57 protein-coding genes and 1 riboswitch (1 of these 58 only partly in view) are annotated in these 56,799 nt (G+C 65.1%); of the genes, 31 read left to right on the top strand and 26 right to left on the bottom strand.

Going from position 1 to position 56,799, the window contains the following annotated elements; translation table 11 throughout:
• The 6 genes from ACZI8Q_RS12905 to ACZI8Q_RS12880 form a co-directional block, all read right to left on the bottom strand.
• On the bottom strand, nucleotides 1-1,092 hold the 5' portion of the coding sequence (locus ACZI8Q_RS12905) for a sensor histidine kinase (protein ID WP_463373936.1). It extends 126 nt beyond the left edge of the window; only the first 1,092 of its 1,218 coding nucleotides appear in the window; the start codon lies at nucleotides 1,090-1,092; the stop codon falls past the left edge of the window.
• Entirely contained in the window at nucleotides 1,089-1,454 is a 366-nt protein-coding gene (locus ACZI8Q_RS12900) for an MmcQ/YjbR family DNA-binding protein (RefSeq protein ID WP_463373935.1), read from the bottom strand. Before ACZI8Q_RS12900 ends, ACZI8Q_RS12905 begins: the two co-directional genes overlap by 4 nt.
• Nucleotides 1,451-2,668: a lipase family protein gene (locus tag ACZI8Q_RS12895; protein ID WP_463374046.1), complete on the bottom strand. Its 1,218-nt coding sequence runs from the start codon at nucleotides 2,666-2,668 to the stop codon at nucleotides 1,451-1,453. The genes ACZI8Q_RS12900 and ACZI8Q_RS12895 overlap by 4 nt, the downstream gene beginning before the upstream one ends.
• Before the next feature lie 164 nt (nucleotides 2,669-2,832).
• Entirely contained in the window at nucleotides 2,833-3,087 is a 255-nt protein-coding gene (locus ACZI8Q_RS12890) for an antitoxin (RefSeq protein ID WP_463373934.1), read from the bottom strand.
• 151 nt (nucleotides 3,088-3,238) lie between these two features.
• Complete coding sequence (locus tag ACZI8Q_RS12885; RefSeq protein WP_463373933.1) at nucleotides 3,239-4,351, bottom strand: MBL fold metallo-hydrolase; 1,113 nt, start codon at nucleotides 4,349-4,351, stop codon at nucleotides 3,239-3,241.
• A 60-nt stretch (nucleotides 4,352-4,411) separates the two neighbouring features.
• A complete protein-coding gene (locus tag ACZI8Q_RS12880; RefSeq protein ID WP_463373932.1) occupies nucleotides 4,412-5,143 on the bottom strand; it encodes an enoyl-CoA hydratase in 732 nt (243 codons plus the stop codon).
• 71 nt (nucleotides 5,144-5,214) lie between these two features.
• Here ACZI8Q_RS12880 and ACZI8Q_RS12875 point away from each other — a divergent pair, with 71 nt between their 5' ends.
• Entirely contained in the window at nucleotides 5,215-6,318 is a 1,104-nt protein-coding gene (locus tag ACZI8Q_RS12875; protein WP_463373931.1) for an NAD(P)-binding domain-containing protein, read from the top strand.
• Here ACZI8Q_RS12875 and ACZI8Q_RS12870 read toward each other — a convergent pair.
• Nucleotides 6,315-7,484 (bottom strand): lipase family protein, encoded by a 1,170-nt coding sequence (locus ACZI8Q_RS12870; RefSeq protein ID WP_463373930.1) that lies wholly within the window; start codon nucleotides 7,482-7,484, stop codon nucleotides 6,315-6,317. The two genes, ACZI8Q_RS12875 and ACZI8Q_RS12870, sit on opposite strands and share 4 nt — an antisense overlap.
• Nucleotides 7,485-7,796: 312 nt before the next feature.
• Here ACZI8Q_RS12870 and ACZI8Q_RS12865 point away from each other — a divergent pair, with 312 nt between their 5' ends.
• Both ACZI8Q_RS12865 and ACZI8Q_RS12860 read left to right on the top strand, forming a co-directional pair.
• Nucleotides 7,797-11,066 carry a BTAD domain-containing putative transcriptional regulator gene (locus ACZI8Q_RS12865; RefSeq protein ID WP_463373929.1) on the top strand — a complete coding sequence of 1,090 codons (3,270 nt, stop codon included), beginning with the start codon at nucleotides 7,797-7,799 and terminating at the stop codon, nucleotides 11,064-11,066.
• Nucleotides 11,067-11,151: 85 nt separating this feature from the next.
• The gene (locus ACZI8Q_RS12860; RefSeq protein ID WP_463373928.1) at nucleotides 11,152-13,272 is read left to right on the top strand and encodes an MMPL family transporter; all 2,121 of its coding nucleotides are present in this window, start codon (nucleotides 11,152-11,154) and stop codon (nucleotides 13,270-13,272) included.
• On the opposite strand, the gene ACZI8Q_RS12855 is transcribed toward ACZI8Q_RS12860, so the two are convergent.
• Nucleotides 13,273-14,124: an aldo/keto reductase gene (locus tag ACZI8Q_RS12855; protein WP_463374045.1), complete on the bottom strand. Its 852-nt coding sequence runs from the start codon at nucleotides 14,122-14,124 to the stop codon at nucleotides 13,273-13,275. It lies immediately after the preceding gene.
• A gap of 156 nt (nucleotides 14,125-14,280) precedes the next feature.
• Between ACZI8Q_RS12855 and ACZI8Q_RS12850 the strand changes: the two genes are divergently transcribed.
• From ACZI8Q_RS12850 to ACZI8Q_RS12785, 14 genes are all read left to right on the top strand, one after another.
• Nucleotides 14,281-14,874, top strand: coding sequence for a class I SAM-dependent methyltransferase (locus ACZI8Q_RS12850; protein ID WP_463373927.1), 594 nt, complete (start codon nucleotides 14,281-14,283; stop codon nucleotides 14,872-14,874).
• A gap of 221 nt (nucleotides 14,875-15,095) precedes the next feature.
• Nucleotides 15,096-15,653 (top strand): hypothetical protein, encoded by a 558-nt coding sequence (locus ACZI8Q_RS12845; protein ID WP_463373926.1) that lies wholly within the window; start codon nucleotides 15,096-15,098, stop codon nucleotides 15,651-15,653.
• A gap of 175 nt (nucleotides 15,654-15,828) precedes the next feature.
• Nucleotides 15,829-17,460, top strand: coding sequence for an ABC-F family ATP-binding cassette domain-containing protein (locus ACZI8Q_RS12840; RefSeq protein WP_463373925.1), 1,632 nt, complete (start codon nucleotides 15,829-15,831; stop codon nucleotides 17,458-17,460).
• 95 nt (nucleotides 17,461-17,555) lie between these two features.
• The gene (locus ACZI8Q_RS12835; protein WP_463373924.1) at nucleotides 17,556-18,044 is read left to right on the top strand and encodes an FBP domain-containing protein; all 489 of its coding nucleotides are present in this window, start codon (nucleotides 17,556-17,558) and stop codon (nucleotides 18,042-18,044) included.
• A gap of 99 nt (nucleotides 18,045-18,143) precedes the next feature.
• Nucleotides 18,144-18,437 (top strand): helix-turn-helix transcriptional regulator, encoded by a 294-nt coding sequence (locus ACZI8Q_RS12830; protein WP_463373923.1) that lies wholly within the window; start codon nucleotides 18,144-18,146, stop codon nucleotides 18,435-18,437.
• A complete protein-coding gene (locus ACZI8Q_RS12825) occupies nucleotides 18,430-18,999 on the top strand; it encodes a hypothetical protein (RefSeq protein ID WP_463373922.1) in 570 nt (189 codons plus the stop codon). Before ACZI8Q_RS12830 ends, ACZI8Q_RS12825 begins: the two co-directional genes overlap by 8 nt.
• A 22-nt stretch (nucleotides 19,000-19,021) precedes the next feature.
• Nucleotides 19,022-19,918, top strand: coding sequence for an ABC transporter ATP-binding protein (locus tag ACZI8Q_RS12820; RefSeq protein ID WP_463373921.1), 897 nt, complete (start codon nucleotides 19,022-19,024; stop codon nucleotides 19,916-19,918).
• The gene (locus ACZI8Q_RS12815; RefSeq protein ID WP_463373920.1) at nucleotides 19,915-21,114 is read left to right on the top strand and encodes an ABC transporter permease; all 1,200 of its coding nucleotides are present in this window, start codon (nucleotides 19,915-19,917) and stop codon (nucleotides 21,112-21,114) included. The genes ACZI8Q_RS12820 and ACZI8Q_RS12815 overlap by 4 nt, the downstream gene beginning before the upstream one ends.
• A 65-nt stretch (nucleotides 21,115-21,179) precedes the next feature.
• A complete protein-coding gene (locus ACZI8Q_RS12810) occupies nucleotides 21,180-22,679 on the top strand; it encodes a carboxyl transferase domain-containing protein (protein ID WP_463373919.1) in 1,500 nt (499 codons plus the stop codon).
• An 82-nt stretch (nucleotides 22,680-22,761) separates the two neighbouring features.
• Nucleotides 22,762-23,814: a DUF2867 domain-containing protein gene (locus ACZI8Q_RS12805; protein WP_463373918.1), complete on the top strand. Its 1,053-nt coding sequence runs from the start codon at nucleotides 22,762-22,764 to the stop codon at nucleotides 23,812-23,814.
• A gap of 41 nt (nucleotides 23,815-23,855) precedes the next feature.
• Nucleotides 23,856-24,833, top strand: coding sequence for a hypothetical protein (locus ACZI8Q_RS12800; RefSeq protein ID WP_463373917.1), 978 nt, complete (start codon nucleotides 23,856-23,858; stop codon nucleotides 24,831-24,833).
• A 59-nt stretch (nucleotides 24,834-24,892) separates the two neighbouring features.
• Complete coding sequence (locus ACZI8Q_RS12795) at nucleotides 24,893-26,809, top strand: propionyl-CoA synthetase (RefSeq protein ID WP_463373916.1); 1,917 nt, start codon at nucleotides 24,893-24,895, stop codon at nucleotides 26,807-26,809.
• Nucleotides 26,806-27,516, top strand: a complete 711-nt coding sequence (locus ACZI8Q_RS12790) for a response regulator transcription factor (RefSeq protein WP_463373915.1) — start codon at nucleotides 26,806-26,808, stop codon at nucleotides 27,514-27,516. Before ACZI8Q_RS12795 ends, ACZI8Q_RS12790 begins: the two co-directional genes overlap by 4 nt.
• Entirely contained in the window at nucleotides 27,513-28,928 is a 1,416-nt protein-coding gene (locus ACZI8Q_RS12785) for a sensor histidine kinase (RefSeq protein ID WP_463373914.1), read from the top strand. The genes ACZI8Q_RS12790 and ACZI8Q_RS12785 overlap by 4 nt, the downstream gene beginning before the upstream one ends.
• Before the next feature lie 4 nt (nucleotides 28,929-28,932).
• On the opposite strand, the gene ACZI8Q_RS12780 is transcribed toward ACZI8Q_RS12785, so the two are convergent.
• The 8 genes from ACZI8Q_RS12780 to pdxH form a co-directional block, all read right to left on the bottom strand.
• The gene (locus ACZI8Q_RS12780) at nucleotides 28,933-29,493 is read right to left on the bottom strand and encodes a TetR/AcrR family transcriptional regulator (RefSeq protein ID WP_463373913.1); all 561 of its coding nucleotides are present in this window, start codon (nucleotides 29,491-29,493) and stop codon (nucleotides 28,933-28,935) included.
• A 189-nt stretch (nucleotides 29,494-29,682) separates the two neighbouring features.
• Nucleotides 29,683-30,042 (bottom strand): FKBP-type peptidyl-prolyl cis-trans isomerase, encoded by a 360-nt coding sequence (locus ACZI8Q_RS12775; RefSeq protein WP_463373912.1) that lies wholly within the window; start codon nucleotides 30,040-30,042, stop codon nucleotides 29,683-29,685.
• 47 nt (nucleotides 30,043-30,089) lie between these two features.
• The gene (locus ACZI8Q_RS12770) at nucleotides 30,090-31,334 is read right to left on the bottom strand and encodes a citrate synthase (protein ID WP_463373911.1); all 1,245 of its coding nucleotides are present in this window, start codon (nucleotides 31,332-31,334) and stop codon (nucleotides 30,090-30,092) included.
• Nucleotides 31,335-31,808: 474 nt separating this feature from the next.
• Nucleotides 31,809-32,726, bottom strand: coding sequence for an aldose 1-epimerase family protein (locus tag ACZI8Q_RS12765; RefSeq protein ID WP_463373910.1), 918 nt, complete (start codon nucleotides 32,724-32,726; stop codon nucleotides 31,809-31,811).
• A 48-nt stretch (nucleotides 32,727-32,774) separates the two neighbouring features.
• Nucleotides 32,775-33,176, bottom strand: coding sequence for a type II toxin-antitoxin system VapC family toxin (locus tag ACZI8Q_RS12760; RefSeq protein ID WP_463373909.1), 402 nt, complete (start codon nucleotides 33,174-33,176; stop codon nucleotides 32,775-32,777).
• Nucleotides 33,173-33,409: a FitA-like ribbon-helix-helix domain-containing protein gene (locus ACZI8Q_RS12755; RefSeq protein WP_463373908.1), complete on the bottom strand. Its 237-nt coding sequence runs from the start codon at nucleotides 33,407-33,409 to the stop codon at nucleotides 33,173-33,175. The genes ACZI8Q_RS12760 and ACZI8Q_RS12755 overlap by 4 nt, the downstream gene beginning before the upstream one ends.
• Nucleotides 33,410-33,427: 18 nt before the next feature.
• Complete coding sequence (locus ACZI8Q_RS12750; RefSeq protein WP_463373907.1) at nucleotides 33,428-33,841, bottom strand: MmcQ/YjbR family DNA-binding protein; 414 nt, start codon at nucleotides 33,839-33,841, stop codon at nucleotides 33,428-33,430.
• A 24-nt stretch (nucleotides 33,842-33,865) separates the two neighbouring features.
• Nucleotides 33,866-34,525: a pyridoxamine 5'-phosphate oxidase gene (gene pdxH / locus ACZI8Q_RS12745; RefSeq protein WP_463374044.1), complete on the bottom strand. Its 660-nt coding sequence runs from the start codon at nucleotides 34,523-34,525 to the stop codon at nucleotides 33,866-33,868.
• Nucleotides 34,526-34,765: 240 nt separating this feature from the next.
• Here pdxH and ACZI8Q_RS12740 point away from each other — a divergent pair, with 240 nt between their 5' ends.
• From ACZI8Q_RS12740 to ACZI8Q_RS12725, 4 genes are all read left to right on the top strand, one after another.
• Entirely contained in the window at nucleotides 34,766-35,893 is a 1,128-nt protein-coding gene (locus ACZI8Q_RS12740) for a citrate synthase 2 (RefSeq protein WP_463373906.1), read from the top strand.
• Nucleotides 35,894-35,924: 31 nt separating this feature from the next.
• Nucleotides 35,925-37,046: a phosphoserine transaminase gene (gene serC / locus ACZI8Q_RS12735; protein ID WP_463373905.1), complete on the top strand. Its 1,122-nt coding sequence runs from the start codon at nucleotides 35,925-35,927 to the stop codon at nucleotides 37,044-37,046.
• A gap of 205 nt (nucleotides 37,047-37,251) precedes the next feature.
• Entirely contained in the window at nucleotides 37,252-38,211 is a 960-nt protein-coding gene (gene sepH, locus ACZI8Q_RS12730; RefSeq protein WP_463373904.1) for a septation protein SepH, read from the top strand.
• Between the two features lie 65 nt (nucleotides 38,212-38,276).
• Entirely contained in the window at nucleotides 38,277-39,032 is a 756-nt protein-coding gene (locus tag ACZI8Q_RS12725; protein WP_463373903.1) for a DUF6928 family protein, read from the top strand.
• A 24-nt stretch (nucleotides 39,033-39,056) separates the two neighbouring features.
• Here the strand turns inward: ACZI8Q_RS12725 and ACZI8Q_RS12720 are convergent, their stop codons facing one another.
• The 4 genes from ACZI8Q_RS12720 to ACZI8Q_RS12705 form a co-directional block, all read right to left on the bottom strand.
• The gene (locus ACZI8Q_RS12720; RefSeq protein ID WP_463373902.1) at nucleotides 39,057-39,320 is read right to left on the bottom strand and encodes a DUF2537 domain-containing protein; all 264 of its coding nucleotides are present in this window, start codon (nucleotides 39,318-39,320) and stop codon (nucleotides 39,057-39,059) included.
• A complete protein-coding gene (locus ACZI8Q_RS12715; RefSeq protein WP_463373901.1) occupies nucleotides 39,320-40,123 on the bottom strand; it encodes a TrmH family RNA methyltransferase in 804 nt (267 codons plus the stop codon). The genes ACZI8Q_RS12720 and ACZI8Q_RS12715 overlap by 1 nt, the downstream gene beginning before the upstream one ends.
• A 99-nt stretch (nucleotides 40,124-40,222) precedes the next feature.
• Complete coding sequence (locus ACZI8Q_RS12710; RefSeq protein ID WP_463373900.1) at nucleotides 40,223-40,654, bottom strand: Rv0880 family HTH-type transcriptional regulator; 432 nt, start codon at nucleotides 40,652-40,654, stop codon at nucleotides 40,223-40,225.
• 37 nt (nucleotides 40,655-40,691) lie between these two features.
• Nucleotides 40,692-42,146, bottom strand: coding sequence for an NCS2 family permease (locus tag ACZI8Q_RS12705; protein WP_463373899.1), 1,455 nt, complete (start codon nucleotides 42,144-42,146; stop codon nucleotides 40,692-40,694).
• 44 nt (nucleotides 42,147-42,190) lie between these two features.
• Between ACZI8Q_RS12705 and ACZI8Q_RS12700 the strand changes: the two genes are divergently transcribed.
• The gene (locus ACZI8Q_RS12700; RefSeq protein WP_463373898.1) at nucleotides 42,191-42,439 is read left to right on the top strand and encodes a DUF2530 domain-containing protein; all 249 of its coding nucleotides are present in this window, start codon (nucleotides 42,191-42,193) and stop codon (nucleotides 42,437-42,439) included.
• Nucleotides 42,440-42,458: 19 nt separating this feature from the next.
• Here ACZI8Q_RS12700 and ACZI8Q_RS12695 read toward each other — a convergent pair whose 3' ends face one another.
• On the bottom strand, nucleotides 42,459-45,191 hold the full coding sequence (locus ACZI8Q_RS12695; RefSeq protein ID WP_463374043.1) for a sacsin N-terminal ATP-binding-like domain-containing protein: 2,733 nt from the start codon (nucleotides 45,189-45,191) through the stop codon (nucleotides 42,459-42,461).
• Nucleotides 45,192-45,214: 23 nt separating this feature from the next.
• Nucleotides 45,215-46,024, bottom strand: a complete 810-nt coding sequence (locus tag ACZI8Q_RS12690; protein WP_463373897.1) for a DUF3027 domain-containing protein — start codon at nucleotides 46,022-46,024, stop codon at nucleotides 45,215-45,217.
• 94 nt (nucleotides 46,025-46,118) lie between these two features.
• On the opposite strand from ACZI8Q_RS12690, the gene ACZI8Q_RS12685 reads away from it, so the two are divergent.
• The 3 genes from ACZI8Q_RS12685 (at nucleotide 46,119) to ACZI8Q_RS12675 (ending at nucleotide 49,253) form a co-directional block, all read left to right on the top strand.
• Nucleotides 46,119-46,949: a glutaminyl-peptide cyclotransferase gene (locus ACZI8Q_RS12685; RefSeq protein ID WP_463373896.1), complete on the top strand. Its 831-nt coding sequence runs from the start codon at nucleotides 46,119-46,121 to the stop codon at nucleotides 46,947-46,949.
• A gap of 89 nt (nucleotides 46,950-47,038) precedes the next feature.
• On the top strand, nucleotides 47,039-48,646 hold the full coding sequence (locus tag ACZI8Q_RS12680) for an MFS transporter (RefSeq protein ID WP_463373895.1): 1,608 nt from the start codon (nucleotides 47,039-47,041) through the stop codon (nucleotides 48,644-48,646).
• A gap of 115 nt (nucleotides 48,647-48,761) precedes the next feature.
• Nucleotides 48,762-49,253, top strand: a complete 492-nt coding sequence (locus ACZI8Q_RS12675) for a DUF2771 domain-containing protein (RefSeq protein ID WP_463373894.1) — start codon at nucleotides 48,762-48,764, stop codon at nucleotides 49,251-49,253.
• A 10-nt stretch (nucleotides 49,254-49,263) separates the two neighbouring features.
• On the opposite strand, the gene ACZI8Q_RS12670 is transcribed toward ACZI8Q_RS12675, so the two are convergent.
• Nucleotides 49,264-49,668 carry a cold-shock protein gene (locus ACZI8Q_RS12670; protein WP_463374042.1) on the bottom strand — a complete coding sequence of 135 codons (405 nt, stop codon included), beginning with the start codon at nucleotides 49,666-49,668 and terminating at the stop codon, nucleotides 49,264-49,266.
• A 144-nt stretch (nucleotides 49,669-49,812) separates the two neighbouring features.
• Between ACZI8Q_RS12670 and ACZI8Q_RS12665 the strand changes: the two genes are divergently transcribed.
• The 3 genes from ACZI8Q_RS12665 (at nucleotide 49,813) to ACZI8Q_RS12655 (ending at nucleotide 51,518) form a co-directional block, all read left to right on the top strand.
• Nucleotides 49,813-50,055 carry a hypothetical protein gene (locus ACZI8Q_RS12665; RefSeq protein WP_463373893.1) on the top strand — a complete coding sequence of 81 codons (243 nt, stop codon included), beginning with the start codon at nucleotides 49,813-49,815 and terminating at the stop codon, nucleotides 50,053-50,055.
• A gap of 28 nt (nucleotides 50,056-50,083) precedes the next feature.
• Nucleotides 50,084-50,458, top strand: a complete 375-nt coding sequence (locus ACZI8Q_RS12660) for a YccF domain-containing protein (RefSeq protein WP_463373892.1) — start codon at nucleotides 50,084-50,086, stop codon at nucleotides 50,456-50,458.
• Nucleotides 50,459-50,705: 247 nt separating this feature from the next.
• A riboswitch (cyclic di-AMP (ydaO/yuaA leader) is annotated at nucleotides 50,706-50,913 on the top strand.
• An 8-nt stretch (nucleotides 50,914-50,921) separates the two neighbouring features.
• Complete coding sequence (locus ACZI8Q_RS12655; RefSeq protein WP_463373891.1) at nucleotides 50,922-51,518, top strand: resuscitation-promoting factor Rpf1 domain-containing protein; 597 nt, start codon at nucleotides 50,922-50,924, stop codon at nucleotides 51,516-51,518.
• Nucleotides 51,519-51,596: 78 nt separating this feature from the next.
• Here the strand turns inward: ACZI8Q_RS12655 and ACZI8Q_RS12650 are convergent, their stop codons facing one another.
• Nucleotides 51,597-51,785 carry a hypothetical protein gene (locus tag ACZI8Q_RS12650; RefSeq protein ID WP_463373890.1) on the bottom strand — a complete coding sequence of 63 codons (189 nt, stop codon included), beginning with the start codon at nucleotides 51,783-51,785 and terminating at the stop codon, nucleotides 51,597-51,599.
• Nucleotides 51,786-51,846: 61 nt separating this feature from the next.
• Between ACZI8Q_RS12650 and ACZI8Q_RS12645 the strand changes: the two genes are divergently transcribed.
• Complete coding sequence (locus tag ACZI8Q_RS12645) at nucleotides 51,847-54,141, top strand: helicase-associated domain-containing protein (protein ID WP_463373889.1); 2,295 nt, start codon at nucleotides 51,847-51,849, stop codon at nucleotides 54,139-54,141.
• On the opposite strand, the gene ACZI8Q_RS12640 is transcribed toward ACZI8Q_RS12645, so the two are convergent.
• Nucleotides 54,057-54,893, bottom strand: coding sequence for a MerR family transcriptional regulator (locus tag ACZI8Q_RS12640; RefSeq protein WP_463373888.1), 837 nt, complete (start codon nucleotides 54,891-54,893; stop codon nucleotides 54,057-54,059). The two genes, ACZI8Q_RS12645 and ACZI8Q_RS12640, sit on opposite strands and share 85 nt — an antisense overlap.
• Nucleotides 54,894-54,955: 62 nt before the next feature.
• On the opposite strand from ACZI8Q_RS12640, the gene ACZI8Q_RS12635 reads away from it, so the two are divergent.
• Nucleotides 54,956-55,414, top strand: coding sequence for a DUF6194 family protein (locus ACZI8Q_RS12635; RefSeq protein ID WP_463373887.1), 459 nt, complete (start codon nucleotides 54,956-54,958; stop codon nucleotides 55,412-55,414).
• A gap of 6 nt (nucleotides 55,415-55,420) precedes the next feature.
• On the opposite strand, the gene ACZI8Q_RS12630 is transcribed toward ACZI8Q_RS12635, so the two are convergent.
• A complete protein-coding gene (locus ACZI8Q_RS12630; protein WP_463373886.1) occupies nucleotides 55,421-55,954 on the bottom strand; it encodes an NAD(P)-dependent oxidoreductase in 534 nt (177 codons plus the stop codon).
• A gap of 26 nt (nucleotides 55,955-55,980) precedes the next feature.
• On the opposite strand from ACZI8Q_RS12630, the gene ACZI8Q_RS12625 reads away from it, so the two are divergent.
• The gene (locus ACZI8Q_RS12625) at nucleotides 55,981-56,721 is read left to right on the top strand and encodes a hypothetical protein (protein ID WP_463373885.1); all 741 of its coding nucleotides are present in this window, start codon (nucleotides 55,981-55,983) and stop codon (nucleotides 56,719-56,721) included.
• Nucleotides 56,722-56,799: the final 78 nt, after the last annotated feature.

Raw genomic sequence — 56,799 nt, 5'->3', positions numbered from 1 at the left:
GACGTTGGACAGGCCCACGTGGGCCGATTCCGTCGTGCCAGCGCCGTCGTCGGCCTCGGCATCCAATGCCCCCGACCTCAACAATTGGGCGTCCATGCCGACTCCGTCGTCCTCGACGCTGATGATGCAATCGGTTCCCTCGTCCTCCGCCACGATGGTGACGGTTCCGCCTTCCGGTTTCGCGGCGATGCCGTGTCGCACCGCGTTCTCGACGAGTGGCTGCAGGGCCAGAAACGGCAACACCACGTTGAGCACCTCCGGTGCCACCTGCAACGTCACCTGGAGCCCGCTGCCGAACCGGGCGCGCTCGAGGGTGAGGTACCGGTCGATGTTGCGCAGTTCCTCCGCCAGTTGCGTGTATTCACTCGTCGTGCGGAACGAGTACCGGGTGAAGTCGGCGAACTCGAGCACCAGTTCCCTGGCCTGCTCGGGATCGGTACGCACGAACGACGCGATGGTACCCAGCGCGTTGTAGATGAAGTGCGGGCTGATCTGGGCGCGCAGCGCACGCACCTCCGCCCGGTCCAGCCGGGCCCGCGACGCATCGAGGTCGGCCAACTCGATCTGGCTGCACGCATAGCTCGCGACCTCGGTCACCACGCTGAGCATCCCCGGCGTCGGCTCATCCGCACTCAGCACACCGAGAACTCCCGCAACGCCGGTGTCCTCGATCCACAACGGTTGCACGATCAATGACCAACGGGTGGCGACGCCGGCACTGTCGGTGTCGTCCACGTGTGCGACGAGCTTGCGGCGCCCGTCCATCGCCGCGCGCACGGCCTCCACACCGAACACCGCGGCCATCGATTCATGTGGACCGTTCCACGCGAGCACTGCGCCGTCTGCGTCGGCGATACCGACCGCCTGGGCCGCGGTCAGTGCGCGCAGGTGCGGCGCCGCCTCTCCCGCGGATGCTGCGTCCAGCCCCCTGCGCAGTGAACGTGCGGCGGACGAAGCCGTGTGCAGGGTGTCGTGTACCGCACGCTCGTGCGGGGTGGTGAACTCGCGTCGGGTACGCATCCATACGATCACCGCGATCGTGGTCGGCACCACCACAAGGACCACGAGCAGCACCACCACCGTGACCGTCACATGGAGTCCATTCGAGCCACCAGGGCCCGGGGTGCCACGGTCCGAAATGCGTCGTCCACGATATCGGCGATGTCATCCCAATCGGTTCTGGTGGTGTCGAGGTACACACCTATCCACCCTCGCCCGCCCACATAGGGCGGCACGAAGAACCGTTCCGGGTCCCGGGCGACCCAGTCTGTCTGGGCGCCTGCCGGTGCCGCTGCCCAGAAGGCGAGCCGGTCGTCGTGATGCCGGTCCGCGAACGTGACGAACAGCGGGGACCTGCGGACGAACCACGCGGGCTCACCATGGCTGACGCGTTCGGTTGCCTCGGGTAATGACAGGCACAACGCGCGGAGGCGCTGTAATGGCGATTCGGTCACGACCCGCTTCCTTCCTGACAGGTGTTCTCCGGGGGCACTCCGGCGAAGCGGTCGGCCACCCACTGCACTGCGCCGGGAATCGCGCGCGCATCAGCGTGTCCCTCACCGGTCCTGGTACGAAACGCAATCACGTCACCGTTCGCGCACGCCTGTTCGACCGCCTGTTCCGTCCACTCCGGGAAGATCAGGTTGTCGCCGGCACCGACCACCACCAATTGCGGTCCGGCAGCCTTGTCCTGCGGCAATGCGATGTCCTCGAGCCATTTCCGCATCCGCAGGGCGTCAGCGGGAGTTCGGGGGACCGTGTCTTCTGGGCGCATCCGGGTAGCCACGTTCCACTTCTCGGTGAGCATCGCACCCACGCACGAGAGCGCCGTGTCCGGGTTCTCGGCGAGAGCACCCCGCAGATAGTCGGACGGGTCCATCTCGGGGTGCAGCAGCTGCAGACCTTCGAGCAGGTACGGCAGAAACATCTTCTGCGGCAACGTCATCTCGTCGGCGACGTCACCGTCCACGATCCCGGTCAGATCAGCGGCCGGCGACAGATTCGCCGATCCCACGAACTCGAGACCGTCGCCGTAATCGTCGGCATGTTCAGCGGCCGACCACGACGCCTGCCCGCCCTGAGACACTCCGAGCGCCGCCCACCGTGTGGAGGCGGCAGGAACGACATTTCGGGCAGCCCGCACGGCATCGATCAGGTTGTAGGCCGCGGTCGTCGGCTCGAGGTACGGGTGCGGGCCGTCGGTACCCAACCCCTCGTAATCGGATACGGCCACCACGAATCCGCGCTCCAGGAGTTGACCGACGACATCCGCCGTTCCCAACAACGTGGGTGACGAAGACGGGGCACACTCGTCGGTGACGCCGGTGGTCCCGTGCCCCACGGTCACCACAGGCCATCCGCCGGCGGGTGCCCGGCCGGCGGGCGTGAAGATCGTGCCCACCACCTCGGTTCCGGACTTCTCGATCCCCGAAGTGGACCGGTAGGTCACCGTCGTGACGGTCGCCCCCGTTTCCTCGATCTCCCCGGTGACCCCCGGAAACGGTGCCTGCCTCAGCACCGCGCCGCGCTCGTCGCCGACCGGAGCGGGAGCGAGCGACTGCGCGGACGTCGACGTCGTAGACGATGGTGCGCCCGCGATCTCGGAAGTGTCCGTCTCGGAGGTGTCCGACCCGCACGACACGGCTCCGGTCAACAGAACCCCTGCCATTATCGCGGCCGCGTTCACACGGGCAGGCAGGGACGCGTTCCGTCCTGTTCGATCGCGATTCACCGGTGGATCCTTTCATCCACTTCGTCAACCCGAAAGACCGATGTCACACGGGTTCAGCCGAACTGAACCCGTGTGACATCGGTCGGGTAAGTGGGAGGGAATCAGCCCTGCGGGGGCTTCGGGGGCTGCGGCGGCTGGCCGCCCTGCGGGGGCTGTCCGCCCGGCTCGTCCTGCGGCTTGACGTAGTTCTTCGCTGCATCGGCGGCCTTGTCTATGTGGCTTTTGTACTTTCCGCCGGTCTTCTCGTCGACCGTCGCTGCCGCCTTGTCGACGACGCCGTGCACTTTTTCGGAGTTCTTGGAAGCGGCTTCCCGACCTTTTCCGACCAGGCCCTTCACTGTGTCCATGAAGCTCATCGCATTCTCCCTCTTCAGTGCGTACACATGACGTCTCGTGGGATGGTCGTCCCACGCTGGCCCCAGTCAAACATCTTCGCGATACCGGCGCTACCACTCCGATCAAGCCGTACGCGTTATCCACACTTCGATCAGCACCCTGAGCTGGGCATCACGCCAGTCGCATCCACCACGGCGACGGATGTGCCGGATCGAGACCGTCGATCCGCTGCCCAGGTCTCGGCACAGCCACCGTGGTACCGGCTTCGTCCGCAGCCTCGATCAGCCTGTCCACCGGCTCCGACCAGGGATGGAAGGCCAGGTTGAACGTTGCCCAATGGATGGGCACCAACACCCCGAGAGTCCCGTTGCCCAGTTCGAGGTCCGCATGTGTCTGCACGGCCTCCTCCGGGTTCATGTGAATGTCCGACCACCGTTCGTCGTACGCTCCGACGGGCAGCAACGTCATGTCGAACGGTCCGTACCGGCGGCCGACGTCGGCGAATCGCGGCGTGTAGCCGCTGTCGCCACCGAAGAACACTCTCCGGACGGGGCCCGCAAGCACCCACGACGCCCACTGAGTGGTGTTGCGCTCGAAACCTCGGCCCGAGAAATGCCGCGCCTCGGTACAGGTGAGGGTGAGGCCCCCCAATGTGGTCGACTCGTCCCAATCGAGTTCGACGATGCGGTCCTCGGGCACACCCCACATCCGTAGGTGCGCGCCGATTCCCAAAGGAACCACGAACGGAGCCTTCTGCGTTCGGACGAGATCGTGCACCGTCGCCTTGTCGAGGTGATCGTAGTGATCGTGCGAAATCACGACCGCGTCGACATGGGGCAGATCCTCGAGCGCGATCGGCGCGGGGTGCAATCGAGCGGGTCCGACGACCGCAGACGGGGACACCCTCTCGCTCCACACCGGATCGGCGAGCACCCGGTATCCGTCCACCTCGACGAGGACGCTCGAATGTCCGTACCAGGTCACCGCCACATCTGCGGCCACATCAGGTGCTACCGACGCCACCAGCGGCACCTGCCCGGCCGGACGCCCGGCCCAGCGGCGGGTGAGGGCGTCCCGTAACAGTCCTCCACTCGGGGTGGGCGCATCCGAGGACGGGTCGGTGTTGTGAAACCTTCGGCCCCGATACCGCGGTGAGGCACCCGCGTATGGACTCACCTTCGAACTGGACGCACCGATCTGGCCCGGTATCCCCCACGACGCCCAGGCCACCCAACCTGCGACACCGGCCACGGCAGCGGCCGTCAGAGCACTCTTCACCTTCACAGCTTCACCTTCACGTCAGCACTGGCTATGTACACGACTGTAATGAAAAAAGTTCGCGCGTCATCTTCCGCGAAACACGGGTGGGCGCTTCTCCTGACGCGCCACGCGAGCTTCCTTCGCGTCCTCGCTGTTCCATGCCGCGTGCAGTGCCTCGATCTGGTCCTCGGGCGCATCGTCGCGGGTGCCGTCGTCGTTGAGCGCCAGCTTGAGATGCTGGAGCGACAGTGGGGCGAGTGCGGCAATCTTCTGTGCCCATTCCTGGGCCACCGACAGGTCACCGAGCTTGTTCGCGAGCCCCCGGGCGTATGCCTCGTCTGCCTGCATGTCCTCCGCCCCGAGGAGCATCGCGCGGGCCGGGCCGCCACCGACGAACAGCGTCAACCGGTGCGCCGTCCAGCGGTCGACGGAGATGCCGATCTTCGCTGCGGGTATGGCGAAGCGGGCTTCGGGGGCAACCACCCGCAGGTCCGCCGCCAGCGCCAGCTGACTGCCCGCGCCGATCGCCGGCCCGTTCACCGCGGCGATGACGGGAATCGGCACCGAGTCGATCGTGTGCAGCATGTCGAGAAGCGTGTCCGTGAATCCGTCGGCATACACACCACCCGACAGATCTGCGCCCGCACAGAACGACGACCCCTCACCGGTGAGCACGATCACCCTCGCCGCATCTGCTGCTGCGGCCGTCACCGCCTCGCGCAGTGCGACACACATGTCGGCGTTGAGGGCGTTCCTTCGATCGGAACGCTGCAGTTCGAGAGTGCACACGTCACCGTCGCGACTCGTGCCGATCATGTCCGCTCACCTTCTGGTTGGTGGAAATTGTCGTCCGGTGGGAGATTATGCAATTGGAGGTTATGACATACATGGTTACCGACGTCGCAATAGTGGTAATAGGTGCAGGTCAGGCCGGGCTGTCGACCGCCTACCATCTGCGGCGATCTGTGGCGCGTCACGACTCGGAGGCCGGACACGACAGCGGCTTCGTCGTGCTCGACCACGCCCCCACCCCCGGAGGCGCGTGGCAGTTCCGCTGGCCGTCACTCACCCTCACCACGGTCAACGGCGTTCACGACCTGCCCGGCCTCGGTTTCGCCGACACCATCGACGGTAATCGTATCGACGACGATCTGTCGGTTCGCGCATCCGACGCCGTGCCGCACTATTACGCCACCTACGAAGAGAAGTTCGATCTGCCGATCCGCCGACCCGTGCACACCCGCATCGTCTGCGATCGCGGGGAGCGACTACGCATCGAAACCGATCACGGCGACTACTACGCACGCGGCCTCGTCAACGCCACCGGTACGTGGGAACGGCCGTTCTTCCCCTATGTTCGCGGGGCAGAAACATTCTCCGGCCGACAACTGCACACCAAGGACTACCGCACCGCCGCCGAGTTCGAGGGAAAGCACGTCCTCGTCGTCGGCGGCGGCATCTCCGCGATTCAACTCCTGGACGAAATCTCACAGGTCACCGAGACCACGTGGGTCACGCGACGCGAGCCGGTGTTCAGTGACGAGCCGTTCACCCCGGAACGAGGCCGCGCCGCAGTCGCCGTCGTCGAAGATCGGGTACGCAAGGGACTTCCGCCGGGATCTGTCGTTTCGGTGACGGGACTGCCACTGACACCCGCGATCCGCGCGGCCCGCGAACGTGGCGTGATGAACCGTCTCCGTATGTTCGACGAAATCGTCCCGGAAGGTGTTCGTTGGCCGGACGGCACCACCCGTGCCGTCGACGTCATCCTGTGGTGCACGGGATTTCGCAGCTCGCTGGATCACTTGGCACCCTTGCGTCTGCGGGGGCCCGGCGGTGGCATCACGATGACCGGACGGCTCGCCACCCAGGTCGCATCCGATCCGAGAATTCACCTCGTCGGCTACGGCCCCTCCGCATCGACCGTCGGTGCCAACCGTGCCGGCCGGGCGGCCGCACACGAGCTGACCCGACATCTAGGCCTCGACTAGGAGCCCGAAGGGAAGAGAGAGCTGGACCCGGGCACTGTCGGCGCACTGTTCCCTTCGAACAGTTCGTCGACGAACGCCACTTGATCGGCTTCTGCATTGAACATGCTCGGGATGTGCTCGCCCGGATACATCCGGAATTCGGGCGTCGATCCGGCAGCACGCATGTCGTGGACCAGCTTCAGTGTCAACGGGAACGGCACCACCCGGTCGGCGATGCCCTGCGCGATGAACAGTGGCCTGTCGAATCCGGACACGGGCACCGCCAAGTAGTCACGAATGGCGGCCTGCAGATCCGGTTCGTTGAGTGAACGGGACAGCATCTGCGCCACCGACACACCTTCGGTGAGCTTCTTGAATTCCGCGTAGGGAAGCTTGGGGGCCGCATCGACCAACGAACGGCCCAGCGGAGTCAGATAGCTGTCGATGTCCAGTTCGGGGTACACATCACGCATCCCGGCAATCACGAACGTCATGAAGTTGGTGAGACCGGACAAGATCGCCGGCGGAAACAGTGGACCCGCGAACGGTGCGAGGGTCTCGATGTTGGACGGCACACCGGTCGCTACTGCTCCGAGATAGTCCAGTTCGGGGGCATATTCGGTCGCCATCTGCGCAGTGAACACGGCAGCGTGTCCGCCCTGCGACAGCCCGACCACGACCCACCGCGACGACAAACTCGGCTCGATCTCGCGGGCGGCCCGCACCGAGTCGATCACGGCGTGCGCAGCAGTCCGACCGTCCAGGTACGGCGGGACGCCTGGGGTTCCCAACCCCACGTAATCGGTTGCCGCCACCGCGTACCCGCGCCCCAGCCAGTTCGCGACGTAGTCGCGGGTGCGCACGTCCTCTCCCTTGACGGACGGCGCATCGAAGTCGGAATCACCAACAGTGCCGTGGGCCCAGGCGATCACCGGCCACCCTCCCTCCGGGGGCTGACCTGGTGGGACGTAGACGACACCTGTGGACCGGGTGATGCCCCGCCGATCGGTCGTCAGATAGGTCATTCGGTGTGCTTCCCCCGTGCCGTCCAGCCACAATTCGCGCGGCAGTTCGGACGACTCGACAACAGTGCCCACCGCCGGTGCCGCCATGACCATGCCAGGTGATGCGATCAGAAGGAGCCCCGCCGAGATGAATGTTGCCACGAGCATGAATAGTCGCCGCATGAAACCACAGTAACCGGAGCGCATGACCGACGTAGCCCGTACGAACAGACAAGTTGATAGGCCAATGTCGAGCGCGGACCTCGAAATCTGTCTACTTGACCGGAATACGACGGCCGCGAAAGCGTCCACGAGATCGAAGCCCTGTATCCGGCAGCGATCGTGTGGGCGAATCGGACGCTGCATCCGGAAAGCCAACGGTCCGCAGGCCGAGAACGAACTGATGGATCAGGAACGCACTCCCCCCGAACTTCCTCGATCGGCTCCGGGGCAAGGCGCGCGTGCTGAAAGGATTGCGGCCACTACGATCGAACGGTGGTTCGGATTCGCGTGCTCGGCACGCTCGAAGCCGTGGGGGCAAGGGGGCCTATCGACCTGGGCGGGCCCCGGCAACGTGCTGTTCTCGCACGATTGCTCGTGGCCCGTGGTGAAGTGGTGCCCGTCGACCGTCTCGTCGAGGACATATGGGACGGAAGCCCACCTACTCGCGCAGTCGGGACACTCCATGCGTACGTGTCCAACCTTCGCCGAGCAACCGAACCGGACCGCCCGCCACGAGCGCCGTCGGCGGTAATCGTCAGCCGACCGCCTGGTTACGCGCTGACCCTTGCCGAGCACGACGTCGACGCCTGGGAATTCGAGTCCCACGTGCGGTCCCGCCCGCCCGCGGACGCGAGAACGCCCGACTCTGCCCTTGCTCTGTGGCAGTCAGCTCTTGATCTGTGGCGCGGGCCTGCGTATGCCGAGTTCGCGGACAGACTGTGGGCAGCGCCGGAGGTGGCTCGATTGGACGAGGTGCACTCGGCTGCACGAGAGCAGTTCGCGGCTGCCGCGCTGGGGTCCGGCGACCTCGTGACCGCCGTGATCGAGGCGCAACGCCTCACCCGAGAACAGCCGCTTCGCGAGGAAGGATGGAAGGTGCTCGCGACCGGGCTGCACCGCTCCGGTCGAACCGCCGATGCCCTGGCTGCGTTGCGAACCGCTCGCAGGCGATTCGTCGATGACCTCGGATTGGACCCGGGGCCCTCGTTCGACCGGCTGGAACAGCACATCCTCACCGGAACGTCAGCGGCGCGAGAGGCGGGATCGACCGATCCGAGATTTCTCGGCCGTGAATCCGAGATGGATGCTCTCCGATACGCCGCACAACCGGATTCGACACAGATCGTCACCGTTGTCGGCGACGCAGGTTCGGGAAAGTCCGCGCTGATGCAGCAACTTGCCCGAGAACTAACCGCGTCGAATTGGACGGTGGCCGTGGGACGTTGCCCGGAAGTGGACGGGGCACCTCCAGCCTGGGCGTGGGTAGAGATACTGCGTTCGTTGCGTCGCCATTCGGACCCCGGAGCATTGTCGAGAGCCCTGTCTCCCTTGTCCGATTCAGCACAGACCGAGTCCAGCGAGTTCGACGAGCAGAACCCGAGCGAGCTGGGGCTCGATGCCGAAGTCGGGCGATTCGCACTCCATCGAGCCGTGGTCGACTATCTCGACGACGTGAGCATACGTGGTCCGCTCGCGCTGATCGTGGACGACGTGCACCGGGCAGACCGTGAGACCGCGGCTCTGATCGGTCGCGTGGCCGCCGAGTGCAAGCATCTCGTGATCGTCATCGCCTATCGCCCAGTCCAATCGGCCCCGTTGGACGACGCCCTCGCCGACCTGGCCGAACTGCACCCGACCCGGATACGCCTATCCGGCCTGGACGCCTCCGACTCCGCCGCACTGGTACGCCGAGTGTCCGGCACCGATCCTGATCAGACCGTTCTCGATGCGCTCGCGGAGCGGACCGGCGGTAACCCCTTCTATCTGCGCGAAAGTGCCCGGCTTCTCGCCAGCGAAGGCGCACTCGTGGCACTCTCCGATGTTCCCGAAGGTGTTCGCGACGTCCTGCGCAGACGTTTGGCTCGTCTTCCCGAAACCGTCGTGTCGATACTGCAGCTGGCGTCGGTGGTGGGCCGTGAAGTCGAGGTCGAGGTACTGACGAGTGCAGCGGAGGACGATCCGGAGAGTGTGTTCGACGCGTTGGAACTCGGAGTCGCAGCAGGACTCCTCGACGAACCCTCGGTGGGCACTGTGCGTTTCGCGCACGCGATCGTCCGGGACACCCTGTACTCGGATCTGACGCGGTTACGCCGTAGTCGCTGGCACGCTCGGGTCGGCGAAGCGCTCGAACGCCTTCGGCCACACGACTACGCAGCGTTGGCACACCACTTCGCCGAAGCGTTGTCCACCACGACCGCCCGCCGCGCCATCGGTTACAACCTTGCCGCTGCGGACCAGGCCGTATCCCGTTATGCACACGACGGCGCAATCGGGTTCCTGCGCAACGCAGAGGCCGCCGCGGGCGTACTGCCGGCAGACGACCGGGCCGGCGCCGAGGAATGGGTCGACCTCTACAACCGGATCGGGCGGACTCAGTTGGCGGCCGGATTCGGCCGGGACGCGATGCTCACCCGCGATCGGGGCCTGCAGATCGCCCGCACCGCCGGGGACCCCCTGTTGATGATCGACACCCTCACGTTCTCCGACACGCCTACGCCGTGGCTGAACCGTCGCTACGGTGCCCTGGACACCGAAGTCGTCGAGCAGATCGAGTCATTGCTGCGCATCCCGGACCTCGACGGCGCCGAGCGCTGCCGGTTACTGACCGCCCTGGTCGAAGAAGTGATCGGTGAAGATTCCGACCGCTGCGGCGCCGCAGCCCGCGAGGCTGAGGTGCTGGCTCGGCGCACCGGCGATGCGCGGCTGATCGGATTGGCGTCGAATGCGCTCTATTCCGCGGGATTACGTATGTCGCCGATCACCGGCCGGAACGTCGGCGACGAACTGATCGAGGTCGGTAATCGCTGCGACGCACCTGTCTTCGCCATGTTGGGGCACTCGGTGAAGGCAAACGACGCGGCGGGGATCGGTGACACCGAGACGGCTCGCACACACCTGGACTCGTGGCTGGCTCTCGCGTACCGGTACGGGTGGCGACAAGCACAGGGAACGGGCGCTATCACGCACGCACTGCTCGCGCACATGACCGGCGACCTCGGGTCGGCGGAGATGCACTACCGAACCGCTCACGGCAAGCTCGAGCGTGCCGGGTTGGACGCGGACAACGTCCTGGCGTTGGGATTGTTCACTGTGCGTCTCACTCAGGGTCGGCTGGCCGAACTCGAGCCCCTCATCCGCGAGGTCGACAGCGACGCACCCGACGTCGTAGCCGACCTGCTCGCACTCATCCTGCATGCCACTGGACGAGAGAGTGAGGCCCGGGCCGCTCGCTCGGTGCTACGTCCGGTCCGCAGAGACTTCTTCCACTCGTTACTGACCGGGATCCGGGGAATCGTCATCTGCACACTCGCTGAGGAGGCGGAAGCCGCTGCGGCCTATCGCGACCTGCTTCCGTACTCCGGCCGAGTGGCCGGCGCGGACTGCGGCGGGTTCAGCATCGGCCCTGCCGACACGATTCTCGGTGATCTCGCCCACCTGCTGGGCGCTACCGATCAGGCGGCGGCGCACTACGGAAAGGCCCTGACGGTGGCCGAACGCTGCGGGTGCACAGAGTGGATCGCCGCAGTTCGGGATCGCCGGTAAAGCGGGCCGCAACCCGACTCCAAGTGGATCACTAGAGCCGTCGAGCACCGTAGACGCGAATCACACGGCACGCGAAAGGCTCACCATGAGTTCCCTTCTCCACCGGCTTGGTTTCGGTGCGGCGACCCACCCCTGGCGAACTATCGGGGGCTGGATGGCGTTGCTCGTCGTCGTCCTCGGCGCTGCACTCACATTTGGAGGTGAGACCCATGACGACTACAACGTTCCGGGACTTCCCGCCCAGGACGGTATCGACATGCTCTCCGAACACTTCCCGGAGCTCGCCGGTGCCGACGCACGCGTCGTGGTGCGTTCCGACACCGGCACCGTCGCACCGGAAGCACTCGCAGACCTGAACACCAGGCTCACGGAGTTGCCGGGCGTAGGCTTCGTATCGCCTCCCCGAATGTCCACAGACGGCGACACAGCGCTGATCAGCGTCGGGTACGACATTCCCGTCACCGATTTCAAGGGAAGCGAGGGAGTCGACGCCCTGATGGAGGCGACCGCTCCCACGGCCGACAGCGGGCTCGACGTGGCCTTGGGTGGTCAGATCCCCGAGAACATCTCGAAGCCGTCCGGTACGGCCGAAGCTGTGGGAATCGTTCTCGCACTCGTCATCTTGGTATTCGCATTCGGATCGGTGATCGCGGCGGGGCTTCCGATCGCCGTTGCGCTCGTCGGCGTGGGTATCGGCTCCGGCTCGATCATGCTCATAGCCGCCTTCACCACGATCAGCACGATTGCACCGACCATCGCGACGATGGTGGGAATCGGCGTGGGTATCGACTATGCGCTGCTGCTCGTGACCCGCTATGCCGAAGGCCTGCGGGACGGAAAATCCGTGCCCGACGCCGTGGCAACAGCGAATGCGACGGCCGGAGTCAGTGTCATCTTCGCCGGCACCACAGTTCTCGTGTCTTTGCTCGGGTTACGGCTGGCGGGCCTGCCGATGTACGAGTCGTTCGGATACGCAACCTTCGCGATGGTCGGCATCGTGATGCTCACGTCGGTGACGCTGGTTCCGGCACTGTGCGGGCTGGCCGGCCGGCGTGTGCTCGGACGTCGCCGACGCCCCGAGAAGGCCGGCCCGAGTGCCACCCGGCGCTGGGCCATGCGCGTGTCGCGGCATCCGTGGTTGTGGGCGGCCACCGCACTCGGACTGCTCCTCGTGCTCGCCGCACCGGTACTGGACCTGCGAACGTGGCCCCAGGACGCCGGGAGCTACCCCACCTCGAACACCGCCCGTCAGGCCTTCGACACAATTTCGGAAGAATTCGGGCCCGGCGCCAACGCACCCCTCATGGTGGCTGTCGACCTGGAAACGCTCCCGGCCAGCGAACTTCCCGCGCTGGCGAGCACGCTCGCAGCCGATCCAGGAGTGGCAGCCGTTGCACCCGCAATCACCAACCCCGAAGGCACCGCAGCAATCCTGAAGGTGCAACCCACCACTGCCCCGAGCGACCCTCGCACCGAGGAACTCTTGGTCCGGCTACGAGGCGAGGTTGGCAACGGAGTGCACATCACCGGACTCACGGCGATGTTCTCCGACATCTCGGGGCGCCTGGCAGACCGGTTGTGGTTGGTGATCGCATTCGTCGTCACCTTGTCCGTGGTGTTGCTGACGGTCGTGTTCCGGGCGCCTGTGGTGGCACTGAAGGCGGCCGCGATGAATCTGATCTCCGTGACGGCCGCTTACGGCGCCATGGTAGCGATCTTCCAATGGGGATGGGGCGCAGAGCTTCTCGGTCTACCCCATGCCACTCCGGTGTCCAGTTGGGTGCCGATCCTCATGTTCACCATACTGTTCGGCTTGTCCATGGACTACGAGGTGTTCCTACTGTCACGGGTTCGGGAACGCTGGCTTTTCACCCGCGACCCGCGCGGCAGCGTGGTCGAAGGCTTGTCGTCGACAGGTCGAGTCATCACCAGCGCAGCGGCCATCATGGTGGCAGTTTTCGCCGGGTTCGCACTGGACCCCGACGTCACCGTGAAGATGATGGGCGTCGGCATGGCCGTCGCCGTACTCATCGACGCCACCATCGTGCGCATGGTGCTGGTTCCGTCCACCATGTACCTCTTGGGCAACGCCAACTGGTGGGTGCCGAAGCGGTTCGAGGAACGCCGAGGATCCCCGGACCAGGACACCGAGCAGGACACCGACCGTTCTTCGCAACAGATCGAGACGGTCGACGCGGTGAGGTGATCAGCCGAAGGTATCGGGGTCCCCGCCGATTCGGCCTGCGAGGTCGCTGTCGTCGAGGGCCCCGATCGCGTTGATCTGGCCGGGGGTCAACTCGAAGTCGAAGACCTCGAAGTTGGCGGCGATCCGCTCCGGGGTCACCGATTTGGGGATCACGATGTTCCCGATCTGCAGGTGCCATCGAATGACCACCTGTGCGGGCGTCTTTCCGTGGGCAACGGCGATGCCACCGATCACCTTGTTACCCAGGACCGTGCCCTGCCCGAGTGGTGCCCAGGCTTCGGTCGCGATGCCATGGCCCACGTGAAATGCGCGCAGGTCCGACTGGCTGAACCCCGGGTGCAGTTCCACTTGGTTCACCGCCGGAACCTCGCCGGCTTCCGCTATGAGCTTCTCTAGGTGCGCCTGCGTGAAATTCGAGACACCGATCGATCGCGTACGGCCATCCTGCTTGATCTCCTGCAACGCCTTGAACGTGTCGACGTAGAGGCCGTTGCGCGCCACCGGCCAGTGAATCAGGTACAGATCGACGTAATCGAGACCCAATCGAACGAGGCTGCTGTCGAACGCCCTGCGTGTGGCGTCGTAGCCCTGATCATCGTTCCAGAGCTTGGTGGTGACGAACAGTTCGTCACGCGGGATACCGGAGTCGGCGATCGCGGCACCCACACCGGCTTCGTTCTCGTACACCTTGGCGGTGTCGATGCCCCGGTAGCCAGCATTGAGCGCGTGAGTGACCGCGTCGTAGGTGTCGCCCTCCGGCACCTGGAAAACCCCGAAGCCGAGAGCCGGAATCGCGTTTCCATCGTTCAGCGTGATCGTCGGAACCGTGCTTGTGTGGCTGTTGAACGTCATGCTCACGCATAACCTCCTCGGGAAACGCGCTGTTCCTGATCTCCCACACTGTGAAATTCAGTTACCAAAGTGTGAACCTATTGGTGTCGGAACAGGTGACACCGGGCATACCTCTCGAAATGGCGACCGACGCCGACGACTGGTTGAGGGGTGGACATGGGCCTCGGGTACGAACTTGCCTACCGTTTCCGAGTCACCCCGTGGGAACAAGCGGGTCAGATCTTCGGCACCCAGATCGACAACCTACTGGGCTCGGAGGTGACACCGCCGGGCAGAGCTCTGGACATCGGCTGCGGCTCTGGCGACCACTCCATCGAACTCGCACTGCGCGGCTGGAATGTCACAGGTATCGACATGGTGCAGTTGGCACTCGACCGTGCGCGACGCAAAGCTCGCGACGCGGACGTGGACGTTCGGTTCGTCCACTCGGATGCCACCGACCTCCATCACACCGTCGGACACGGATTCCAACTGATTCTCGACGTAGGTTGCTTCCACGGAATGAACGATCACGAACGTGACAAATACGGCGAGGGGGTCACCGAGGTGGCGGCGCGTGGTGCAACTCTCCTGATGTTCGCGTTCGGGCACGGCCATCGAGGTCCACTTCCGCGGGGCGTCCGCAAACGCGATCTCGACCGACTGTTCCCCGCATGGGAACTGGCCGCCGATCTGGACGCCGACACAGTCGGAATGCCGGGACCGCTACGCAGCGTCGACCCACGTTGGTTCAGGTTGGTGCGACGCTGACCCCGAACGGTGGGATGTCACCCGAAAGGGAGCCCGTTGGCCGGTACCGTGCACGGATCGACGAAGGTTGCCGCCACCACCGTCTTCGCAGCAGCGGGTGGGTCCGCTCGCTGAGCTGACTACCTGTCGGCATGCCGACCGTAAACGGCGAATCCATTGCTCGAGCAGTTCGTTCGAGTCCGCGGCCGCTACGGCGGCCAATCCGACAATCAGGAGATTCCATGAAGCGGTGCATGTTCCTCATGGCGCTCGCCGGTGTGCTCGTCACCGGTGCGGCGTGTTCGACCGACTCGTCATCCGATACCACGACGACGACCGCCAGCAGCAGCACGGCAGCACCGACCTCTGCTGATTCCGCCCCCACCGCAAATCCGGGTAACGGAGTCGACAGCGGAAACCACAACGCACCGGTACCGAGTCCCGCACCGAACAACGGCCCGATCAACCAGGGCGAACGTGGAGCAGACGGCTCGACCGGCAACAACTTGTCGGAGGAATACTGCGCCCAGAACGAAGACCCCGGTTGCCCGGCCGGTAGCTATGTCGGGCCCAATGCAATCCCGAACCCGAACGGCGACGACTCTTACGTTCCGTGCGAGGGCACGATCTGCACCAACCCGAACCACGGCGCCGGCACCGATCCCAGTGAGAACGGCGGTGACCAGGGTGCCGATCAGAGCCCGGTAGCCGGCGCTCCCTGCGAGGGTGACGGAACGTGGGTCCACGCCGAGGTCGGGAATGCCGCTCACTACGGAACCGAATGGCTCTGCCAGCACTGATTCGACCCTGATCTCCGGTCCACGGCAGTTTTTCCGAGCGTGGTGGCCCGGACTCCCCTACCGAGTCCGGGGCACCTCGCTTACCGCCCCCACGAGCGGTCACCACGGCGAGGAGGTGGACGGGAACGAGTGCAGTCATCGGCGCATCCAACGGCACGCCGGGGATAATCAGCCCATGACGGCAACACTGCGCATCAGCGGACTCTCGGCTTCGCGTGGTGAACGCATTCTCTTCACCGACCTGAACCTGACGGTGGCACCGGGAGACGCGATCGGGTTGGTCGGCGCAAACGGCGCCGGCAAATCGACGCTGCTGACCGCTCTTGCCGGAGTCGGCAGCGCCGAGACCGAGGGCACCGTGACCCTTACACCTCCCGATGCCGTGATCGGATACCTCGCGCAGGAACCCGACCGCATCGTCGGCGAAACAGTGCAAGACTTCCTCGGTCGCCGCACCGGAGTCGCCGAAGCCGAGGAGTCGATGAACTCGGCAGCCGAGAACCTCGGTGAATCCGATGTGGACCTGTACTCCCCCGCACTCGAACGCTGGCTGGCCCTCGGCGGCGCAGATCTGCCCGAACGCGCGGAGAAGGTGGTGTCAGACCTGGGGCTCGGCGTGCCGTTGGATGCGCAGATGACCGCATTGTCCGGGGGCCAAGCCGCACGAGCCGACCTCGCTTCCCTTCTGCTGTCCCGCTACGACGTCCTCCTCCTCGACGAACCCACCAACGACCTCGACCTGCTCGGACTCGAACAACTGGAACGGTTCGTCGGCGAAACACGCAGCGCTCTCGTCGTCGTCAGTCACGACCGAGAGTTTCTGGCGCGCACCGTCACCGGGATCGTCGAGCTCGATCTGCCGCAGCGTCGAATCGCCGTATACGACGGCGGTTACGAGGCATACCTGGCTGAACGCGAGATCGCCCGGCACCATGCGCGGCAGGCGTACGACGAGTACGCGGACACACGATCCGCACTCGAGTCCAGAGCGCAGATACAACGGAACTGGATGGAGCACGGCGTCCGCAACGCGCGACGCAAGACCAAGGACAACGACAAGATCGGCAGGGCACTGCGCGCCGAATCCACCGAGAAACAGGCGGCGAAAGCCCGGCAGACGCAGCGCCGCATCGAGCGACTCGACGTGGTGGAAGAACCGCGCAAGGAATGGGAACTGCGCATGGAGATCGCGTCCGCCCCACGAAGCGGTTCGGTGGTGGCAACGCTGAGCGGCGCAGTCCTACGACGTCCGGATTTCACGTTCGGCCCGGTCACCACGCAAATCGACTGGGGTGACCGCATCCTGGTCACCGGTGAGAACGGCTCCGGGAAAACCACCCTGATCTCGTTGCTGCTGGGCAAGGCACGGCCCGACGAGGGCAGCGCATCGCTCGGGTCCGGCGTGGCGATCGGTGAAGTCGATCAAGCGCGAGCCCTGTTCGAGTCCGACGAGACGGTCGCCGCGGCCTTCGGGGCGCAGGTTCCGGCCTGGCCGGAGGCCGACGTGCGCACGTTGTTGGCGAAGTTCGGGCTCACGGGCCACCATGTCTTGCGTTCGGCCATGTCGCTGTCTCCCGGAGAGCGCACTCGCGCGGGCATGGCGCTGCTCCAGGCGCGAGGGGTGAATCTACTCGTCCTCGACGAACCCACCAATCACCTCGACCTGCCCGCCATCGAGCAACTCGAACAGGCCGTGGAGAACTTCACGGGAACATTGCTGCTCGTCACTCATGACCGACGCATGTTGTCGACCACCCGCAGAACACGCCGGTGGCGGATGAGCAACGGAAAGCTGGCCGAAGACTGACCGACTCGAACCCGAAAACCTGTTGCCCGCGGTTTTCCGGACCCCGTAGGGTCACCAGGCTTCACCGACACCGACCCGAAAGGGACGAACCGACCATGGACCCCATCACCGAACGCGACATCCGGTCGTCGTTCGTCAACTGCTCGAAGGGCGACGCCAAGCGCCTTCCCGTTCCGCGCGATCTCGACGATCGCCCCTGGGACGATCTCGATTTCCTCGGCTGGACCGACCCCTCGTTTCCCGGCCGAGGGTACGTCGTCGTGCCGCAGGACGGCCGGCTCGTCGGAGTTGCTCTGCGCTACGAAGTCGGCGGGTTTCGCAAGAGTCAAATGTGCACGATCTGCCTGACCACGCACCCGAGCGGGGGCATTTCGCTCATGGTTGCCCGCAAGATCGGAGAATCGGGGCGGCGCGGAAACACTGTCGGCACATACATCTGCCAAGACCTGGCCTGTTCCCTCTATGCCCGCCGCAAGAAGACACCGGCACTGGGTCGGCAGTTCCGCGACGACACCCCGCTCGGCGAGCGCATCGAGAAGGTTCGAACCAATATCGACACCTTCGTCTCCCGCTTGGACACCTAGCGCCTGTGCGTGGTTGACGAGTCCCTGCACTCGCTAACCACGCACAGGGCGCGGAGCGCCCTGTTGACAAACTGTTGTGTTTTTACAACACTTTGTTACATGAGTCCGGTAAAACGTGGGGAAACACTTCCCATCTTCAATCGCATCGGCGTCCTGCGCGCCGAGCGAGGGATGAGCCGGGTTCAGCTCGCCGGTCTCGTGGACGTCAATCCGCAGACAGTGGGCGCGCTCGAACGAGGCGACCACTACCCCAGCCTCGATCTCGCATTCCGAATCTGCGCGGTATTCGATCTTCCCGTCGAAGCGGTTTTTTCCCGGACCGAGTTCGGGCCACTGTCGGCCGAGATCTATCGCAACCACCAGAGAAGCGAGGGGGACGAAACCAATGCCTGACACGTCCGTGCTCGAGCGGTACCAGGCGTATCGCGCCCAGCGATTCCTGCAGCGCGAGAATCAGTACCGAAACTGGTTGCCCAACTGGAGAACTCGAAAGCGTCGCCGAATACTGGTGGCCGCCCTGGCAGCGACCTTCGTGTTCATGCTCGCGGTGGGAGTTGTGTGCCACTTCAACATGACGGTGGGTCCGCTGTTGTGGTTGCCGGCGATGTTGTTCTTCTTTCCTCTCTGGTCGATCCTCCAGATCGTCTCCGGCAGAAGAGGCGACGCACCACGCGACGTGCTCGACGAATGGGAGCTGCAACAGCGCGACAGCGCACGGTCCATCGGGCTGACCGTGACGCAGACGATCACGTTGATTCCGATCTTCTATCTCGTCTTGGCCGGTTCGGCGGGCGCCGAGGCGCCGAACTATCCCTACGCCGGAGGACTCCTCGTCCTCACCACCATCGTCATCGGCGGATGCACCCCCGCGATGATTCTCGCCTGGACCACCCCCGATCCCGAACCAGAAGACACCACCTCAGAGGGTACTGATCCAGCCGGCCATCGAGCCTGACCCCAACACCGACGGGAGCACCATGTCCGACACTCTCACCATCGACTCGATCTCCAAACGCTACGGCGACGTCGTCGCCCTCGACGCACTGAGCTTCGACGTCCGCCCCGGCGAAATCTTCGGATTCGTCGGCAGCAACGGCGCCGGCAAGACCACCACGATGCGCATTGCCCTGGGTGTACTCTCCGCAGACTCGGGCGAAGTGCGTCTCGGCGGCAAGCCGGTCGACCTCGACGTTCGCCGCACCATCGGGTACATGCCGGAAGAGCGCGGCCTGTACCCGAAGATGAAGGTGGGCGCGCAACTCGCGTACCTTGCTCGGCTGCACGGATTGTCGGCCGCGGAAGCCAAAGACGCAGTCGAACGCTGGACGACCCGTCTCGGCATCGAGACTCGCGCAGGCGACACGGTCGACAGCCTGTCCCTCGGCAACCAGCAGCGCGTGCAGCTGGCGGCCGCCCTCGTCCACGATCCGGCGGTACTGGTTCTCGACGAACCGTTCTCGGGCCTGGATCCCGTCGCGGTCGACGTCATGAGCGAGGTACTCGTCGAGAAGGCCCGGACCGGTGTGCCGGTCATCTTCTCCAGCCACCAGCTCGATCTCGTTCAGCGGCTGTGCGATCGCGTCGGCATCATTGCCAATGGCCGTATGCGTGCGGTGGGAACGGTCGACGAACTCCGCGGCAGCGGCAACGCCGAGCTCCACGTGCACGCCCCGGAGGCGCCTGTGGGCTGGGCCCACCACCTGACCGGGGTCACGACCGTCAGCCACCTGGACGGCCGAACCGTCCTGACGCTCGGCCCCGGCACCGACGACCAGGACGTGCTGCAGGCCGCCCTCAAAACCGGTCCCGTTCACGAGTTCTCCGTGAGCCGACCTTCCCTGACCGACATGTTCCGAGAGGTTGTGTCCGCATGAGCGCCCCCATGAGCTTCGGCACCGGTATCACACTCGTGGCGAAACGCGAGTTCATGACGCAGGTGACGAAGAAGAGCTTCATCGTCAGCAACGTGATCATTCTGATCGCCATCGTCGGCGGCATCATCGCCTACTCCTTGTTTTCCGGCGGCGACGAAGACACCTCGACCGTCGGCCTGACAGGGTCACAGGCACTGGCCCCGACACTCGTCGCGGTCGGAGAATCCATCGGAAACCCGGTGGAGGTCACCGAGGTATCCGACGAGGCATCGGGCAGGACACAGGTGGAGAACGGTGACCTGGATGTCGTCCTGGTCCCCGGCGCGAACGGCGCCTACACCGCCGTCACCGAGTCGGATCCGAGCACGAGCCTGAGAGCCGTGATCGACACCGCGGTCGCGCAGCACGCGCAATCCGCCGCACTCACGGAACAGGGTGTCGACCCGGCTGCCCTGGCGGAGTCGACGAGCAGCGCCGTGGTGACCGTCGAAGCCCTCGACCCGCCCGATCCCGAAACGGGGCAGCGAGTCGCACTGTCGGTGGCCGTCGTGTTCCTGCTCTACATGCAGATCTTGATGTTCGGGTTGTATGTGGCGATGGGCGTCGTCGAAGAAAAGTCGAGCCGTGTGGTGGAACTGTTGCTGTCCACCCTGAAGCCACTGCAACTGTTGTGGGGCAAGGTTATCGGGATCGGCGCGGTTGGGTTGACACAACTCGCGCTGTACGGCATCGCGGGTGTGGGTGCCGGTCTGGCGACGGGCGCACTCACGCTGACCGGCACCGCATTCGGTGTACTCTTCGGCACCCTCGGCTGGTTCGTCCTCGGGTTCGCGTTCTTCGCCGTGCTGTATGCGGCCGCAGGCTCGATGGTCTCGCGGCAGGAAGACGTCAACGCGACGGCGTCCCCCTTGATGGTGCTGATCGTGATCATGTTCATCAGCGCCTTCTCCGCGGTCGGCGACCCCGACGGCACGCTCAGCAACGTGCTCAGCTGGATCCCACCGTTCTCGGCGATCCTCATGCCGCTGCGCATCGCGGCGGGCGTTGCATCACCGATACAGGTGGTGGTCACCATCGTCTTGATGCTCGCGGTCACCGCCGCACTCAGTGTGCTGGCTGCCAAGATCTACCAGCGGTCGATTCTTCGGATCGGCAAGGTCGTGTCCTGGAAGGAAGCCCTTATCTCTTCCAAATAGCCCCGTCCCTTCCAAATAGCCCCGTCTCTTCCAAACAGTCGTCGACTCTCCGATAGCGTCGCGGTATGACGGAGAAGATCGCGGCGAAGAACATCCTCGACCTCCTGCTCGATGCGCAGAGTTACCGATCCTGGGACTGTGCACCCGTCGACACCCGGCCCGACGCGGCCTATCACGCCGACCTCGTGAAGGCCGCAGCGAAGTCGGGTGTCGACGAGTCGGTGATCACCGGATGCGGCACCATCCGGGGACGCCCGGTCGCGGTCATCGCTTGCGAGTTCTCGTTTCTCGCCGGATCGATCGGAGTGGCCGCGGCGCAGCGCATCACGTCCGCCGTCGAACGGGCCACCGCCGAAGGGCTGCCGCTGCTGGCGTCTCCGACGTCGGGCGGTACTCGGATGCAGGAAGGCACCGTCGCCTTCGTACAGATGGTGAAGATCGCGGCCGCCGTGGCAGCACACAAGGCTGCGCATCTGCCCTACCTGGTCTACCTGCGGCACCCCACCACCGGCGGCGTCTTTGCCTCATGGGGATCACTCGGGCACATCACGTTGGCTCAACCGGGAGCGCTCGTCGGGTTCCTCGGTCCCCGCGTGTACGAGGCTCTGTACAACGAGAAGTTCCCGGACGGTGTGCAGGTTGCCGAGAACCTCTATCGCAACGGGGTGATCGACGGTGTGGTCGAGCCGCAGCGGCTCCGGACCTTGGTGCATCGCGCGTTCCGGGTGTTGATGGACTCCCCGGATGCGCTGCCCATCGACGCAGACCCCGACGACACGATCCCCGAGGCGCCTGCGTGGCAGTCGGTGCTACTCACCCGTCGGCAGGACCGCCCGGGAATCAGGCAGTTGCTCCGCCACGCCGCGACCGAGCAGGTTCCGCTCAGCGGTACCGGGCAAGGCGAGACCGACAAGACGATCCTGCTGTCCCTGGCCCGTTTTCGCGGATCGCCGTGCATCCTGCTCGGTCAGGATCGCAGCGGCCAGTCGGCGCTTGTGACGATGGGCCCGGCAGCCCTGAGAGAAGCGCGGCGTGGAATGCGTCTGGCCGAAGAGTTACAGGTGCCGCTGGTCCTGGTCATCGACACGTTGGGCGCTTCACTGTCCCGTGAGGCCGAGGAACGCGGACTTGCCCCGGAGATTGCGCGCTGTATCGCCGACCTCGTGATGCTGCGAACGCCCACTGTGTCGGTGCTGCTCGGGCAGGGGTCGGGCGGCGGCGCGCTGGCACTCCTTCCTGCCGACAGGGTGCTCGTCGCACAGCACGGGTGGCTGGCCCCACTTCCGCCGGAGGGAGCCAGCGCCATCGTCCACCGAGACACCGCACACGCCCCCGAAATGGCAGCAGCCCAGGGTGTTCGATCACTCGATCTGCTTCGCGACGGTGTGGCCGACGTCGTGATTCCGGAACGTCCCGACGCCGCGGAAGAACCGATCGAATTCTCCAAACGGGTCGGACGGGCCATCGCACGCGAACTCCGCGCTCTCACCGACGTGCCGGAGAACGAACGTTTCTCGGCCCGCACGGCCCGGTACCGCAACCTCGGTGTACCGGCCCACGGCTGATCACATCCTCTATACGCCGGCGTATAAATTGGGCTACACTCACGTGTTGTACGGCACCGTATATAGTCTTCGAGGAGCAACCATGCGCCTTCCGATCGATGCCCACTCGGGAATGCCCTGGCTCATCCACGACATCACCCCGGACTTTCGGACCTACGACGTCTGGGCACTTCCCACTCCAGGAGGCCCGGAGGACTTTCCACGACTGAAGCAGCAGTTCATGGACGGTGACATCGCGAACAACCCGTCACCGATCGCCCGCGCACTCTTCGCAATCCGCTGGCGCCTCGGGGAGTGGTTCGGCTGGGACGACGACAAGGCCTCCGTCGGGTCTCGGGTCCCGTCCCTGCGGGAGCGACTCCCCGAGGACCTGCGCACGCAGGTCAGCGATCCCACGAGCATGCCCTTCACCACCGTGTTCGAAACCGAAAGCGAATGGGCCGCCGAGATGGCCAACAACACCATGCACGGCGTCATACACGTGGGATGGGTTCCCGACGACACCGCACCGGGCGGGTATCGCGGACAGATGGCGGTGCTCGTCAAACCCAACGGGGCATGGGGCCGGGCATACATGGCGGCGATCGGACCCTTTCGGCATCTGCTCGTCTACCCGCCGCTCATGCGCGGAATCGCCGCCGCCTGGGCCGAGCGCGAGGTCCCGAGCGTCACACTCACCCGCGGCCCACAGGCGATACCGGAGCCTGTCCGTGCCCGACTGCTGTCACCGGTTTTCGACTACGTGGACACCAATACACTCGCAGCTACTTCGGACCGCCCTGCCGAGTGGTGGGCTCGCACGATGTTCGAAGAACTCATCACCACTGCGGCACGGGAGGCGATCTTTCGTGGACTGCTGGGACTGAGACTCGAATCAGGAAAACACTCGCTCGCCGGTTGGAAGGTGGTCGAGAACACGCCATCTGCCGTAGCGCTCACGAGGGCAAGCAAACACCTTGCCTGCGAAATGCACGTAATCGTCACCGATGTTGCCGTTCACCTGGCCCTCGTCGTCCGCTACCGCACCCGATTCGGCTCCATGATCTGGCGGCCCACATCGTCGATCCACGGCCGATTCGGGAAGCAACTCCTTCTACAGGGCTGGCAGGAGGCCGGTGTCCGAACCTGCCTCTAGACTGTACCGACAACAGTCGATGGTCTGGGAGGAGACATCGAATGACCGACCCGATCGTCGAATCAGCACGAGCGCAGCGCATCGCCGACTTCGAACGCCGCTGGGTGGAGGGATGGGAGATCACCGTCGCTCGCCCGGACGACGACAGGCGCGCGCGCGAGCACCTCGTCTCACAGCTCGTGGCCGTACGCGATTGGGCGCAGCCGTTCACACCACTGCCGGTCGCGAGCCATCCCCGTGACTGGCTCCGCAAGAACCAGGCGATGCTGTGGGTGTTCACCGGCATGGGGGTTCTGATGCTCGTCATCAGTCCGATCGCGGGCGTCGTCGTACTTCTCCTGCTCGCGGGAATCGTGGGCCTGTCGTACAAGTCAGTGCAGTCGAAGTGGAATCAGCGCGTGGCTGTCGAGCAGGCCAACAGCAGCAGGCGCGGCCAGTTGGACACCAGTGTCGATCAGCGCAAGACCGCCAACGGGGTACAGATCAGGTTCACCCACACGGAACTGAATCTGATTCCGCGGACCAACATCATCGTCTCCGAGATTCGGGCCAACCGCTCGTGGCAGAGCGAGTTTCTGGACACGCAACGCGTCCGCCTCGATCTCGACGAGGAGTTGCGCCAGGTGGTCGACGAGGTCACCAAGCTGCATGCGCTCAAACTGAAGACCGGCGCCGAGCCTGCCCGGAATTCGCCGGCATGGAGCGCCTACCGACATCACCAGACGTTGTTCGCTCAGTCCGAGAAGGCCCTGCGCACCCGAGTGATCGTTCTCGGCTTGTATCTCGAAGATCTCCGCAGGTTCGACGACTACCTCGAAGAACTCGACCAGATCAATGCCATGCAGGAGGTCGACCTCGAGATCGCGGGCTTGTACATGGGCATCGAGAACTCGGCGACGAGCGCTCGGCAGACATCTGCCATGTCCGACGAACTGGCCATGGCACGCGAAGCTGTCACCGCAATCATCGGCTCTCTGTCGTCGAGCCAGGACTACCTACGGGGGCTGAACAACCGGTAGGTGGTTCTTGCGCGAACCTATAGAGTGGCGCCCATCACAGAGTCGACGAAAGGGCACCGGTGAGCGCACCCCAGAACTCCTACCAGCAGCGTTACCGTGCGAGCATCGATACGCCCGAACAGTTCTGGCTCGATGCCGCTCACGCCGTCGAATGGATCACGCCGCCGACCACGGCATTGGACGATTCCGCAGCTCCGGCGTATCGCTGGTTCCCCGACGCGACGATGAATACCTGCGTCAACGCGCTGGATCGTCACGTCCGGGCCGGGCGGGGCGATCGTGTCGCTCTCGTCCACGATTCTGCGATGACCGGGCAAGTCCGCGAGTTCACCTACGCTCAACTGCTGGACGAGGTCTCGTTGTTCGCGGGCGTGCTGAAGGATCAGGGAGTCACCGTCGGCGACAGAGTCGTCATCTACATGCCGATGATTCCCGAAGCGGCCATCGCGATGCTGGCATGTGCGCGTATCGGTGCCGTCCACTCCGTCGTGTTCGGCGGATTCGCCGCCAAAGAGCTCGCCACCCGCATCGACGACGCCAAACCGGCCGTCCTCGTCACCGCATCCGGCGGCCTCGAACCGAACCGCACCGTCGAGTACCTGCCGCTGGTGCGCGATGCACTCGAGATGTCGGGCACTCCCCCACACACCGTTGTCGTGAAGTCCCGCAGCGAGATCAGCAGCTCGGCGCCCGAAGTCGACGGGAGCGGTGCCGCCTGGTTCGACTGGGACGCGCTGGCGAAGGACGCGAAGCCCGCAGACCCTGTCGCCGTTGCGGCGACCGACCCGCTCTACATCCTCTACACCTCCGGCACCACGGGAAAACCCAAGGGCGTCGTCCGCGACAACGGCGGGCATGCGGTGGCCCTGGCCTGGTCGATGACCAACATCTACGACATCGGATCCGACGACGTGTGGTGGACGGCCTCCGACGTCGGGTGGGTGGTCGGCCACTCGTACATCGTGTACGGCCCGTTGCTGGTCGGCGCTACAACGGTCATGTACGAAGGCAAGCCGGTGGGCACCCCGGATGCCGGTGCGTTCTGGCGGGTGATCGAACAGCACAACGTCGCGGCATTGTTCACCGCACCGACGGCAATACGCGCCATCCGCAAGGTCGATCCGGGTGCCCAGGAGCTGACGAAATACGACACCTCCTCCCTCCGAACCCTCTTCGCCGCCGGTGAGCGCCTCGACCCCGACACCTACGACTGGGCGAGCAGGACACTCGGCGTGCCGGTGATCGACCATTGGTGGCAGACCGAGACCGGCTGGCCGATCTGCGCGAATCTGCGCGGACTCGAGCCGATGCCCGTGAAATCGGGTTCGCCCACCGTTCCGGTCCCCGGGTATCAGGTCGAGGTCGTCGACCCAACGGGTCGGCCGGTGCCGGCAAATACCGAAGGTGCCATCGTGATCCGGCTGCCGCTGCCTCCGGGCACGTTGACCGGATTGTGGCGAGACGAGAAGCGCTTCCACGCCTCGTATCTCGCAGCGTTCGAGGGGTACTATCTCACCGGAGACTCCGGATACCTCGACGAGGACGGCTACCTGTTCGTCCTCGGCCGCAGCGACGACGTCATCAACGTCGCTGGCCACCGCCTTTCCACCGGCAGCATAGAGGCCGTGGTCGCGTCTCATCGCGCTGTGGCCGAATGCGCGGTGGTCGGAATTCACGACGAGCTCAAAGGACAACGCGCCAGCGGGTACGTCGTCCTCGAGGCTGGGGTGGATATCGCCGCGGACGTGCTGCGCGACGAACTGGTCGCGATGGTGCGCGATCAGATCGGGGCGGTGGCGAGCTTCCGCGACGTGACCGTCGTGGAGGCACTTCCCAAGACTCGTTCCGGAAAGATCCTCCGCAAGACCATGCGTCAGATCGTCGACCACGAGGAGTACACCGTTCCGTCGACGATCGAGGACGTATCCGTCCTGAACGCCTTGGAAACGCGGTTCAGGGGCACAATGCAGGAGTGACCGATTCACCGAAAGTTCTGGTCGTCGACGACGACGAAGACGTGCGAACGTCCCTGCAGCGGGGTTTGCGTCTCGAGGGTTTCACCGTGCTCACCGCGGTCGACGGCGCTGACGCTCTGCGTGTGATCAACAGCGATCACCCCGACGCGATGGTGCTCGACATGAACATGCCGGTTCTCGACGGCACGGGCGTGGTCACTGCGCTACGCGCGATGAACAACGACATCCCGATATGCGTTCTGAGCGCTCGAAACACGGTCGACGACCGCATATCCGGGCTCGAGTCCGGTGCCGACGATTACCTGGTGAAACCGTTCGTTCTCGCCGAACTCAGTGCCCGTATTCGTGCGATGCTCCGACGGACTGCGGCCGCACCTGCCACCGAATCCGCGGACAACGCAACTGCACCCCTGCGTATCGGTTCGCTCGAGATCGACCTGGCGGGGCGCCGAGTCACAGTCGACGGGGTCGAGGTGACACTCACCAAACGCGAGTTCGAATTGCTCGAGGTACTCGCCCGCAACACCGGCATCGTCCTGAGCCGTGAACGACTGCTCGAACTCGTCTGGGGGTACGACTTCGTCGCGGACACCAACGTCGTCGACGTATTCGTCGGCTATCTACGTCGAAAGTTCGAGTCGGGCGGTGCGCCACGGTTGTTGCACACGGTGCGCGGCGTGGGATTCGTGCTGAGGGAAAACCCGTGAAGCGCTCGTTCTCACTCCGTACCCGTGTCGCCGCGGCCACGGCACTGGGAGCCACCATCGTGGTGGTGGCCCTCGGCATCTTCGTGTCGATGGCCATCAGTCGCAACAATTTGGCCGAGTTGGACCGTCGCCTCGAGACGGCCTCCGACGTACTGGTACCCAATGCTGCAACGGCGGGGTTGTTTCTCGGCGCAATCGGCGACGAGGGCTCGTTCGCGGTCACCGTTCGGTCGGCCGGCGGTCAGGTCCTCGTCACCACCCCCACCCGCCTACCCGAACTGGACCCCGGTTGGGGGACCGCAGAAGTCGACGGCACCCGGTACCGGGTGTTCACGGCCGAGGTGCCGGTGATCGGCGCCCTGGCATCGATAGCGGTCCCGTATTCCGAGGCCCAGAGCGCCACGGCGGAGCAGAACCGTCAGGTCGTTGTGGTCGGAGTTATCGCGATCGCCTCGGCCACCGCACTGGGCTGGTTGTTCGGCGGCCGTGCTGTGCGCCCCCTTGTCGACCTCACGCACCGCATCTCACGCCGCGATACACACCTGACCCCCACTACCTCCGGGGTCCGAGAGGCCGACGAACTGGCTGCGGCGGCGGAGTCGATGCTGCGAGATGTGTCCGAGGCCCAAACCGCAACCACTTCCGCCCTCGCCACCGCCCGAGACTTCGCGGCCGTGTCTGCCCACGAGATCCGCACTCCACTCACCGCGATGCGCACCGACATCGAAGTTCTGCGGGCACACGAGCTCCCACCCGATGAGCGATCCGAGATTCTCGGCGATCTGGCTCGTTCCCAGGGGCGAGTGGAGTCGACGCTCACCGACCTCGAGAGGTTGGCGAAGGGCGAACTGTCGAGTGAAAGCGACTTCGTCGATTGCAACCTGGGCGAAATCTGCGATGTCGTGGCCGACGACGCCAAACGGACGCATCCGGACGTACTGGTCACCTTCGACGCCGCCGACATCACGGTGCGCGGACTACCGGGCGGAATCCGCCTCACTCTCGGTAATGCGATCACCAACGCGGTCCGCCACGGCGGCGCCGAGCACGTCCACATCACTCTCACCCCGTCGCACCACACCTCGGGCGCTGTCTTCACCATCGACGACGACGGGTCCGGCATCCCGGAATCGGACCGCACCGTCGTGTTCGAGCGCTTCCGACGCGGGAGCCGCGCCACCAAGAGCGGTTCGGGTCTCGGGTTGGCTCTCGTTGCCCAACAGGCGGCATTGCACGGTGGCCGCGCGTTCTTCACGGACAGTCCGCTCGGAGGTGCTCGTCTTGTAGTCACGTTGCACGAGGCTGGGGTCACGTTGCACGAGGCTGGGGTCACGTTGCACGAGGCTGGGGTCACGTTGCACGAGGCTGGGGTCACGTTGCACGAGGCTGGGCCGACGAGCATCGAATCCTGAGCGATCAGCGAACCGGGTGGTCGAGAATGAGCGCGCCTGCACGGGCGCGAACCTGTCCAGGGGTGAAACCCGGGTGATCGGCGGCGAGGAAGTGGACGCCGATTGCCATACAGAATGCGAGCAGGCTGCGTGCCTCGACTTCCTCGGGGTCGTCGCAGACCGTGCCGAGCGCGTCACGGAGTAGCTGCATGCGCCTGTTGTCCACGCGGCGAAGGCGATCGTTGACGACCTCGTCCCGCCGCGCCCACGTGCGGACCGCTAGGTCGATGGGAAGCAACCGGTCGCCGGAGAAGGTGAGCTGCCCGGCCAGGCGGGCCTTGTCGAGAACGTCGCCCCCAGACTCCTCGATCCGCTCGAAGACGTCATCGACACTCTCCCGCTCCCACGCGTCCAGCATCTCTGCCAGTAGTTCGTCGCGGTCCGAGAAGTAGCCGTAGAACCCGCCCTTGGTGACACCGAGCTTCTTGGCCAGCACCTCGATTCGCACGCTGTCCACTCCGCCCGCAGCAAGGGCTTGCAGGCCCTCCTCTATCCACGTCTCGCGCCGTGTACGTAGCGCACCCATTCGCGATTCGACCTCCTTCGACAACATCTCTTGTACGCAAGCGAACAATAGGACGAACGGCGCGTTGTACGCCACCGTGCACCGTGCAGAGTTCTGTTATGCGAATCAAGAATCGACCACGCCATCGAGTGACCGAATACGAGAACGCCCCGCATCGCGTCGCGATGCGGGGCGTTCTGCAAAAACTTCTTACTGCACGTCGAGCAAGTCGATGACGAAGACCAGAGTCTTACCGGACAGCTGGTGTCCGGCACCGGCCGGGCCGTAGGCCAGCTCCGGCGGAATGGTCAGCTGACGGCGCCCGCCGACCTTCATACCGGGGATGCCGTCCTGCCATCCCTTGATCAGGCCACGCAGTGGGAACTTGATGGACTCACCGCGGCTCCACGAGGAGTCGAACTCTTCCCCCGACTCGAACTCCACCCCCACGTAGTGCACTTCCACGGTTCCACCGGGCACGGCCTCGGCACCGTCACCTTCCACCAGGTCCTTGATGACCAGGTCGAGTGGCGCGGGTCCTTCTTGGAACTCGATCTCGGGCTTGCTCATGGGGGTCCTCCTAGCGAGGGCTCTCGTTGTCGTCGTCGACCGCTGGTTCAGCTGCGAGCGGCGATGTCCTGGTAATCGCGTTCGGTGTATCCGGTGTAGATCTGCCGCGGGCGGCCGATCTTCGTGGCCGGATCCTCGTGCATCTCCCGCCAGTGCGCAATCCATCCGGGCAGGCGGCCCATAGCGAACAGCACGGTGAACATACGCGTCGGGAAGCCCATCGCGCGGTAGATCAGGCCGGTGTAGAAGTCGACGTTGGGGTACAGCTTGCGCTCGATGAAGTAGTCGTCGGTGAGCGCCGCCTCCTCGAGTGCCATCGCAATGTCGAGCAGTTCGTCGTCGCCGCCGAGCTTGTCGAGGATGGTGTGAGCCGCTTCCTTGGCGATCGCAGCGCGGGGGTCGTAGTTGCGGTAGACGCGGTGCCCGAAGCCCATGAGCTTCACGCCGTCTTCCTTGTTCTTGACCTTACGGACGAACTCCTTGGCGTCACCGCCCCCGGCCTTGATCTCGTCGAGCATCTCGAGGACGGCCTGGTTGGCGCCACCGTGCAGCGGACCCCAGAGCGCGTTGATCCCACCGGAGATGGACGTGAACAGGTTCGCGTCCGACGAGCCGACGAGCCGCACCGTCGACGTCGAGCAATTCTGCTCGTGGTCGGCGTGCAGGATCAGCAGCATGTCGAGAGCCTTGGCGACCTCGGGGTCGATCTCGTACGGCTCCGCGGGGAAGCCGAACGTCATCCGCAAGAAGTTCTCGACGAGGTTCAGCGAGTTGTCCGGGTACAGGAACGGCTGTCCGACGGACTTCTTGTAGGCGTACGCCGCGATGGTCGGCAGCTTCGCCAGCAGCCGCGTGGTCGACAATTCGACCTGTTCCGGATCGGCCGGGTCCAGGGAGTCCTGGTAGTAAGCCGACAGCGCGTTGACCGCACTCGAGAGAACCGGCATCGGGTGAGCGTTGCGCGGGAATCCGTCGAAGAATCGTTTCAGGTCCTCGTGCAGCAGAGTGTGCCGACGAATGCGATCGGTGAACGAGTCGAGTTCGGTCGCGGTGGGCAGTTCACCGTAGATCAGCAGGTAGCTGACCTCGATGAAGGTGGACTGCTTTGCCAGCTGCTCGATCGGATATCCGCGGTGGCGGAGAATGCCCTTCTCACCGTCGATGTAGGTGATCGCCGAACTGGTGGAAGCGGTATTGACGAAACCGGGGTCGAGGGTGGTGTACCCCGTGCTGGCGAGCAGCTTTCCCAGTTCGATTCCGTCATTGCCCTCGGTTGCCCTGGCAATGGACATCGTGTGCTCACCACCAGGGTAGGTAAGCGTGGGCTTTGTGTCATTGTCGGGCACGAAGCATCCCTCTCAAGCTCAGACCAACGGATACGCAAGTTTTCGATCAGTTAGAAACTAGTCGCACTCCGGACGACGTGCCCACATCGGGTCTGCCTCGGGCTCGTTGCCAGGGTGTGCAGGGCCACCGAAATCTGTGACGTTCCACATCGATCGGACCGTTCCGCAAATGTCCGGTTCTTCACCTTACCGCCGCCCACCGATCGCATGCCCGAGCACCTGGGTAGGCACTGTCGATTCTATAACCTGCACCGATGACGCGATGGATACCAACCTCTCCGTCGACCTGCAGAATGCGTGAGGTAGAGGGGGTCTCACCCGCTCGACCGCGACAAGCTCGCCGACCGGAGTGACAGAAGTAACTACATCCGACGATCGCTTACCGCCGAACATCGTTACATCGTCCCATCAAATGGACATCTATCCGGAAGCCGTCACACCCCACTCGCCCGACCACTGCCCACCCGGCGCCAACACGATCCGGTCGATTCCGGAGTTGAACGCGTTCGGCGGACAGGTCATCGGCTCCATCGCCACAGCACGTCCTCGGCCGGGATACCCCTTGCCGGTACCGGGATCAGCGGTGAACACCTGCAACCACCCGAAAGCCCGCGAGGTCCAGAGGGTGGTCGTTGCGCCGTCCGGAGCTCGCAACTCATGCCTGCATCTGCCGTCCGGGTCCGTGTCGAGCGCGCTGAACGGGGTGTCCAACACGACTGAGCGCAGCGAGCGGTGTTCGGTGAAGTCGTACTCGGTGCCGTGTACCGCCACGGAGGGGCCATCCGGCAGCATCCTGTCCGGGTCCAGCGGCAGACGCGTGCCGGCGCTCAGACGAAGTGTGCATTCGTCGAGCGGAGCATCACCGACCCGCAGGTACGGGTGAGCCCCCAACCCGAACGGCGCATCGATCGACCCGGTGTTGGTCGCGCGATACTTCACCCTCAGGCCGTCCGCATCGAGGCTGTAGACGACGGCCAGCCGCAACGGATAGGGCCAACCCTTGTGCAGCCCCACCGCCACCGAAAGCTCGACGTGATCGTCCGATTCCGAAACCAGATCCCATTCGGTGTGCCGCACGAACCCGTGAATGGCGTTCTTCGCCGCCTTCTCCGTCAGCTCGAGCTGATGGTCGATTCCATCGAAACGAAACGCTCCGTCCCGGATACGGTTGGGCCACGGCGCCAAGACCGCACCCGCCGCCAGCGGCGGCTTCGTTCCCAACTCCCACGTCTCGGTGAGTGCCCGGCCGTCGAACTCGAGCAATCGCACACTCGCACCTGTCGCCGCGATCTCCGCGCGGTAACCGCCTCCGTGGATTTCGAATCCCGCTGCAGCCATGCACCTCAGTGTGCCCGAAATATACGGCCGCGCAAGGACTTGCCCGATTCACACCACTTCGATATCGCACGCAAGGCCCGGAGTTCTACTCAACCTCGCATCGACAGTGATCAGGGGCGCACCGAGCCGGACTGCAAGAGCTACGTACAGCGCGTCGTAAAAGCTGATGTTGTCGCGCCACTGCCAGGCCAGCCCCATCAGCGATGCAGCGTGGGAATAACGGTGCTCGACGAGCACCTGGCCGACCCCCAGCGCAACACGGGCTTCCTGGGCGCTGATGAGGCCGCTGCGCTCGTGTCGGCGAAGCACGTTGCCGACCTCGGCGTCGATCAAGTGCGGCGCGTGCACCCGCATCATGGGTAGCCGTCGGCGGAGGACGTCCGCCGCTTCATTCTTCCCGATCAGAGCCAACACCAATGCCGACGCGTCCAGGACGCAATCGTCACTCACCGGCGATCGGCAGCCAGGTCGGCCAGTATGGAGTCCGACGTCGCTCCAGGCGTGTCACTACCCGCCCGCGCCGACTCCATCGTCGACAGCACCTCCTCTGTGGTGGGGCGGGCGGCAAAGTCCACAACGACTTCTCGCATGTAGGACTGAATCGAGCGCCCAGAAGCGCGAGCCCTCTCCCGGATCACCTCGTACGCATCCTCGGGAACGTCACGGATCTGAATCGTCGCCATAGCGCTATTTTAGCGCTATCAATTGAGGATTTGCGGTACGAGCTCGGCCAGTTTTCGCGGTGCCAGATGGCGGTAACTCTCGGTGACCAGTTCGGCGACCTCACCCCAGTCGGTCCCCTCGTCGATCACCACGCCGACTACGTCACGACCCCAACCACCGTAGAAGTACGGGGGTCCGGAGTTCTCGAGCGCATGGAGTTCGGCACCCGCCGACCGGAACGTCACGATCGTGAGCGGGCCGTCGTGGCCCACAGCGCGCGCATACGCCGGAGGCCGTCCGTCCGCGATGCGCAGAAGGTGCGCGAAGGTCTTCGTCCGGACCCGCCAACGCCGACCCACCCACGCCTGCTCCTCGTATGTTTCGGGAAGTCCGAGGCACACCGCCCGGAGTTCGGCGAGCGCCTCGACCGGCACGTCAACGGTTTCGCCCATGCAGCAACGATACGCAGGCTGTTCCTACGGTTGAAGACGCTCCACGACCCGAGCACCGTCGACCAGCGACGTGCGGATGCGGTTGTGCATCCGGTTCGCGCGACCTTGCCAGAACTCCACCACGTCGGGGGCGATCACGATGCCGCCCCAGTTCGGCGGTACCGGAATGTCCTGGTCGGGTGCATACTGCTCGGCCGCACGCACCAGTGCCGCATCCAGTTCGGCGCGGGACCCTGCCGGGCGGGACTGATCCGAAGCCCAGGCACCCAGTCGCGAACCGCGTGGGCGGGTCCGCCAGTACTCCTCCGTCACCGAGGCGTCGGCACGCCTGGCACGTCCGCGCACTGTCACCTGGCGTGCGATGGGAGTCCAGGCAAAGGTCGCCGACGCGTACGGGACGGCGTCGAGTTGACGCCCCTTGTCGGACTCGTAGTTGGTGAAGAACAGAACGCCGGCCGCGCTCAGGCCCTTGCACAGCACTGTCCGCGTTCGGGGAAGCCCCTCCGAGTCCACCGTCCCGAGCGTCATCGCGTTCGGTTCGGGCACGTCGGCCTCGATGGCATCCTCGAGCCAATGTCGCATCAGCGGCAACCAGCCCGATTCCACCTGATCGACGTCGAGGTCGCGTTCGTCGCCCGGTCTCGCAGTTGCCGATTCGCCGTACCCCACACGCATCGTCGCCATGTCTGTGCGCACCGAGTCGTGGACCCGACTCGCCCGATTCGCCTCTTGGGCTTCTCCTGACACAGCCCAGAACGTTACTCCCGGGTATGCACTACTTGTCCCTCTGGTGGCACCGGCTAAAGTTTGGGTAGCCATACGCGTCGATCGTGCCCATCCCGCACGCGATGCGGTGTCACTATCGAACGCCGAGACAGTGCGGCTCGGACCAGGCGCACTCGAACTAGGAGAGTCCACGAGATCATGACAGCGAGCGCGGCAGTACCGGAAGATTTCGTCAGCGGACTGGAGGGCGTCGTCGCCTTCACCAGTGACATCGCCGAACCTGACAAGGACGGCGGCGCATTGCGCTACCGCGGCGTCGACATCGAAGAGCTCGTTGCGAAGCGCGTCACCTTCGGCAATGTGTGGGCGCTCCTGGTCGACGGACGCTTCGGCCCCGGCCTGCCCCCGGCCGAGCCGTTCCCCCTCCCCGTTCACACCGGCGACGTTCGCGTGGACGTCCAGGCCGGGCTTGCGATGCTCGCGCCGATCTGGGGCTACGAACCGCTCCTCGACATCGATGACGAGACCGCCCGCGAGCAGCTCGCCCGGGCGTCGGTCATGGCCCTGTCGTACGTGGCGCAATCGGCTCGCGGCATCTACCAACCAGCTGTGCCACAGAAGCGCGTCGACGAGGCGAAGACCGTCACCGAACGGTTCATGGTCCGCTGGAAGGGTGAGCCGGACCCCGCTCACGTCGAGGCCATCGACGCCTACTGGGTATCGGCCGCCGAACACGGCATGAACGCCTCCACCTTCACCGCCCGCGTCATCGCCTCCACCGGAGCAGACGTGGCAGCGTCCCTCTCCGGCGCGATCGGTGCCATGTCCGGGCCACTGCACGGCGGCGCACCCGCTCGTGTGCTCCCGATGATCGAGGACACCGAGAAGTCCGGTGATGCCCGCGCCGTGGTCAAGGGAATCCTCGACCGCAAAGAAAAGCTCATGGGCTTCGGACACCGCGTCTACCGCGCCGAAGACCCCCGCGCCCGCGTCCTCCGCGCCACCGCCAAGCGCCTGAACGCGCCCCGCTTCGAGGCTGCCGCCGCACTCGAACAGGCGGCACTCGCCGAACTGCGCGAACGTCGCCCCGACCGCGCGATCGAAACGAACGTCGAGTTCTGGGCCGCCGTCATCCTCGACTTCGCCGAGGTACCCGCACACATGATGCCGGCGATGTTCACCTGTGGCCGCACCGCCGGCTGGTGTGCGCACATCCTCGAACAGAAGCGCCTCGGCAAGCTGGTCCGCCCGGCAGCCATCTACACCGGACCCGCACCCCGCACCCCCGATTCCGTCGAGGGCTGGGACCAGATCACCCACAGCTGAACATCAGCACGTTAGGAAACAGAAAGTAGCGATGACCACCACACCGAACATTCCCGCCGAACTCCTCCCCGCAGACGGCCGGTTCGGCTGCGGCCCGTCCAAGGTTCGCCCCGAACAGCTGCAATCGCTGGTGGAGGCGGGTAGCTCGGTGTTCGGCACCAGCCACCGCCAGAAGCCGGTCAAGAACGTGGTGGGCCGGGTCAGGTCGGGATTGTCCGATCTGTTCTCGCTTCCCGAGGGCTACGAGGTGGTCCTCGGCAACGGCGGCACCACCGCGTTCTGGGATGCCGCCGCCTTCGGCCTGATCCGCGAGAAGTCGCTGCACCTGACCAACGGTGAGTTCAGCTCCAAGTTCGCTTCGGTCGCGAAGAAGAACCCGTTCATCGGTGACCCGATCGTGGTGTCCGCCGAGCCGGGCAGCGCACCGGAACCGGTTTCCGATCCGTCGGTGGACCTCATCGGCTGGGCCCACAACGAAACATCCACCGGCGTCTCCATTCCGGTGTCCCGTCCGGCGGGATCGGAGAATGCACTCGTCGCCATCGACGCCACCTCCGGGGCCGGCGGCCTGCCCGTGAACGTCGCGGACGCCGACGTCTATTACTTCGCGCCGCAGAAGTGCTTCGCCTCGGACGGCGGGCTGTGGGTCGCCCTCATGAGCCCCAAGGCGCTCGAGCGAGTTGCGGAAATCAAGGACTCGGGGCGCTGGACCCCGGACTTCCTGTCGCTGCCCATCGCAGTCGACAACAGTTCCAAAGATCAGACGTACAACACCCCCGCTGTCGCGACTCTGCTGCTGTTCGCCAACCAGATCGAGTGGTTGAACAGCAATGGCGGACTCGACTGGGCAACGGCACGTACCGCCGATTCCTCGTCGAGGCTGTACCGGTGGGCCGAGGCCAGCGAGTACGCCACGCCGTTCGTCACCGACCCGGCTCACCGGTCGCAGGTGGTCGGCACAATCGACATCGACGACAAGATCGACGCGGCCGAGGTTGCGAAGATCCTGCGCGCCAACGGCATCGTCGACACCGAGCCGTACCGCAAGCTGGGCCGCAACCAGTTGCGGGTCGGCATGTTCCCGGCCATCGACCCCGAGGACGTCACCGCGCTCACCAAGAGCATCGACTGGGTCGTATCGCAGCTCGGCTGACACGCGCCCCGAGTGAAAGGCGCCCCGGCAATCGCCGGGGCGCCTTTCATTACGCGCTCTGCTCCACTCCGGAACGCTGAATAGTAGCGTGACCGCTCGGCATTTCGGGGTACACGCTCGCGCGTGTCCTGCACAGCAGACCATCACGGATGAATTACAGTGGCCGCAGCGCAAAGTCGCGAGCCGGCGCGATAAGGAGGTCAACGTGCGAGAGCTTCGAGTGATCGGTCTCGAATCGGACAGTTCGCACGTGGTGTGCGCTGATGCGAGTACCGGCGAAAAGTTCCGGCTCCCTGCCGATGACAAACTCCGCGCCGCGTCCCGCGGGGATATTGCTCGACTCGGTCAGATCGAGATCGAAATGGACAGTCAGCTCCGCCCCCGAGAAATCCAGGCCCGCATCCGCGCCGGCGCGTCCGTGCAGGAAGTTGCCGACGAAGCCGACATTCCCGTGGCAAGGGTCGAAAGCTTCGCCTATCCGGTTCTTCTCGAACGCTCGCGGGCCGCCGAGATGGCGCAAGGCGGACATCCCGTCCGCGACAACGGTCCGGCCGTTCCCACCCTCTCCGAGATCGTGACGCTGGCGTTCCGCGCTCGTGGCCACAACATCGGCGACGCGACGTGGGATGCGTGGCGCGACGAGGACAACCACTGGGTTGCACAGTTGCAGTGGCAGGCAGGGCGAACCACGAACGCGGCCCACTGGCGCTACCAACCGGATGCGCACGGCGGCACCATCGTCGCACTGGACGACACCGCATTCGATCTCATCGACCCCGATTTCGGTCGCCCGTTGCGCGGACTCGCGGCTGTTGCCCTGCATTCGTCCGAGCAACTCGAGCTGTCCGATGACATCGACGGCGAAGCCGACCGCGCCGAAACCCCCAGCATCGAGCCCACCAACCTCGACGTTCGGGCTTCGGAGACTTCGGAGACCGACCCGTCGGACGCCACGGAAGCGGCGAGCGCCAACATCATCGACGCCGAAACCACCGAGGAAGTTGCTGATTCCGTGGAATCGGCAACCGGCACCGACCGATCCGCTCCGCAGGCCTCACCGCGAACCACTCCCCACAGCAACGCCCACAACAAGGACAAGCGTGGCAAGCCGGCGCTCCCGTCGTGGGATGACGTTCTCCTGGGTGTACGTAGCAGCGGTCGCTGATAACACTACGAACCTGCGACTGGCGTCGTACCCTTCATGCATTCAGCGGAAGGAAGGTACGAGTAGTGGCGTCTCGAGTATCCACCCTCTGGTTCGTCGACACCCCGAATCCTGCCGCCGTCCTCGGCGACGCAGAATCCCCCGACTCGAATGCGGCGCGCGCCGTGGCACAACGCCTTCACCCGAACATGGAACTGGCGCCTACGGTTGTGGTGCCGCTGTCTCGGGCGGCCGCCGTCACCGATGACGTGCTGTATGTCGGCGCATTCCCCGGCCTCGTCGTGGTGTGCCACAAGGATCTGACACCCGCTACCCCCACCACGACACCGTGGCAGTCCGCAATCGAGTCGGCAATCACATATCTCGTGTCATCTCGCCCCGAGGACGCCTGGGGCGCGTTCGCTGTATGGGAAGGCGACACACTGCGGCGATCGTTCAGCTGCGCACCCGTCGCCATCTTCGAGGACGTCGGAGTACCGCTGCTCTGGGAACGGCCGTACTGGGCGGGCGAGTTTCCATTGCGACACCCGCCAGGGGCGCTCCCCGACCCGCAATCTCTGCCCTTCCACCCCCAACAATTCGCGGAGGCGGCCAACCGCGAATGGCTCGGATTTCGCTATACGGGCGCACGCCCGGACGGTGAACTGAACCCCAAGTCGATCGGCCTGCACGGATTCACAGTGCATGAGCCCCGGCAAACACCGCCGCCGAGTTCCCGTGCAGCAGACACCTCGACGACGCGTGACCCCGCTGCCGCGACCTCGGCCACGGGGTCCGTGAAGCGCTCGCTTCTCGACCGAATCCGGAGAACTCCTCGCTGAGCACCCGCAGCGATCAGTGCGTACTCAGCCCAGCAATACGCCGATCCAGCCGGCAGGAATACCGACCATGGCTCCGTACACGATCCACCGCCAGATCGCTCGCCTACGCATCCGCCACAGAGTCGGTGCCAACCCCGCCACCACCGTCGCACTGAGCAGCACCGAGAGTGCGACGTTGATCTGCGCGAGTTCCGACGCGAAAGCGCTCGTCGCCACGGTCACGAACGCCGCACTGAACACTGCCAGCGACACCCCGGTGAACCACGGGGTGTCGGATGAGACCTGCACTAGTTCGTCCTGACCCTCTCGTAGAACGCCATGGCTGCGGCCGTGGCGACATTGAGCGAGTCGGTCCCGGGCGCCATCGGGATGCGCGCGCGAACATCGGTGGCACGCATCGCATGCTCGGTCAGGCCCGGACCCTCGGCACCGAGCAACAACGCGACCTTCTCCCCCGTCATCGCGGTGGCCAGGGTTTGTTCCGCCGGATCGGGCGTCAACGAGATGAGCTGGAAGCCCTTGTTGCGCACCGCCGACAACCCGCGCGGCCACTCGGGCACCTGTGCGAACGGAACGCGCAGGACGTGACCCATCGACACCCGCACCGCACGGCGGTAAAGAGCATCGGCGCAGCCCTTCCCGAACAGCACCGCATCCACGCCGAGGCCCGCTGCGTTACGGAACATCGATCCTAGGTTCTCGTGGTCGTTCACACCTTCGAGGATCGCGATGGTGCTCGCACCGTCGAGCACCTCGTCGAGCGCCAGTGGGGGTGGACGGTGTGCGGCGGCGAGGACACCACGATTGAGATGGAAGCCCACCACCTCCGCCATCACGTCGGCAGTGGTCCGGTAGAACGGCATATCGACGCCGTCGAGATCGTCCGCGAGTTCGCCCAACCGGCGGTCCACACCCAACATCGCGATGGGGTCGAATCGCGATGCCAGCAGCCGCCTGGCAACCAACACACCTTCTGCGATGACGAGCCCCTTGCCCTCCGGAAGATCAGGACGACGGTCCGAGGAGTTCAGGTTGCGAAAGTCGTCCAGACGCGGGTCTGCGGGGTCTGCGATGTCGATGACGTGAACCACCGGAACAGTCTGCCGCACTTGTCCTCGCAGCCCCAATCGGGCCACCGTCCGATCTGACGGGCAGATGTCTCGTTCGCGCCGTTGCGAGATACCGGTCGATCAGTCGGATTCGTTGACCAGGGCTGTGATGATGGCGACCGCGTCTTCGAGTGCTTCCAGTTGCGTCTCGTCCAGGTCCGCAAGCTTCGAGTTCATCCACACCTCGCGTGCGTGTTTTTCGTCGGCGATGAGTGCGTGACCGCTCTCGGAGAGAGTGACGATGACCTGCCGACCGTCCGTGGGATGCGGGGCGCGTTCGACGAATCCCGCGTCGAGCAGCGAGGCGATGACACGCGTCATCGACGGCGGTTGTACCCGTTCGCGCGCCGCAAGGGCGCCTGGAGTCATCGCACCCTCACGCGCCAACGTCGCTATCGCCGAGAGCTGAGTCAGCGACACTTTTGCGTCGGCTCGACGGCTACGCAGGTGCCGTGCGAGGCGCACGACGGCGAGGGACAGATCGCTTGCGAGAACCCGTGAATCAACTGTCACGAATACGACAATACGGGAGGCCGACTCGGTCCCTCGATCAGGTCAGGGCATCCGTTATGGGGTCGACGGCGAAGTATGCGACGAACAGTACTGCAACAACCCACATCAGTGGGTGAATCTTCTTCGCGCCGCCACCGGAGGCATGGAGGACCACCCAGGAGATGAAGCCGACTCCGATACCGTTCGCGATCGAGTAGGTGAACGGCATGACGACGATCGTGAGGAACGCCGGCAACGCAACGGAGAATCTGGTGAAGTCGATGTCGCGAACCTGGCCGATCATCATTGCGCCCACGACGACGAGCGCCGGCGCCGCTGCCTCGATCGGGACGACCGCGTACAGCGGCGTCAAGAACATCGCGGCCAGGAACAGTAGTCCGGTGACGACGTTCGCGAGACCGGTCCGGGCTCCTTCCGCGATACCGGATGCCGACTCGACGAACACCGTGTTGGACGAAGCCGACGCTCCGCCACCGACCACGGCGCCGGTTCCCTCGACGACCAGGGCGCGGCCGATGCCGGGCAGGTTGGAGTTCTTGTCGGTGAGTCCGGCTTCCTTGCCCAGTCCGGTCATCGTGCCCATGGCATCGAAGAAATTTGCGAGGACCAGCGTGAAGACGAGAAGGCTGGCCGCGAGGACGCCGATTCGGGTGAACGCACCGAACAGGCTGACATCGCCGACGAGACCCAGATCAGGCAGGTCGAACAACACGCTCGGTGCCTCGGGAACACTCAAGTTCCAGCCCTTGGGATTGGTGCCGAGCGAAGCTCCGACTCCGGCCACGGCCTCGATGACCGCGGCGAGGACGGTGGTGACGACGATGCCGATCAGCAGTCCCCCGCGAACCTTTCGGACCACCAGAACACTCATCAGGAGGACACCGAACACGAATACCAATGTGGGCCACGACCCGATCGATCCGCCGATCCCGAGGCCCACCGGTACCGTCGTACCGGCCTCGTCGGGAATGCGCCGGACGAATCCTGCATCGACCAGACCGATGAAGGCGATGAACATACCGATGCCTGCTGCGATCGCAGACTTCAGTGCGGGCGGAATAGCGTTGAACACCGCGGTTCGGAATCCGGTCAACGCCAGCACCACGATGATGATGCCGTCGATGACCACGAGTCCCATTGCTTCCGGCCACGTCACTTGCGGTGCGATGGTGACGGCGAGGAGGCTGTTGATTCCGAGACCGGCTGCGATCGCGAACGGATAGTTGGCGACGATACCGAAAAGGATGCTCATCAGACCCGCCACGAGCGCGGTCACGGCAGCAACCTGGTGAACGGGAAGAATGTTCCCCAGCACGTCGGTCTTCGCAACGGCGTCGTCGGCGGAGAAGCTTCCGAGAATCAGCGGGTTGAGAACCACGATGTATGCCATGGCCACGAAGGTGACCACCCCGCCACGGACTTCGGCAGCAACTGTGGAGCCTCGCTCGGTGATCTTGAAATAGTTGTCGAGCAGCTTCGCCGATACACCCATGGAAGAGCAGATTAACGGCACCAGAGACAGGTAGCGTTGTTTTCGTGAACGACCGACCGGACCCGAAATCCACCATCGACCGCCTTGCGGACCCACGAGCTGCACTGATTCTGGGGACTCTTGCGTGGGCGGTGGCCGCAGCGGTGGTGATCGCCACGAACGGCGATGGGTCCGACATTCTGCGGACGTGCATCGCCGGGGTCGCCGTCGGGGCAGCCGGATATGGGCTGTTTCTGTGGCAACGACGGTCCGCTCGCCGTGGCGATCGGGGCGCACAGCAGGGTCTGCTCTGAGTGCACAGCAGGGTCTGCTCTAGGAGTTTCTTCCGGGTGCGGCCTGCCGGTGAGTGAGGCCGTCGGCATCCACCCACCATTCGACCGCGAATTCGCCCGTCACGGCTCCGGTGCATCGAACGACCAGTTCGTCATGCACGATCACCGGACCTGTCGGCACCTCACGACCGAACGCCACTGCTTCGGCCACCAGCGCGGGTTCCTGTTCCCACGTGCTCGTTCTTCCGGTTCCGATCACCTGCGCGGCCACGACCTCCGACATCACCGGAATGTCGAGGACAGTAGCCAGCACCTCGGCAGTGTCCAGGTCGCCCACCACTACGCGGTCGTGCGGAGCCGGTGCGAACATCCAGGGACGATCAAGCACGAAAGCCTCCGCGGGGTCGACGACCGACCCCGACACAGCGCGGACGGCCGAGGGCACGTCGAGGTCCTCCACGTCGATACGGTCCTGGACCACGGCTTCCACAAGAAGGCGATGAGCCCCGACGATCACGGCTGCGGTGGTGGTTCGCTGCGCATCGGCAAGTCGGTCCAGTAGCAGCCTCGCGAGTTCGACGGAGTCGACCCGGTCCGAGACTAGGACAGCGGCCAACGATTCGGCGTCGCCGTGCTCGAGAACGTCGAGAAGCCCCGCGAACGTGGCCACGTCGGGCGAACGGTACGTGCCGAGCGGAATTCCTCCGACGAGCGCGTGGTGACGCAACCACCACGCGGTGTACCCGTCACGATCCATCAGGAGACGCCGCGTTGCCGGTTCGCGTGCGAGCAGTTCGAGTGCCTCTCCCCACCGCTGCTCGTCCACGAGGTCCAGATCGCGGACCGCCTCGAGTACCTCGGGATCTTCGGACAGGGTTTCCCACCACAGGTCCTCGTCGGCGAGGTCGTGTTCCGGCCCGGACGGCAAGTCGGAACGCAGCACCGTGAAGCCCCATCCGACGCCGACCGCGCGCAACGCTTCGGCACCGAACTTGCCCATCGTCGTCGAATCGACGGTAGCGAAGGGTGACTCGGCGACCAACACACGACCGAGAGGTGAGTTCGGAAGTAGCAGTTCGTCTGCGGGTCGCCACTCGCCGTTCTCGTCGGGAAGCAGCAATTGACCGATCCACGTGGGCAAGGTTCCGTCCGGCACATTCGATGCGAGCGTCATCACCGTGGCCGCGAGTTCTTCCGCTGCCTCGGTCGACCCGGTGTCGTCGTAGTCGTCCGAGGCGTCCTCGATACCGGCACGCAGGGCGGGGTCGCTCAACAGGTCGACGGAGGTTACGGTGGCGGCGCCCAGCCTGGTGAGAAGGGGATGCGAGGCTTCAGGGTGAACCAGCCTCGCCCACCGGACTTCTGGCGCACCGTCACTGCTCTCGTGGGGCGTCACGTCCACGCTCACCACCACGGTGCGTGGACCGGTGACGGTCCGGCCGCCGGACAACGGGACGGGTAGGGCAGCCAACTCCTCCGCGGCAGGACCATCGGTGACCAGGGGCTCGAGCGCCTCGTACAACCGGCGCCACCACGACGGTTCGCGTTCGGATCCGCTGAGGAGTTCGGCTATGCGGGCCAGACCGATCCGATGAACATCCACGGCGGCCAGCGCGGCGGCCTGCCGGTGTCCGGACAGTTCGGCCACGACGAGTCCGCCGATCACGTCGTCGAGCAGGTCCACGAGTTCCGCCGGTGCCCCAGGCACCACTGCCCCGCGATCAGGTGCGACATCCGTCCCCGCCACGGTAGGCAACCACGGTCGCCCACGAAGCTCACGGACAAGGCCCTCGCGCAGGTCCGAGTCGGCTTCGCTGCGCGCAAACCCCGGGAGCGGAACCAATTTCGTGCGTTGCGTCGGCGGTACCGCCGCAACGAAGTCCGCGTATCCGCGCGCCACCTTCTCCACCGATGAACCCGGCAGGATACGTCGACGATCGGGTTGCATCGCGATATCCGCGATCACGATCGCCGGGATCGACAATTGCTCGTCGGATCGGGTGGGAGCGCGCAGCACCCCGTCCGACACCGGGGAAATCACACCATTGCGCACGGGAACGAGCCAGCGCGCATGGTCGGTTTCGAACTGCCACCAGGTGTCGTCACCGACCGTCACCTCGGTGATCCCTGAATCGAGCCGGCGTTCGACGCGGTGCAGCCGCGCGTCTCCCACCGCGATGGATTCGAGAGCGGGCAATTCGAGAAGAAGGTCCACTGCCTCGCGTTTCATGCCCCGCAACAGACCCTCGACGTCGACGTCGTCGCGTAGCCGGAGCAGTACCTCGGTGGACGCGTCACCGGTGGGAGGACCCGCTATCGGCCAGGCGAGCCGTAGCACCGGAAAACCCGAATCCGGTTCCGGCAAGCCGAGGTCGGCAACCTCGGCACGGGTACGTTCGGCGGAGAAGACGATCGAGCCGGTGCGCGATCGCAGTTCGATCTCATCACTCACCGACAGAACGGCGGTGAAGCCCACACCGAACCGACCCACCGAACCGGTGGACTTGCCCGATGCCCGCAGCGCGGTCAACGCCTCGACACCCGCTGCCTCGAGCGGCGCACCGGTGTTCGACACCGACAGCGTTCGTCCCTGAAGACCGATTCGCAACGCACCTGGGGCGCCTGACCGTGCAGCAGCGTCCGCTGCATTCTGGGCCAGTTCGGTGAGCAGCCTGTCGCGGTAACCGGCGCGAATCAGGTCCGATTCGCTCGTGGCGTCCTCGCGGAGACGAGTGGGCGACGATTTCCAGGCGAGCAGCGTCGACTCACGCAGCGCGCCGGTGCCGAACGGGTCGGCTACGTCGTCGATGTGGTGTCCTCAGGAGCGGCGGTGTCCTCAGGAGCGGCGGTGTCCTCAGGAGCGGCGGTGTCCTCGGGGGCGGTAGGCGTCACCTGAACCTCTTCGACGGCACCGTCGTCATAGGCGTCGTAACGGGGCGAACCTGTACCGGTGGGCAGGGTGGTGTCCGAATGCGCACCACAGCCGTGTGCCGCGTGCACGACATGACCGTCCGCGGCCATCTCGTTACCGCACACCCCGAATGCCGCCCGCAACGAACCGGCCAGTGGGAGAAAGAAGCCACACAGGTTGCACGTGGAGGGGGCCGCCTTCGCCATCTCCGAATCGGGTCCGTACTCCCCACCGAACCAGCGTTCAGCGGCATCTTCGCGACCTTCGAGGCTCATCACCTGCTTGCGACCGAGGCCGAGTTCACGGGCAGTGTCGTCGACGACCGGGTCACCGTTCGCCACGTAGCCGGGCACCAGCCGTGGATCCTGTGCGGGTGGTGCCAACAAGTCGCCCGCGGACAAGTCACCCGGGCGAATCCGCTGATCCCACGGCACCCACTCGGGCGAGAGCAACGCATCGGGTCCGGGAAGCAGAACGATTTCACTGACCGTCGCATGATCCGAATCGGGATCGGCGGCCACGACGACGGCCCACTGCCAACCCCGATAGCCGGGAAGTTCTGCGGTGAATCGGTGAGTCGCAGCGCAGTCGTCCTCGGAGGTGACACCGAGGTATTCGCCGACCGGTCCTTCGTGCAGCTCCACCAGCGCCGTACGGGCCAGTTCCACTGCGTCGGCCAGGACTGGGCGTGTCATTGTCGTTGCACGATCGGGGGAAGAAGCAACACTCACACCACCAGTCTGCCGCACCAGCTCAACCAGGTACCACGTGGGCTGCCATGCTGTGACGATGACCGATCCGCGGCCGCTCCGATCGAACCGTCGTATCGCACCTGTGATTGCGGTGGCGCTGTCGATACTCGGCGCGAACGTGACTGCATGCGATTCGCAGGCCGCCCTGCCGGCCGATCAGACATCGAACCAGCTGCAGACCGAGATCGTCGACACTCTCCCCCACGACCCCAAGGCATTCACGCAGGGGCTCGAGATCGCCGACGGGGCGCTGTACGAAGGCACGGGTATCGCGGGCGAGTCGTGGCTGCGCGTATCCGACTTTCCCGACGGCACGATCCGCACGACCGTCGACCTGCCTGGACAGCTGTTCGGCGAAGGAATCACGGTCACGGACGAGAGTGTGTGGCAGCTGACGTGGCGGGACGGCGTTGCCATCGAGCGCGACCGCCACTCGCTCACCGAACTGCGTCGTGTCGAGTACGCGGGAGAAGGCTGGGGTATCTGCGCTCTCCCCGACCGCCTCGTCACCAGTGACGGTTCCGCGACCCTCACCTTCCGTGATCGCGACACGTTCGACGAACTCGGATCCGTTCAGGTGACGAACGGCTCCGCATCCGTCGACCGTCTCAACGAGCTCGAGTGCGCCGAGGACGGCAGCATTTACGCAAACGTCTGGACCACCGACACCATCGTTCGGATCGACCCCGACACCGGGTCGGTGAGCGCCGCAATCGATGCGACGCCCGTACGCAACGCGCTCCCCGAGAACGCGTCGAACATCGATGTTCTCAACGGAATTGCCCAGATTCGAGGCACCGACCGATTCGTGGTCACCGGAAAGTACTGGCCGTCGATGTTCGTGGTGCGCTTCGTTACGCGACCTTGACGGGTGCGCCCCGCCGCGACAGGCGGAAGTGACCAGCGTTGCAAGGGATGTAGGTGGTCATTCGTCGCGAGACTAGACAGAATTGGTGTGTGACCGTACCGCGCGACCCCTACGACACCGACGGTGATCCCGAGAACTCGGTTCATCCCGGGTACGACAAATATCCACCGGCAGCACGCGCATCGGCCCGCCGAACTCCCTCTTCCCGACGGACACCACTACCACCGCTGCATCCTCCGAACGGCTCGGCAGGAGGCCGCCCCGGCGAAGCACCGAAGACCACACGTGTACCCCGCAAGCTCACCGTCACCCGAGTGGCCGCGATGCGCAGCCGCGAACTCACCAACAAGGGCATCGCCACGTTTCACCGTGCCGCGAAGGCGAACGGGGCGGACAAATCAGGTCTGACCGCTCTGACCTATGCGGTGATGGCGAACAACGCCACCGATGCCGCGCTGGCGGTCGCTCTCGCGAACACTCTCTTCTTCTCCGCCGCCACCGGCGAGGACAAGACGAAAGTGGCGCTGTATCTGCTGATCACCATCGCACCGTTCGCGATCATCGCCCCACTCATCGGACCGCTCCTGGACCGACTCCAGCACGGTCGGCGCATCGCCCTCGCAACCTCGTTCGGAATGCGCACCGCCCTCGCCGTGATTCTGGTGTTCAACTTCGACAGTTGGGTGTTGTATCCGGCCGCGCTCGGCATGATGGTGCTGAGCAAGTCCTTCTCCGTGCTCAAGAGCGCGGTGACGCCTCGTGTCCTACCACCCGAGATAGACCTCGTGCGGGTCAATTCCCGACTCACCGTGTTCGGTCTGATAGGCGGAACGATGGGCGCGGGTGCAGTGGCGGCCGGGCTCGCCTTCGTGTTCGGCACGTCCGCGGCCGCACTGTGGCTCACCGTCGTCATCACCATCGCGGGCGTCTATCTGAGCATGCGAATCCCGTCCTGGGTCGAGGTCACGGAAGGCGAGGTTCCCGCAACCATCAGCTATCACGGCGACGACGCCCACACCGCAGCCATCACGCGGGGAAGACCTGCGTCAGCGAAGAAGAGACGCCAACCGTTGGGCCGTGCCGTGATCACCGGTCTCTGGGGGAACAGCACGATCCGTGTGCTCACGGGCTTCCTGACACTGTTCATCGCCTTCGTCGCCAAGTCGGAAACCGAGCACGAACCCCTCGTGCAGGCCGCCATGCTCGGCCTCGTCGGTGCCGCCGCCGCTATCGGCAACTTCGCCGGAAACGCGTCTGGCGCCCGCCTTGCCCTCGGCAAGCCGGCGTTGATCGTCGTGCGCTGCACAGTGTCGGTCTGGATCATCGCGATCATCGCCGCATTCACCGACAACCTGCTCACCGCCGCGCTGGCAACACTGATCGCATCCGCGGCCAGCGCCCTCGCCAAGGTGTCCCTCGACGCCTCCTTGCAGCACGACCTGCCCGAGGAGTCGATCGCGTCGGGATTCGGCCGTTCGGAGACCGCACTGCAGCTCAGCTGGGTCGTCGGAGGCGCTTTCGGCGTGCTGCTCCCCACCGAGTACTGGATCGGATTCACCGTCGTCGCCGTCGTCTTGACCATCGGCCTCGCCCAAACGGTCCTCAGCTACCGTGGCAGTTCGTTGCTACCAGGACTCGGCGGCAAGCGCCCGAACCTGGCCAAGCAGGAATTGGCCGAGCCCGTCTCGACGAGCTGAGCCGCCGGACACCATCCACACAGCAGTACCGAACTACACAGCAGTACCGAACCAATCTGCCCACCGAACGACCATTGCCCACCGAAGAACTCGAACGACCGGGGATTACGAGAACATGACCGTGCAGACGCGAACCAAGAAAATCGTGGCCGTGGCCGCAGTCGGCCTGGTGGTGGTGTTGATCGCTTTCGCTGCGGTCGTCACGCTGCTCGTCCGAGGCGCGCAGTCCCATCCCCCGGCGTTGACGGCGTACGCGAACGGCGAAACCGTGGAGGTTCCGCCCTTGCAGTACTGCGACCTGAGCCTGGAAGAATGCGAACAGGGCTCGGTCACCGAACTCACGGTTCCGGTGGGTTCCCCGCTGCAGTTGTCGCTCCCCAAGGACATTTCCGCAGCGCCCTGGCGGATGATCATTCAGTACCAGGACGCGAACGGCAACGAAGTCCTCGAGCAGCGTTCCTACGAGTCGGGCCCGGATTCCGCCATCACCATCGAGTCGACGGACGACCGGCAACTCCTCGTCGTGGAACTGCAACTCCCGTCGTCCGTGATCGACGAGGAGGGCCGCTCGATCGCTCACGCAATCTGGTCGATCCAGGCTGCGTGAGCGCGGTAGGTCAGCTGTCGAGTTCGCGGGCGACCGCTCGTACGACCTCGGAGATGCGTTGAGCTGTCTTGCGGTCCGGGTAGCGCCCCTTACGCAGGTCCGGCTGCACCTTCGCCTCGAGCAACGTGATCATGTCCTCGACCATGCCGTGCAACTCGTCCGGGGTGTGCTTCTTCGGAGCCGGTTCCTTACGACCGCCCTGACGTACCGACCGGGAGTCGAGCACCTGCACGCTCAGAGCCTGCGGTCCTCGGCGTCCGGCGGCCATTCCGAACTCGACGCGCTGACCGGCCTTGAGACCCTCGACACCCGCAGGCAGGGCAGAGGCGCGGACATAGACATCCTCGCCCTCCTCCTGCGCCAGAAAGCCGAAGCCTTTGTCGACGTCGTACCACTTCACCTTGCCGGTCGGCACCGCGTTCACCCGCTCATCACTCGAATTGCGTTCGATATGCAAAGAACGCGCCCCGCAACCGGTGCGGGACGCGCAGTTCCAGTTCATGGTACCCCGAACACACCCACTCGGGCATCTGGGTTTCGAAGCACTATCGTTGCTGGTGTGGCACCCGAAACGACACCTTCGCACCCGTCCGACGAACCAGGCACCGGCAGCAACACCCTGTTGCGTGTAGCCGCCGGATTCTTCGTGGTCGGAGTACTCGCGATCGTCGCAATCTTTCTGACGCCGATCCTGTCCGAAGGCAAGCCCGGATTGATTCTCTACCTGTTGACGCTGGCATGCCCAATCGGCTTTGCGCTGGCGATCACGTTCGCCCTGCGGTCGGGGCGGCGCGCCCGCTGACTCATTCCACCACGACGAAGGACCTCCGATGCGCATCCTGCTCAACATCATCTGGCTCGTGTTCGGTGGCCTCTGGCTGGCGCTGGGCTATTTCCTGGTGGGCATTGTCTTCTGTGTCCTGATCATCACCATCCCGTTCGGGATCGCGTCGTTTCGCGTCGGGTTGTACGCACTGTGGCCGTTCGGCAAGACCGTGGTGGAGAAGCCGAGCGCCGGCATGGGTTCGCTCGTCGGCAACATCATCTGGCTAGTCCTCGCCGGAATCTGGCTGGCTATCGGCCACGTACTCACTGCAATCGCGATGGCCATCACCATCATCGGTATCCCGCTGGCCGTGGCGAACCTCAAATTGATCCCGGTTTCCCTCATGCCGCTGGGCAAGGACATCGTCGACATTCGTTGACACGCACACCGCATGTGACCTTAATCACATAACAGCGCGATAACGGACCAGTGACGAACCAACCCTCACCACCTTTCGGCGCGACTAGCTGGGAAGAGTCGAGGTTCAACCAATTCGCCACCGGCACAGCCCCCGACACTCCGCGTTATCAAATGGTGACACTCGAGCTTCGGACCGTTACGGTCGTCCACGGTCGAGGAAATCTCGGCCACACCCGGCCCGCCGCGCCAAGCCCTGTCCCGCGGGTTCCGGGGTCCCGACGAAGCATTCCAGGGACAGGGACGGGGGACCCACCAGTCCCTCAGAGGACAACCGTTCTCAGATGGACACCGATTCGGTCCCGCACCGAATCTTGGGGTGAAGCCAGACCCTCTTCCAGCCAGGAGAGGCGAGGCCGGGCGACCTCTCAGCCCGAACCCGACAGCTGACCTCGCAGGCGCGTGTGGAGAGGATCTCGACAACCATGACCGGACGCCATCGCAAGCCCACCAATACCGGCCGTACCGTCGCGAAGGTCGCCGTCACCGGCGCCATCATGGGCGTCGCCGGAGCCACCTTCTCCGGCACCGCAGCCGCAGCCCCCAACTCCGACTGGGACCGCCTCGCACAGTGCGAGTCCGGCGGCAACTGGGCCATCAACACCGGCAACGGCTACCAGGGCGGACTGCAGTTCTCGCCCAGCACCTGGTCCGCACACGGCGGAGGCGAGTTCGCCGCAACCGCCAACAACGCTTCGCGTGAAGAGCAGATCGTCGTCGCAGAGCGCGTACTCGAGTCCCAGGGATGGGGCGCATGGCCCTCCTGCTCCTCGAGCCTCGGCCTGACCAGCGCGCCGACGCAGCGTGAGGCACCGGCCACCACCCCGGACGTCCCCGAGGTCGTCAAGGAAGCCGCCCCGGCCGTCCCGGAGATCGCCGAGCTGCCGGCCAACGTCGACACCGCTCCGGTTCTCGACGCCATCGACCTGGCAATCGAGACCGTCAAGCAGCAGGGTATTCAGATCGACCCGCAAATCCTCGACTTCATCGACGCCAACAAGGGCCTCCTCGCGCCCCAGTAATTCGGCACGCGCTGTTCTCGGACATACGAGGGAGGCCCCCACACCAGCTGGTGTGGGGGCCTCCCTCGTATCGACCGTCTAGCGGTTGATGACGGTACGCGGGTGCGCATACGGCAACGAGCCCGCGGGCAGCGGGAACTCGGTGTCCTCCCCGAAGGGGGAAAGACCGCCTGCTCGACTCGACGACAGCTCGGTCACTGCGTGATCTCCGTCTGCAGTGTCCGGCCACCCTGGATCGACGTACTGCTTCTTCGAATTGTTAGCCACGTTGGATATTTTGACAGTAGAGGTAAGCGGCGTACAGCCCAGGTCTCTAATCTGATAGTCGATGACCGATATCGAAGACACCTCCGCGACCGCAACGACCGCCGCCACGTTCGCGGATTGGCTGGCGCGGCGCTCCGACGATGAGCTCGCCGAACTACTGCGGCTACGCCCCGACCTGGCAGTCCCGCCGCCGTCCACCGTCAATGTGCTGGCCGGCCGAGCCGAGCAGCGGTCCTCGGTGGCGCGGGCAGCCGACAACCTCACCACCCTCGACTTCGGAATCCTCGAGATCCTGGCGCTCGAACGCGCCGCCGAGGTGGGAGTGTCACGCAAGGTGCTCGACAAAGATCTCGCGTCCCGAGCACCGAAGAAGGCTGTCGAGCAGGCCTTGGCCGAGCTTCGAGCTTCGGCGCTGGTCTGGGGAGATACCCACCTGCACATCCCGCAGACTGCAATTGCGACCATTCCGTGGCGCGTCGGTCGCCCCGCCGAACCAGTCGAGGTAATGAGCGAAGCGGAGATTGAGGCAGCGTTGTCGACCCTCGGTTCCGGTGAACGCGATCTCCTCGACACGCTCGCCCGCACCAGTTCCATCGGCCGCACCCGAGATGCCGCACCCGGAACGTCGCCCGACCGTCCCGTGCAGCGTCTGCTCCAGACCGGACTCCTGACGTGGATAGACGACGAGACGGTCGAGTTGCCGCCCCAGGTGCGGCAGGTACTGCGCGGCGAGGCCGTGTTCGACCCGACCGCACTCACCGCGCCGACGGTTCCCACGAAGAAGAACCCACCGACGAACATCAATGCCGCCGCCGCCGGCGAGGCTCTCGAAATGATTCGGCATAGCGAAGCCGTCATCTCGATTCTGGGCGACTCTCCCGCCCCCGTCCTTCGTGCGGGCGGACTCGGTGTCCGCGAATTGCGCCGGATCACCAAGGTCGCCGGAACGGACGAGACGCGCGTGAGCCTGATCGTCGAGCTTCTGGCGGGGGCAGGCCTGATCGCTGCCGGCATTCCGGACCCGGCACCGACCACCGATACCGCGGACAGCTATTGGGCACCGAGCGCAGGGGTCGACGGTTGGCTGACCGCGTCCACCGCCAAGCGCTGGCACACCCTCGCCGCAGCGTGGCTCGACCTTGCTCGGGCGCCATGGCTGGTGGGTATGCGCGACTCGAACGACAAACCGGTCGCTGCCTTGTCCGAGGAAGCGCGAGCGCCATCTGCGCCACAGGATCGTCGCACGATTCTGGGGGCCTACGCCGACCTCGAAAGTGGGAGCAGCGCCGACGTGGCAGATGTCAGCCGGCTCCTGTCATGGCAGCGTCCGCGGTGGGGCGGACGGTTGAGGCCCTACGCCGTGGAGCGAACGCTGGCGGAAGCTACAGCGTTGGGCCTGGTCGCGCACGGTGCACTGGGTTCCCCAGGGCGGGCGCTCCTGCACGGCGGCGACGCCGAGGCCGAGATGCAATCCGCACTCCCCGAACCGGTCGACTACTTCCTGGTCCAGGCCGACCTGACCGTCGTGGTGCCCGGCCCGTTGACACCGGAACTGCTCGAGCAGCTGACGCTGGTCGCCGACATCGAATCGGCGGGGGCCGCGTCGATGTATCGCATCAGCGAAACCAGCGTTCGACGCGCGCTCGATGTGGGAACGAGCGCCGCCGAACTCCACAGCCTTTTCTCGACCCGATCCCGCACACCGGTGCCGCAATCGCTGACCTACCTCATCGACGACGTGGCCCGCCGGCACGGGCGACTACGTGCGGGCGTGGCCACCTCCTTCGTGCGGTGCGAAGATCCTGCGTTGTTGTCCGAGGTGCTGGCGTCGGCTGTAGCGGAACCGTTGGCGTTACGGGCACTCGCACCCACTGTCGCGGTTTCGCAGGCACCGCTGCGCGAAGTTCTCGCCGAGCTGCGGAGTGCCGGTTTCTCACCCGCTGGAGAGGATTCGACCGGCGCGCTGGTGGATCTACGCCCGCGAGGCTCTCGGGTGCAGGTCCGAAGGCCCAAGCCGGCGAACCGAACGCCCGCCGTCGCGACGGATACCCAGCTAGCGGGCCTGGTTCGGACGCTGCGCGCCGGGGATCTCGCGGCGTCGACGGGTGGGCGCGGCGGCGTTCGGTCCGACGGTTCGCGGGCCGGGATGGCCGCGACCCTCGCACTCCTGACGAAGGCCGCCCAGAAGAACACCAGTGTCACGATCGGTTACGTCGACGCGCAGGGCGTGGCGACTTATCGCATCGTCGATCCGGTCAGCGTGGGTGGCGGTCAGTTGGACGCATTCGACCCGGCAGTCGGCAGTGTTCGACGCTTCACGCTGCACCGGATCACCTCGGTGTCTCCGGTCCGCTGAGCCGGGTGCTCGACAACGCCGATCACGTGGTTCAGTTGTGCAGCCGCGCGGAGGAGGGCACGCGACTGCATGTCGAGACTGGAATCCCTCTCCGTCAAGGCGGCCTCGATGTCGGCGGACCGACTGTCTCGTGGAAGATTGCGCATCACGATTCGCAAGGCCGGAACGGGGTAGCCGCCACGACGTAGTTGGTGAACGATGCGAGCGTCACGCACCTGGGCTGGTGAATAGTGGCGGTGACGTCGCGGGGATGTGCGGTCTGGCACCACGAGACTCTCCGCGTCCCAGTGCCGCAGGGTGGATGCCGGGACTCCGAGCGCCTCGGCCAACTCGGACACGGTCATCGCGTCATCGGGATACGCCTGGTCTATCGGTTCGGCGGATATCGCCGCGGCAGCCTCCTTCGCCAGTGCGAGATCTTCACGTTCGCGGTGAATCCGGGCGTGCGCAGCGTCGAGGAGCGCCAACGCACCCTGCGTCGAGTCGTGCACAGCGCGAACGATTCGTTTCGCTTCGACAGGACCAACCCCGGCCGCCAGGTGCGTGTAGGCGACCGCGCACCACACGTGGATCTGCCGATAGACGCGATATCCGGTGCGTGTGCGCGCCGCCGGAGGCAACACACCGTCGCGCTCGAGGTTACGCACCTGTTGAACGGAGCAGCCGACGATCCGGGCCACGTCGACCGGGCGCAGACCATGACAGCGCAGATCATGACAGTCCGGGTCACCTAGGTTTTCGAGGGTTTGCATCGAATTCCCTCTTCTTTCTGTGCAAAAGCCTCCACAAGCACTTTAATGTCAGGCTGGAACACATGACCATGGACGAGATCATCGACTTCGTGAACGATTTCGACGGAGTGCTGACCCTGCGGCCGCAACCCGGTGACGACTACCCGGAAATCAGCTGGGGCGACACCTTCTTCTACTACTCCCCCGACCGAGTGGTGCCCACGACAACTCAACCGTTCGCCACCATCATCACCAAGAACTACCCCGAGGACGAGACATCGGACCTCGACCGCGTAGGAGCCTTCCGCGTCAACGTTGCGTCCGGTAAGGACATTTTCGTTCGGTGGCTGGGTCGCGCGCCCCGAGACAGCGCCACGGAACCGGCCCCTGGGACACCGGATACCGTGTTCGCGCATCCCGTCTACGGAACCGCCGGGTGGCTCGCCGTCGTGAATCCAGGACCGAGAACCAGCGACGTCACCCAGGACCTCCTGGTGAGCGCCCACCAACGGGCCCGCGCTCGCCACGAACGCAAAAGCTGAATTGGGCTATCCTCGCGTGCCTGCAACGCCGACTGCGCGCCCCGTCGTGTTGGGATCAGCCAGAACATCGAGTATCGCCCGGGCGAGATCGGCTCGGGCGATACTCCCGAGCACGTTGGCGTCAAAGGCCATCCGGTAACTGCCTTTGCCCGGATCGTCTGTGAGGTAAGGCGGCCTCACGATCGTCCAATCGGCGTCACTATTCGTCAGACACGCCTCCATCCGTTCAAGGTCTGCATAGACGTTGCGATAGATCGCTCGGACGAGCGGCCGAACGGTGAAGCGGGACCAGAGTGGCTCTCCCTCGCCGCCTCGGAGGACAGGCTGCGCGCTCAGCGCAACCACCCGGCGCACTCCGGTTTCCTCCATCACCTCGAGAACTGAGCCGATCGCGGCCGAGCAGACGTCACTGGCGTCGTGGCGACCGTGCGGGCCCAGCGCCGACAGAACCGCGTCACGGCCGTCGAGCGCCGGCGCGAGAGATCCGCTGTCGAACACGTCCGCAACAACCGTGCACATCCTGAATTTCAGAATCTTCAATCCAACCAATCTCGAGGAGGACAAGCATGTCGCGACGTTCCCTGAAAACCGCCCTGACCGTCGGCGCCCTCGCCGGCACCGCACTACTCACACTGCCCGCCACCGCGAGCACGGACACCATCTCCGGGTGGGTCGGCCCAACCCTGCCGATCAACGGCAACGCACTGCTGCACCAGTCCACGATCATCAACGCACCAGATCTGACCGCCCAGTCCAAGGTCTGGACCGTCACCGGAAGCGACGTCGCACCCGGCGGGCTCGGTGCCCGCGCACGATTGTTCAAAAGCGGCGCACTGTGCGAAGCCATCGACTACCGCTACAACCTGCGGCCCTCCCCCGAGATGATGATGGGCACCACTGCCGACTGCGGGACCGGCTGGTACAACAGCCACGGATTCGTCGCCGCCTGGGACGGCACCAACAGCTACCGCGAATACGTCACCTTCCCGACCGACCCGTTGTACTACGAAGCCCCCGCCGCGCCTGGTGCCCGCGCCCAGAGCCCGGAAACCATCACCGTCGAATCCGGGGTCAACACCGACGGCCAATCGTTCGGTTCCGGTGAAGGAGTCGAGTCCGACGCCGACCTTCCCGACCTCGTCGCCGCGATCGGCACCAACGGCGAGGTCGGCTACATCGAAAAGACCGCCCTGCACGGGCCCGCCGCCACCCCCGCAGAAGCGGTGGCAAGCGATCCCGGCGCCCGCACCGTCCCGCTCTACGACAAGGACGGGAACACCGTCATCGGCGAATTCGCCATCTCCTGACACACACAACCGGTGGTGGGGGGGGGGGCGGGGGCCCCCCCCCCCCGGCGCGGGGGGGGAGCACCCCCCCCAACGCCC

It is taken from the genome of Rhodococcus quanlei (assembly GCF_055231015.1).
This window is presented reverse-complemented; position numbering and strand designations above follow the sequence as displayed.

Coding starts and splice junctions, on each gene's coding strand:
- ACZI8Q_RS12895 (WP_463374046.1), bottom strand. CDS start 2,668: ATGGCAGGGGTTCTGTTGACCGGAGCCGTGTCGTGCGGGTCGGACACC.
- ACZI8Q_RS12890 (WP_463373934.1), bottom strand. CDS start 3,087: ATGAGCTTCATGGACACAGTGAAGGGCCTGGTCGGAAAAGGTCGGGAA.
- ACZI8Q_RS12880 (WP_463373932.1), bottom strand. CDS start 5,143: ATGATCGGCACGAGTCGCGACGGTGACGTGTGCACTCTCGAACTGCAG.
- ACZI8Q_RS12875 (WP_463373931.1), top strand. CDS start 5,215: ATGGTTACCGACGTCGCAATAGTGGTAATAGGTGCAGGTCAGGCCGGG.
- ACZI8Q_RS12870 (WP_463373930.1), bottom strand. CDS start 7,484: ATGCGGCGACTATTCATGCTCGTGGCAACATTCATCTCGGCGGGGCTC.
- ACZI8Q_RS12860 (WP_463373928.1), top strand. CDS start 11,152: ATGAGTTCCCTTCTCCACCGGCTTGGTTTCGGTGCGGCGACCCACCCC.
- ACZI8Q_RS12855 (WP_463374045.1), bottom strand. CDS start 14,124: ATGACGTTCAACAGCCACACAAGCACGGTTCCGACGATCACGCTGAAC.
- ACZI8Q_RS12850 (WP_463373927.1), top strand. CDS start 14,281: ATGGGCCTCGGGTACGAACTTGCCTACCGTTTCCGAGTCACCCCGTGG.
- ACZI8Q_RS12845 (WP_463373926.1), top strand. CDS start 15,096: ATGAAGCGGTGCATGTTCCTCATGGCGCTCGCCGGTGTGCTCGTCACC.
- ACZI8Q_RS12840 (WP_463373925.1), top strand. CDS start 15,829: ATGACGGCAACACTGCGCATCAGCGGACTCTCGGCTTCGCGTGGTGAA.
- ACZI8Q_RS12835 (WP_463373924.1), top strand. CDS start 17,556: ATGGACCCCATCACCGAACGCGACATCCGGTCGTCGTTCGTCAACTGC.
- ACZI8Q_RS12830 (WP_463373923.1), top strand. CDS start 18,144: ATGAGTCCGGTAAAACGTGGGGAAACACTTCCCATCTTCAATCGCATC.
- ACZI8Q_RS12825 (WP_463373922.1), top strand. CDS start 18,430: ATGCCTGACACGTCCGTGCTCGAGCGGTACCAGGCGTATCGCGCCCAG.
- ACZI8Q_RS12820 (WP_463373921.1), top strand. CDS start 19,022: ATGTCCGACACTCTCACCATCGACTCGATCTCCAAACGCTACGGCGAC.
- ACZI8Q_RS12815 (WP_463373920.1), top strand. CDS start 19,915: ATGAGCGCCCCCATGAGCTTCGGCACCGGTATCACACTCGTGGCGAAA.
- ACZI8Q_RS12810 (WP_463373919.1), top strand. CDS start 21,180: ATGACGGAGAAGATCGCGGCGAAGAACATCCTCGACCTCCTGCTCGAT.
- ACZI8Q_RS12805 (WP_463373918.1), top strand. CDS start 22,762: ATGCGCCTTCCGATCGATGCCCACTCGGGAATGCCCTGGCTCATCCAC.
- ACZI8Q_RS12800 (WP_463373917.1), top strand. CDS start 23,856: ATGACCGACCCGATCGTCGAATCAGCACGAGCGCAGCGCATCGCCGAC.
- ACZI8Q_RS12780 (WP_463373913.1), bottom strand. CDS start 29,493: ATGGGTGCGCTACGTACACGGCGCGAGACGTGGATAGAGGAGGGCCTG.
- ACZI8Q_RS12775 (WP_463373912.1), bottom strand. CDS start 30,042: ATGAGCAAGCCCGAGATCGAGTTCCAAGAAGGACCCGCGCCACTCGAC.
- ACZI8Q_RS12770 (WP_463373911.1), bottom strand. CDS start 31,334: ATGTCCATTGCCAGGGCAACCGAGGGCAATGACGGAATCGAACTGGGA.
- ACZI8Q_RS12765 (WP_463373910.1), bottom strand. CDS start 32,726: ATGGCTGCAGCGGGATTCGAAATCCACGGAGGCGGTTACCGCGCGGAG.
- ACZI8Q_RS12755 (WP_463373908.1), bottom strand. CDS start 33,409: ATGGCGACGATTCAGATCCGTGACGTTCCCGAGGATGCGTACGAGGTG.
- ACZI8Q_RS12750 (WP_463373907.1), bottom strand. CDS start 33,841: ATGGGCGAAACCGTTGACGTGCCGGTCGAGGCGCTCGCCGAACTCCGG.
- pdxH (WP_463374044.1), bottom strand. CDS start 34,525: ATGGCGACGATGCGTGTGGGGTACGGCGAATCGGCAACTGCGAGACCG.
- ACZI8Q_RS12740 (WP_463373906.1), top strand. CDS start 34,766: ATGACAGCGAGCGCGGCAGTACCGGAAGATTTCGTCAGCGGACTGGAG.
- serC (WP_463373905.1), top strand. CDS start 35,925: ATGACCACCACACCGAACATTCCCGCCGAACTCCTCCCCGCAGACGGC.
- ACZI8Q_RS12705 (WP_463373899.1), bottom strand. CDS start 42,146: ATGGGTGTATCGGCGAAGCTGCTCGACAACTATTTCAAGATCACCGAG.
- ACZI8Q_RS12690 (WP_463373897.1), bottom strand. CDS start 46,024: ATGACACGCCCAGTCCTGGCCGACGCAGTGGAACTGGCCCGTACGGCG.
- ACZI8Q_RS12685 (WP_463373896.1), top strand. CDS start 46,119: ATGACCGATCCGCGGCCGCTCCGATCGAACCGTCGTATCGCACCTGTG.
- ACZI8Q_RS12675 (WP_463373894.1), top strand. CDS start 48,762: ATGACCGTGCAGACGCGAACCAAGAAAATCGTGGCCGTGGCCGCAGTC.
- ACZI8Q_RS12660 (WP_463373892.1), top strand. CDS start 50,084: ATGCGCATCCTGCTCAACATCATCTGGCTCGTGTTCGGTGGCCTCTGG.
- ACZI8Q_RS12655 (WP_463373891.1), top strand. CDS start 50,922: ATGACCGGACGCCATCGCAAGCCCACCAATACCGGCCGTACCGTCGCG.
- ACZI8Q_RS12645 (WP_463373889.1), top strand. CDS start 51,847: ATGACCGATATCGAAGACACCTCCGCGACCGCAACGACCGCCGCCACG.
- ACZI8Q_RS12640 (WP_463373888.1), bottom strand. CDS start 54,893: ATGCAAACCCTCGAAAACCTAGGTGACCCGGACTGTCATGATCTGCGC.
- ACZI8Q_RS12635 (WP_463373887.1), top strand. CDS start 54,956: ATGACCATGGACGAGATCATCGACTTCGTGAACGATTTCGACGGAGTG.
- ACZI8Q_RS12625 (WP_463373885.1), top strand. CDS start 55,981: ATGTCGCGACGTTCCCTGAAAACCGCCCTGACCGTCGGCGCCCTCGCC.